Source organism: Streptomyces sp. NPDC029674, assembly GCF_044903205.1.
In the GTDB taxonomy this organism is placed as follows: domain Bacteria; phylum Actinomycetota; class Actinomycetes; order Streptomycetales; family Streptomycetaceae; genus Streptomyces.
The window spans coordinates 56,609-112,478 of the sequence record NZ_JBJDPY010000002.1 but is presented as its reverse complement, the minus strand read 5'-3'; the positions used below and the strand labels follow the sequence as shown (position 1 = coordinate 112,478).

The 55,870-nt window shown below is 71.6% G+C and carries 54 protein-coding genes and 1 pseudogene (2 of these 55 cut by a window edge); 34 read left to right on the top strand and 21 right to left on the bottom strand.

From position 1 onward, the window contains the following. Positions 1-1,194, top strand: the 3' portion of a protein-coding gene (locus tag ACI2L3_RS04425; protein ID WP_404751320.1) for a tetratricopeptide repeat protein. 1,047 nt of this gene lie to the left of the window's left edge; only the last 1,194 of its 2,241 coding nucleotides appear in the window; its start codon lies beyond the left edge, outside the window; it ends in the stop codon at positions 1,192-1,194. A gap of 37 nt (positions 1,195-1,231) precedes the next feature. Here the strand turns inward: ACI2L3_RS04425 and ACI2L3_RS04420 are convergent, their stop codons facing one another. Then, the gene (locus tag ACI2L3_RS04420; protein ID WP_404750804.1) at positions 1,232-2,953 is read right to left on the bottom strand and encodes a bifunctional 3'-5' exonuclease/DNA polymerase; all 1,722 of its coding nucleotides are present in this window, start codon (positions 2,951-2,953) and stop codon (positions 1,232-1,234) included. Positions 2,954-3,039: 86 nt separating this feature from the next. On the opposite strand from ACI2L3_RS04420, the gene ACI2L3_RS04415 reads away from it, so the two are divergent. Continuing rightward, positions 3,040-3,882, top strand: coding sequence for a nitrilase-related carbon-nitrogen hydrolase (locus ACI2L3_RS04415; protein ID WP_404750803.1), 843 nt, complete (start codon positions 3,040-3,042; stop codon positions 3,880-3,882). On the opposite strand, the gene ACI2L3_RS04410 is transcribed toward ACI2L3_RS04415, so the two are convergent. Both ACI2L3_RS04410 and ACI2L3_RS04405 read right to left on the bottom strand, forming a co-directional pair. Next, positions 3,857-6,106: an FtsX-like permease family protein gene (locus ACI2L3_RS04410; RefSeq protein ID WP_404751319.1), complete on the bottom strand. Its 2,250-nt coding sequence runs from the start codon at positions 6,104-6,106 to the stop codon at positions 3,857-3,859. The genes ACI2L3_RS04415 and ACI2L3_RS04410 overlap by 26 nt on opposite strands. Continuing rightward, complete coding sequence (locus tag ACI2L3_RS04405; protein ID WP_404750802.1) at positions 6,106-6,864, bottom strand: ABC transporter ATP-binding protein; 759 nt, start codon at positions 6,862-6,864, stop codon at positions 6,106-6,108. The genes ACI2L3_RS04410 and ACI2L3_RS04405 overlap by 1 nt, the downstream gene beginning before the upstream one ends. Before the next feature lie 621 nt (positions 6,865-7,485). Between ACI2L3_RS04405 and ACI2L3_RS04400 the strand changes: the two genes are divergently transcribed. Both ACI2L3_RS04400 and ACI2L3_RS04395 read left to right on the top strand, forming a co-directional pair. After that, the gene (locus tag ACI2L3_RS04400; RefSeq protein WP_404750801.1) at positions 7,486-8,718 is read left to right on the top strand and encodes a DUF2786 domain-containing protein; all 1,233 of its coding nucleotides are present in this window, start codon (positions 7,486-7,488) and stop codon (positions 8,716-8,718) included. Between the two features lie 52 nt (positions 8,719-8,770). Beyond that, positions 8,771-11,542 carry an FUSC family protein gene (locus tag ACI2L3_RS04395; protein ID WP_404750800.1) on the top strand — a complete coding sequence of 924 codons (2,772 nt, stop codon included), beginning with the start codon at positions 8,771-8,773 and terminating at the stop codon, positions 11,540-11,542. A 75-nt stretch (positions 11,543-11,617) separates the two neighbouring features. On the opposite strand, the gene ACI2L3_RS04390 is transcribed toward ACI2L3_RS04395, so the two are convergent. From ACI2L3_RS04390 to rpmB, 3 genes are all read right to left on the bottom strand, one after another. Beyond that, positions 11,618-12,139, bottom strand: coding sequence for a hypothetical protein (locus ACI2L3_RS04390; RefSeq protein WP_404750799.1), 522 nt, complete (start codon positions 12,137-12,139; stop codon positions 11,618-11,620). 104 nt (positions 12,140-12,243) lie between these two features. Beyond that, complete coding sequence (gene rpsN, locus ACI2L3_RS04385) at positions 12,244-12,549, bottom strand: 30S ribosomal protein S14 (protein ID WP_404750798.1); 306 nt, start codon at positions 12,547-12,549, stop codon at positions 12,244-12,246. After that, complete coding sequence (rpmB, locus tag ACI2L3_RS04380) at positions 12,549-12,785, bottom strand: 50S ribosomal protein L28 (RefSeq protein WP_055568530.1); 237 nt, start codon at positions 12,783-12,785, stop codon at positions 12,549-12,551. Before rpmB ends, rpsN begins: the two co-directional genes overlap by 1 nt. An 82-nt stretch (positions 12,786-12,867) precedes the next feature. Here rpmB and rpmG point away from each other — a divergent pair, with 82 nt between their 5' ends. The 5 genes from rpmG to ACI2L3_RS04355 all read left to right on the top strand — a co-directional run bounded on the left by rpmG (position 12,868) and on the right by ACI2L3_RS04355 (position 15,458). Further along, positions 12,868-13,032 carry a 50S ribosomal protein L33 gene (gene rpmG / locus ACI2L3_RS04375; RefSeq protein ID WP_362997281.1) on the top strand — a complete coding sequence of 55 codons (165 nt, stop codon included), beginning with the start codon at positions 12,868-12,870 and terminating at the stop codon, positions 13,030-13,032. A 5-nt stretch (positions 13,033-13,037) separates the two neighbouring features. Beyond that, entirely contained in the window at positions 13,038-13,298 is a 261-nt protein-coding gene (locus tag ACI2L3_RS04370) for a type B 50S ribosomal protein L31 (RefSeq protein WP_404750797.1), read from the top strand. A gap of 218 nt (positions 13,299-13,516) precedes the next feature. Further along, positions 13,517-14,647, top strand: coding sequence for a CobW family GTP-binding protein (locus ACI2L3_RS04365; protein WP_404750796.1), 1,131 nt, complete (start codon positions 13,517-13,519; stop codon positions 14,645-14,647). A 3-nt stretch (positions 14,648-14,650) separates the two neighbouring features. Next, positions 14,651-14,887 carry a 30S ribosomal protein S18 gene (rpsR, locus tag ACI2L3_RS04360; protein ID WP_404750795.1) on the top strand — a complete coding sequence of 79 codons (237 nt, stop codon included), beginning with the start codon at positions 14,651-14,653 and terminating at the stop codon, positions 14,885-14,887. Positions 14,888-15,218: 331 nt separating this feature from the next. Beyond that, complete coding sequence (locus tag ACI2L3_RS04355; protein WP_223775964.1) at positions 15,219-15,458, top strand: DUF397 domain-containing protein; 240 nt, start codon at positions 15,219-15,221, stop codon at positions 15,456-15,458. Positions 15,459-15,520: 62 nt separating this feature from the next. Here the strand turns inward: ACI2L3_RS04355 and ACI2L3_RS04350 are convergent, their stop codons facing one another. Then, positions 15,521-16,072, bottom strand: a complete 552-nt coding sequence (locus tag ACI2L3_RS04350; protein WP_404750794.1) for an ATP-binding protein — start codon at positions 16,070-16,072, stop codon at positions 15,521-15,523. A 312-nt stretch (positions 16,073-16,384) separates the two neighbouring features. On the opposite strand from ACI2L3_RS04350, the gene ACI2L3_RS04345 reads away from it, so the two are divergent. From ACI2L3_RS04345 to ACI2L3_RS04310, 8 genes and pseudogenes are all read left to right on the top strand, one after another. Continuing rightward, a complete protein-coding gene (locus tag ACI2L3_RS04345; RefSeq protein ID WP_404750793.1) occupies positions 16,385-17,248 on the top strand; it encodes a helix-turn-helix domain-containing protein in 864 nt (287 codons plus the stop codon). A gap of 107 nt (positions 17,249-17,355) precedes the next feature. Continuing rightward, on the top strand, positions 17,356-18,813 hold the full coding sequence (locus ACI2L3_RS04340) for an aldehyde dehydrogenase family protein (protein WP_404750792.1): 1,458 nt from the start codon (positions 17,356-17,358) through the stop codon (positions 18,811-18,813). 173 nt (positions 18,814-18,986) lie between these two features. Then, the gene (locus ACI2L3_RS04335) at positions 18,987-19,538 is read left to right on the top strand and encodes a DinB family protein (protein ID WP_404750791.1); all 552 of its coding nucleotides are present in this window, start codon (positions 18,987-18,989) and stop codon (positions 19,536-19,538) included. Between the two features lie 33 nt (positions 19,539-19,571). Further along, positions 19,572-20,213 carry a PadR family transcriptional regulator gene (locus ACI2L3_RS04330; RefSeq protein ID WP_404750790.1) on the top strand — a complete coding sequence of 214 codons (642 nt, stop codon included), beginning with the start codon at positions 19,572-19,574 and terminating at the stop codon, positions 20,211-20,213. An 89-nt stretch (positions 20,214-20,302) separates the two neighbouring features. Next, entirely contained in the window at positions 20,303-21,238 is a 936-nt protein-coding gene (locus tag ACI2L3_RS04325; protein ID WP_404750789.1) for an ATP-binding cassette domain-containing protein, read from the top strand. Positions 21,239-21,246: 8 nt separating this feature from the next. Beyond that, positions 21,247-22,062: an ABC transporter permease gene (locus ACI2L3_RS04320; RefSeq protein WP_404750788.1), complete on the top strand. Its 816-nt coding sequence runs from the start codon at positions 21,247-21,249 to the stop codon at positions 22,060-22,062. A gap of 97 nt (positions 22,063-22,159) precedes the next feature. Then, a pseudogene (locus ACI2L3_RS04315) lies at positions 22,160-22,921 on the top strand (MerR family transcriptional regulator). 209 nt (positions 22,922-23,130) lie between these two features. Then, complete coding sequence (locus ACI2L3_RS04310) at positions 23,131-23,805, top strand: DedA family protein (protein ID WP_404750787.1); 675 nt, start codon at positions 23,131-23,133, stop codon at positions 23,803-23,805. A 73-nt stretch (positions 23,806-23,878) separates the two neighbouring features. Here ACI2L3_RS04310 and ACI2L3_RS04305 read toward each other — a convergent pair whose 3' ends face one another. Both ACI2L3_RS04305 and ACI2L3_RS04300 read right to left on the bottom strand, forming a co-directional pair. Next, positions 23,879-25,552 (bottom strand): threonine/serine exporter ThrE family protein, encoded by a 1,674-nt coding sequence (locus ACI2L3_RS04305; protein ID WP_404750786.1) that lies wholly within the window; start codon positions 25,550-25,552, stop codon positions 23,879-23,881. 118 nt (positions 25,553-25,670) lie between these two features. Beyond that, positions 25,671-26,162, bottom strand: a complete 492-nt coding sequence (locus ACI2L3_RS04300) for an inorganic diphosphatase (protein WP_055568469.1) — start codon at positions 26,160-26,162, stop codon at positions 25,671-25,673. 133 nt (positions 26,163-26,295) lie between these two features. Here ACI2L3_RS04300 and dacB point away from each other — a divergent pair, with 133 nt between their 5' ends. The 7 genes from dacB to ACI2L3_RS04265 all read left to right on the top strand — a co-directional run bounded on the left by dacB (position 26,296) and on the right by ACI2L3_RS04265 (position 35,105). Continuing rightward, a complete protein-coding gene (dacB, locus tag ACI2L3_RS04295; RefSeq protein ID WP_404751318.1) occupies positions 26,296-27,786 on the top strand; it encodes a D-alanyl-D-alanine carboxypeptidase/D-alanyl-D-alanine-endopeptidase in 1,491 nt (496 codons plus the stop codon). Between the two features lie 345 nt (positions 27,787-28,131). Then, positions 28,132-29,262 carry a zinc-dependent metalloprotease gene (locus ACI2L3_RS04290; RefSeq protein ID WP_404750785.1) on the top strand — a complete coding sequence of 377 codons (1,131 nt, stop codon included), beginning with the start codon at positions 28,132-28,134 and terminating at the stop codon, positions 29,260-29,262. A gap of 172 nt (positions 29,263-29,434) precedes the next feature. Then, positions 29,435-30,472 carry a tRNA lysidine(34) synthetase TilS gene (tilS, locus tag ACI2L3_RS04285; protein WP_404750784.1) on the top strand — a complete coding sequence of 346 codons (1,038 nt, stop codon included), beginning with the start codon at positions 29,435-29,437 and terminating at the stop codon, positions 30,470-30,472. 54 nt (positions 30,473-30,526) lie between these two features. After that, on the top strand, positions 30,527-31,087 hold the full coding sequence (hpt, locus tag ACI2L3_RS04280; protein WP_030785774.1) for a hypoxanthine phosphoribosyltransferase: 561 nt from the start codon (positions 30,527-30,529) through the stop codon (positions 31,085-31,087). A 158-nt stretch (positions 31,088-31,245) separates the two neighbouring features. Continuing rightward, entirely contained in the window at positions 31,246-33,267 is a 2,022-nt protein-coding gene (gene ftsH, locus ACI2L3_RS04275; RefSeq protein ID WP_404750783.1) for an ATP-dependent zinc metalloprotease FtsH, read from the top strand. 111 nt (positions 33,268-33,378) lie between these two features. Then, entirely contained in the window at positions 33,379-33,984 is a 606-nt protein-coding gene (folE, locus tag ACI2L3_RS04270; protein ID WP_362997247.1) for a GTP cyclohydrolase I FolE, read from the top strand. A 116-nt stretch (positions 33,985-34,100) separates the two neighbouring features. After that, positions 34,101-35,105: an aldo/keto reductase gene (locus tag ACI2L3_RS04265; RefSeq protein ID WP_404750782.1), complete on the top strand. Its 1,005-nt coding sequence runs from the start codon at positions 34,101-34,103 to the stop codon at positions 35,103-35,105. Positions 35,106-35,157: 52 nt separating this feature from the next. On the opposite strand, the gene ACI2L3_RS04260 is transcribed toward ACI2L3_RS04265, so the two are convergent. The 6 genes from ACI2L3_RS04260 to ACI2L3_RS04235 all read right to left on the bottom strand — a co-directional run bounded on the left by ACI2L3_RS04260 (position 35,158) and on the right by ACI2L3_RS04235 (position 40,075). After that, positions 35,158-35,643, bottom strand: a complete 486-nt coding sequence (locus tag ACI2L3_RS04260; RefSeq protein ID WP_404750781.1) for a DUF3180 domain-containing protein — start codon at positions 35,641-35,643, stop codon at positions 35,158-35,160. Between the two features lie 67 nt (positions 35,644-35,710). Continuing rightward, complete coding sequence (gene folK, locus ACI2L3_RS04255) at positions 35,711-36,322, bottom strand: 2-amino-4-hydroxy-6-hydroxymethyldihydropteridine diphosphokinase (protein WP_404750780.1); 612 nt, start codon at positions 36,320-36,322, stop codon at positions 35,711-35,713. After that, entirely contained in the window at positions 36,319-36,678 is a 360-nt protein-coding gene (folB, locus tag ACI2L3_RS04250) for a dihydroneopterin aldolase (protein ID WP_055565731.1), read from the bottom strand. The genes folK and folB overlap by 4 nt, the downstream gene beginning before the upstream one ends. Before the next feature lie 155 nt (positions 36,679-36,833). Then, positions 36,834-37,355, bottom strand: coding sequence for a nuclear transport factor 2 family protein (locus ACI2L3_RS04245; RefSeq protein WP_404750779.1), 522 nt, complete (start codon positions 37,353-37,355; stop codon positions 36,834-36,836). Then, complete coding sequence (gene folP / locus ACI2L3_RS04240; RefSeq protein WP_404750778.1) at positions 37,352-38,224, bottom strand: dihydropteroate synthase; 873 nt, start codon at positions 38,222-38,224, stop codon at positions 37,352-37,354. The genes ACI2L3_RS04245 and folP overlap by 4 nt, the downstream gene beginning before the upstream one ends. 30 nt (positions 38,225-38,254) lie before the next feature. Beyond that, entirely contained in the window at positions 38,255-40,075 is a 1,821-nt protein-coding gene (locus ACI2L3_RS04235) for a phosphatidylglycerol lysyltransferase domain-containing protein (RefSeq protein ID WP_404750777.1), read from the bottom strand. Positions 40,076-40,325: 250 nt separating this feature from the next. Here ACI2L3_RS04235 and ACI2L3_RS04230 point away from each other — a divergent pair, with 250 nt between their 5' ends. Continuing rightward, on the top strand, positions 40,326-41,444 hold the full coding sequence (locus ACI2L3_RS04230) for an alpha/beta hydrolase (protein WP_404750776.1): 1,119 nt from the start codon (positions 40,326-40,328) through the stop codon (positions 41,442-41,444). Here the strand turns inward: ACI2L3_RS04230 and ACI2L3_RS04225 are convergent. Continuing rightward, on the bottom strand, positions 41,441-42,610 hold the full coding sequence (locus ACI2L3_RS04225) for an ABC transporter ATP-binding protein (protein WP_404750775.1): 1,170 nt from the start codon (positions 42,608-42,610) through the stop codon (positions 41,441-41,443). The two genes, ACI2L3_RS04230 and ACI2L3_RS04225, sit on opposite strands and share 4 nt — an antisense overlap. Positions 42,611-42,789: 179 nt before the next feature. Between ACI2L3_RS04225 and ACI2L3_RS04220 the strand changes: the two genes are divergently transcribed. From ACI2L3_RS04220 to ACI2L3_RS04205, 4 genes are all read left to right on the top strand, one after another. After that, the gene (locus ACI2L3_RS04220; protein ID WP_404750774.1) at positions 42,790-43,524 is read left to right on the top strand and encodes an ABC transporter permease; all 735 of its coding nucleotides are present in this window, start codon (positions 42,790-42,792) and stop codon (positions 43,522-43,524) included. After that, positions 43,521-44,183, top strand: a complete 663-nt coding sequence (locus ACI2L3_RS04215) for an ABC transporter permease (RefSeq protein WP_404750773.1) — start codon at positions 43,521-43,523, stop codon at positions 44,181-44,183. The genes ACI2L3_RS04220 and ACI2L3_RS04215 overlap by 4 nt, the downstream gene beginning before the upstream one ends. Before the next feature lie 61 nt (positions 44,184-44,244). Next, entirely contained in the window at positions 44,245-45,216 is a 972-nt protein-coding gene (locus tag ACI2L3_RS04210; RefSeq protein ID WP_404750772.1) for an ABC transporter substrate-binding protein, read from the top strand. A gap of 107 nt (positions 45,217-45,323) precedes the next feature. Beyond that, positions 45,324-46,445 carry a hypothetical protein gene (locus tag ACI2L3_RS04205; protein ID WP_404750771.1) on the top strand — a complete coding sequence of 374 codons (1,122 nt, stop codon included), beginning with the start codon at positions 45,324-45,326 and terminating at the stop codon, positions 46,443-46,445. A gap of 162 nt (positions 46,446-46,607) precedes the next feature. Here ACI2L3_RS04205 and ACI2L3_RS04200 read toward each other — a convergent pair whose 3' ends face one another. Continuing rightward, positions 46,608-47,945 (bottom strand): PH domain-containing protein, encoded by a 1,338-nt coding sequence (locus ACI2L3_RS04200; RefSeq protein ID WP_404750770.1) that lies wholly within the window; start codon positions 47,943-47,945, stop codon positions 46,608-46,610. Then, positions 47,942-48,451, bottom strand: a complete 510-nt coding sequence (locus tag ACI2L3_RS04195) for a PH domain-containing protein (RefSeq protein WP_404750769.1) — start codon at positions 48,449-48,451, stop codon at positions 47,942-47,944. Before ACI2L3_RS04195 ends, ACI2L3_RS04200 begins: the two co-directional genes overlap by 4 nt. An 86-nt stretch (positions 48,452-48,537) precedes the next feature. Between ACI2L3_RS04195 and ACI2L3_RS04190 the strand changes: the two genes are divergently transcribed. Beyond that, positions 48,538-49,701: an NADH-quinone oxidoreductase subunit D gene (locus ACI2L3_RS04190; protein ID WP_404750768.1), complete on the top strand. Its 1,164-nt coding sequence runs from the start codon at positions 48,538-48,540 to the stop codon at positions 49,699-49,701. Here ACI2L3_RS04190 and ACI2L3_RS04185 read toward each other — a convergent pair. Then, positions 49,666-50,718, bottom strand: a complete 1,053-nt coding sequence (locus ACI2L3_RS04185) for an SAM-dependent methyltransferase (RefSeq protein ID WP_404750767.1) — start codon at positions 50,716-50,718, stop codon at positions 49,666-49,668. The two genes, ACI2L3_RS04190 and ACI2L3_RS04185, sit on opposite strands and share 36 nt — an antisense overlap. A 106-nt stretch (positions 50,719-50,824) precedes the next feature. On the opposite strand from ACI2L3_RS04185, the gene ACI2L3_RS04180 reads away from it, so the two are divergent. Further along, complete coding sequence (locus ACI2L3_RS04180) at positions 50,825-52,027, top strand: sensor histidine kinase (protein WP_404750766.1); 1,203 nt, start codon at positions 50,825-50,827, stop codon at positions 52,025-52,027. Positions 52,028-52,063: 36 nt separating this feature from the next. Continuing rightward, positions 52,064-52,735, top strand: coding sequence for a response regulator (locus ACI2L3_RS04175; protein ID WP_404750765.1), 672 nt, complete (start codon positions 52,064-52,066; stop codon positions 52,733-52,735). Between the two features lie 27 nt (positions 52,736-52,762). On the opposite strand, the gene ACI2L3_RS04170 is transcribed toward ACI2L3_RS04175, so the two are convergent. Further along, on the bottom strand, positions 52,763-53,869 hold the full coding sequence (locus ACI2L3_RS04170; RefSeq protein ID WP_404750764.1) for a DUF5937 family protein: 1,107 nt from the start codon (positions 53,867-53,869) through the stop codon (positions 52,763-52,765). A 229-nt stretch (positions 53,870-54,098) separates the two neighbouring features. Here ACI2L3_RS04170 and ACI2L3_RS04165 point away from each other — a divergent pair, with 229 nt between their 5' ends. Beyond that, the gene (locus ACI2L3_RS04165; RefSeq protein WP_404750763.1) at positions 54,099-54,344 is read left to right on the top strand and encodes a hypothetical protein; all 246 of its coding nucleotides are present in this window, start codon (positions 54,099-54,101) and stop codon (positions 54,342-54,344) included. On the opposite strand, the gene ACI2L3_RS04160 is transcribed toward ACI2L3_RS04165, so the two are convergent. Continuing rightward, positions 54,301-55,476, bottom strand: coding sequence for a threonine aldolase family protein (locus tag ACI2L3_RS04160; RefSeq protein ID WP_404750762.1), 1,176 nt, complete (start codon positions 55,474-55,476; stop codon positions 54,301-54,303). The two genes, ACI2L3_RS04165 and ACI2L3_RS04160, sit on opposite strands and share 44 nt — an antisense overlap. Positions 55,477-55,622: 146 nt before the next feature. Between ACI2L3_RS04160 and ACI2L3_RS04155 the strand changes: the two genes are divergently transcribed. Next, positions 55,623-55,870, top strand: partial view of a Rossmann-like and DUF2520 domain-containing protein gene (locus ACI2L3_RS04155; RefSeq protein WP_404750761.1) — the 5' end (the start) only. The gene runs 691 nt beyond the window's last position; 248 of the gene's 939 nt are visible here — the first part of the coding sequence; its start codon is at positions 55,623-55,625; its stop codon lies off the right edge, out of view.

Here is a 55,870-nt window from a genome sequence, read left to right as displayed (position 1 = left end):
GACCTCGTACGCGACTTCGCCCGGGAGACGGCCACGGAGACCGGCGCCGACGCCGGCGCAGGGCAGGGGGAACTGGCGGGCGCCGACGTCGTCGAGGAGGCCTTCCGCTGGTACGCGGAGTCCGCCCGCCGCACCCTGCTGGCCATCCTGCCGGAGGGCCTCGACCGGACCGACCGCCTGCGCGGCGTCGAGTCCCGCCTCGTCCGCCCCGGCCGCAGCATCCCGGCCGGCCCGCCCCTGACCGCGGAGTCCGCCTTCACCTGGGGTGACACCGAACTCGCCAACGTCCTCGCCCTGGCCGAGCGGCACGACGACCCCGCCGGTCTGCTGCCCGTGCTGGTCCGCTGTCTCTTCCCGTATCTCCAACGCCGCGGCCGCCTCACCGAGTTGGCCGTACTCGGCACCCTCGCTCTGGAGCGCGCCCGCATGCAGGGCGACACCGCCGCCGAGGCCCAGGCCCTCACCGATCTCGCGGGGCTGCGCTTCATGTCCGGCCGCGGCAGCGAGGCGCTCGCCCTGAATGACGAGGCCCTCGTCCTCTGGCGCGCACTCGGCATCGTGTCCTGCGTACGCCGCGGGCTCAACAACCGCGGGCTCCTCCTCGAAGGCCTGGGTCGCCACACCGAATCCGCCGAGGCGCTCCACCGGAGCCTCGACCTCGCCCAGGAGCTCTGCGACCCGCTCAGCGAGGCGATCACCCTCAGCCACCTCGGCAACCTCTACGAGCACACGGACGCCCGCGCCGCCATCGCCCACCACGAACGCAGCCTCGCGATCGGCGAGACCATCGGGCACGCCGTCGTCCGCCAGTCCGCCCACTGCAACATCGGCTACGCCCACCTCACCCTCGGCGAACCGGCCGCCGCCCTCGGCCACTTCAAGGAGAGCCTGCGCCTGCACGGCGAGTACGAGGACTGGCACGGCGCGTCCCAGGCCCGCCTCGGACTGGTCCGCGCCCTGCGCGGACTCTCCCGCTCCGTGGACGCGAACCGCGAGTGCGCCGCCCTCCTCGACCGTGCCGAACAGCGCGGCGACACCCACATGACGGGTCTCGCGCGCCACCAGCGCGGGCTCCTGCTCCGTGCGGCGGGCCGTGACGAGGAGGCGTACGAGCAGTGGCGCGCCGCGCTGCGCGCACTGGACGGCACGGACAGCAAGGTGGCCGACGAACTACGGGCGCTGCTGGCGGCGTAGCGCTGCTTCGCGTCCCGTCCTGCTTCACCGCCTCGCCCTACTTCGCGTCCGCGTAGCACTCCACCACAGCCGTGGTGAAGGGGAACCGGACCGGTGTCTCCCCGAACGCGATCCGGCCCGCGAGGTCCCCCGCCTCGCGCACGGCGAGCGCCACCGTCTCCGCCTCCTCGGCGGGGCAGTGCACGATGACCTCGTCGTGCTGGAAGAACACGAGCTGCGCCCGCAGCCCGCCCTCCGCGATCGACCGGCGCAGCGCGGCCAGCATCAGCAGCGCCCAGTCCGCCGCGCTGCCCTGCACCACGAAGTTGCGGGTGAACCGGCCGCGGGCGCGGGCGTTCGTCGAGGCGTATCCGGGGGTGAACTCGCCATCGGGCGAGGCGGGTCCGGTGCCGCCGTCCGGGGCGGCCGGCGGGGCCTCCTGGGGGATGCCCGCCTCGTCGTCCTCCCCGGCGCCCGCCGCCGGCGGACTCGTCCGGCCCAGCCAGGTCCGGACGAGCCGGCCCTCCTCGCCCGCCTTCGCCGCGTCGTCGACGTACGCCACGGCCAGCGGGAAGCGGCGGCGCAGCGCCGCCAGGTTCTTCAGGCCGTCGCCCGACGTCTGCCCGTACACCGCGCCGAGCAGCGCGATCTTCGCGTGCTCGCGGTCGCCGGAGAACGCGCGGTCGGAGAGGCGCGTGTACAGGTCCTCCTCGCTGCCCGCCACCTCCATCAGGCCCCGGTCGCGGGAGATCGCGGCGAGGACCCTCGGCTCCATCTGGTCGGCGTCGGCGACGACGAGCCGCCAGCCGGGGTCGGCGACGACGGCCCTGCGGATCACCTTCGGGATCTGCAGCGCGCCGCCGCCGTTGGTCGTCCAGCGGCCGCTGACCGAGCCGCCCGGCGTGTACTCGGGTCGGAACCGGCCGTCGTGCACCCAGTCCTGGAGCCAGCTCCAGCCGTGGGCCGTCCAGATGCGGTACAGCTTCTTGTACTCGAGGAGGGGCCGCACCGCGGGGTGGTCGATTCCCTCGAGCTCCCAGCGCCGCGTCGACTTCACCCTGATGCCGGCCTGGGCGAAGGCCTTGACGACGTCCGCGGCAAGATCCGGCCGGACGCGGCGGCCGAACGCGCCGGACACCTCGTCGGCCAGCTCGGCGAGGCGGCGGGGCTCGCCACGGCCCGCGTACCGCTCGCCGAGCAGTTCGTCGAGGAGCGCGCGGTGGACGTCGGCGCGCCAGGGCAGACCCGCGGCGTTCATCTCGGCGGCCACGAGCATGCCGGCCGACTCGGACGCGGTGAGCAGGCGCATGCGGCCCGGGTGGGCGGTCGCGTCGTGTCTTCGCTGCTGATCGGCGTATACGGCCGCGAGGTCCGGCAGGGATACGTCGATGCCGCCGGGGCGGGGCTCGAAGAGGGAGTCCTGGGTGCCGGGCTCGGCGGCGCGGGGCGGGGGATCGGGCGGCACGGGAGTGTTGCGGAGGCGGGCCAGGGCGGCCGCGGCGGAACGGGGCTCGCCGAGGCGGCCCTCGTGGCCGAGGAGGAGGAGCTCGGCGGCTTCGATGTCGTAGCAGCGGGGGACGCGGACGCCCGCGGCGAGCAGGCGGGGGTAGACGGCGGCGGTGGACCGCCAGACCCAGCGGTCCGCCTCCGGGCGCTTCCGGACGGCTTCGGCCAGGTCGGGCTCGCGGACGACGTCCCCCGCGGGCAGGCCGTCGTCGCCGAGGCGGACGAGCTCCGCGGCTCCTCCCTCGACAGCGGCCACTACCCACCGTTCACCCATACCCCGAGCATCGCACCCGGCACTGACATCGCCCTGTCGGTCGCCTCCCGGGTGCGGCGTGCGGGCCGTGCTGGAAGGCTCGCCGCATGCGAGTGGCGCTGGCACAGACGGACTGCGCGCTGGGTGAGGTCGAGCAGAACCTGGAGACCGCGCGGAAACAGGCGGCCCAGGCCGCCACCCAGGGCGCCGACCTCGTCGTCTTCCCCGAGCTGAGCCTGCACGGCTATCACCTGGGCGGCCTGAAGAGGGACGCGTCGATCACGACGGACGACCCCCGGCTGCTCGGCCTGACGGAGCCCGGCGGCCCGGACGTCCTGGTCGGCCTCCACGAGCACACGAGCCTGCGCGCGTACAACACGGCGGCGTACTTCTCGGCGGGCCGGCTCCTGCACGTCCACCGGAAGCTGTACCTCCCGAACTACCTGGCCTGGGAGGAACGCAAGCACGTCAGCCCGGGCCAGCACCTGCGCGCGTACGACCTGCCCCGCGAGCACGGCCGCGCCGCCACCCTCATCTGCAACGACGCGTGGCAGCCCGCGCTCCCGTGGCTCGCCGTGCAGGACGGCGCCGAGGTCATCCTCGTACCGACGAACAGCGCGGCCAGCCTGGACCCGGAGGCCATGGACACCGGCCTGTACTGGGACACGCTGCTGTCGTACACCGCCCGCATGCTCCAGTGCTGGGTCGTCTTCGTGAACCGGGTCGGCAACGAGAACGGCGCCTCGTTCTGGGGCGGTTCCCGCGTCGTCGACCCGCGCGGCACGGTCGTCGCGCAGGCGCCGAAGTGGGAGCCGGGGCTGGTGACGGTCGACATCGACGTACACGAGGCACGCCGCCAGCGCCGCGCGGTACCGCTGGTCGCCGAGGCGCGCCTCGGCCTGGTCGACCGCGAGGTACGACGCCTCATCGACGAGGGCGGCGACAGCTGAGGGAAGGGGCGGTCGGGGTGCCCTTCCGCACCCCCGCCACCGCAGCCGACACCGCCACCCCCGCACACACACCCACACTCACCCCGACCTCCCCCCACGGCACCGCCACCCCCGCCGGGACCGACAGGAGCGCGAGGCCGGTGGAGAGGCCGGTCAGGTTGATCGCCGTGACGGCGAGGCCGAGGAGGGAGCCTGCCGCGACGGCCACCAGCGCCTCGCCGGCGACGACCAGCCGCACCTGTCCGTGCGTGGCGCCCGCGAGGCGCAGCGAGCGCAGTTCCGTGCGGCGTACGGACGTGGCCATGAGCAGCGTGCTCGCGAGCGAGATGCCCGTGTAGAGGAGGGAGATGCCGAGCAGCATGAGGAGGCCGAGGCGCGTCTGGGCCTTGGTGTGCGGGTGGGTCGCGGCCAGCCACTCGGCGGCCGTGCGCACCTCGCCACCGCTGCGGGCCGCCAGCGCGGCGGCCGCCGCGCCCCGGTCCGCGCCCGTCGTCCCTGTCCTTCCCGTCTTCAGGCGTACATCGATCCGGTCGACCGGGGCGGATCGCGCGTTGGCCCTGGTGACATACGCGCCGTTGTCCCCCGTCCCGCGCGCGAGGACCGCCACGATCCGCAACCGCGCGGGCCGCCCGTCGCCGAGCCGGACGGCGACCCGCTCGCCGACCCGGTGCCGCTCCCACTCCTCGTTGACGACGATCGACCGGTCGTCCAGGTCGCGTACGTCACCGGCGATCACCGGCAGCCGCGACGTCGCCGCCAGCGCCGCCGGATCGACCACCGCCCGCGCGTCGGTCCGGACGAGGGCGCTGCCTTCCTCGCGTACGAACACGGCGGTGGAGGCGGAGGGGGAGAGGGCGGCGGCCCCCGGCACCTCCGAGACCTGGACCGGCTTCAACCGGTCCCCCGACGCGACCAGTTGGGAACGGGACACCCGCTCCGCCTCCGCCGCCTTCGCCGCGCTCACCGTCTGCGCCGAGCCGAGCAGGCTGCCCGCGAGGGCGACGCTGACCAGGACGGGTGCCGCGACGGCGGCGGTGCGGCGTACGGAGGCGGTGGCGTTCTCGCGGACGAGGAGCCCGACGGCGCCGGGCAGCCGGATGGCGCGGACGACGGGACGTACGAGAAGGGGTGCGAGCGCGGCGGCCGCGGTGATCAGGATCATCGGCTGGACCGTGTACGTCTTGCGCTTCAGGAGCGCGGACGGGTCCGTGCCCAGGGTGCGGACCAGCAGCCCGAGACCACAGGCGAGCAGCACCCCGCCCACGATCCGCCGGCTCCACGGCATGACGCCGCTGTCCACGGACGCGTCGCGCAGCGCCTCGACGGGGGAGACGCGGCCGGCCCGCCGCGACGCGGCCCAGGCTCCGGAGAACGAGACGAGCAGACCGGTCCAGAAGGCGAGCTGAAAGGGCCACGAGAACCACCCGGCCCACGTTCCGGTGAGTCCCCCCGCCGCCGTGAGTCCCCCCGCTCCCCTCTCCGCGCCCTCGCCCACCGCGAACCAGTCCGGTGCGATCCCCGCCCGCACCAGCGCCTCGGCCTGCAACGGCCCGCCCCACGCCCCCAGCACGCACCCGGCGACGGACGCCACGACGCCCACCGCGAGCGCCTCGCCCAAGAGCTGCCTGCGCACCTGCCCAGGCGTCGCCCCGGCCATCCGCAGCAGCCCGAACTCCCGCCGCCGCAGCGCCACCACGAAGGCGAACGTCGACGCGGTGACGAAAACCGACACAAACGCGGCCACACCGCCCGCCGTGCCGAGGAAGGAGTTGACGGCCACCAGTGATTCGGCGTCCCGGGCGGTGCCGGGGTCCACCTGGCGGCGGTCGTCGCCGGTGAGGACGCGGGCCCGTTCGCCGACGACTTCGCGTACGGCCCGGGCGGGGGCGTCGACGCCGACGGCGTCCCGTTCGTCCCCGTCGAGCCGTACGGGTCCGAGCCGCCGTAGCTCGCGTAGCAGTTCGATATCCACAGGCTGTGGATGAGCGAGCGGCTTCGATACGTACGTGACGTCCGGGCCGCGCCGGACCGGAACCGTCAGTGTGTCCTGGCCCGCGACCACGACGGGCCACCCGGCGAACCGCACGGGCGCCCGTTCCGGTGCGGAGAGGCTCGCGTCGAGGCCAAGCGCCATGGAGGCGGTGAGCCCGACGCCGAGGGTGACGGCCACGAAGGCCCCCAGGAGACTGGTCCAGCGGGCTCGGAGGGAGGCGAGGAAGATCATCACGCGGCCGCCTCCGTCGCCTCTGCCGCCTCTGCCGCTTCCGCCGCTTCGAGGCCCGCCATCGCCGACGCCACCTCGCCGGCGTCCGGCGCCCGCAGTTCGCTCGCCACCCGTCCGTCGACCAGGAACACGACCCGGTCCGCGTAAGAGGCGGCCACGGGGTCATGGGTGACCATCACGACGGTCTGCCGCTCGTCGTCCACCAAACCCCTTAATAGCGACAGCACTTGACGGCTCGTCATCGTGTCCAGTGCTCCCGTCGGCTCGTCGCCGAAGAGGACGGCGGGCCGGCTGACCAGCGCCCGCGCGAGCGCGACCCGCTGCTGCTGCCCGCCCGACAACTCGCCGGGCCGGTGCCGGGCGCGGTCCGCGAGGCCGACCCTCGCGAGGGCGTCGCGGATCTCCGTGCGCGAGACCCTGCGGCCCGCCAGGCGCAGGGGGAGGGCGACGTTCTGGGCGGCGGTCAGTGAGGGCAGCAGGTTGAAGGCCTGGAAGACGAATCCGATCCGCTGCCGTCGCAGCATCGTCAGTCGGCGCTCGCTCAGCCCCGTCAGTACGGTGCCGCCCACCTCGACGGTTCCGGACGTCGGTCGGTCGAGGCCTGCGGCGCACTGCAGCAGTGTGGACTTGCCGGAGCCGGAGGGGCCCATGACGGCGGTGAAGGTGCCGGTGCGGATGTCGAGGTTCACGTCGTCGAGGGCGGTGACCTCGCCGTAGAGACGGCGGACTCCGGAGAGGCGTACGGCGGATTCGTTCATGCCTCTACCCAATCGGCGGGCGCCCCGGGGGACACGCCCTCTGGTGGGCGTCATGGGGGTAGGGCTGGCCATACCTTCTGTCGCCCGGGTGGGTGCGCTGCGACGTCCCGTCGGGGCAGGACAACTGTCCCGCCGCTCCGCGGCGGATACCTCCCACCCGCCCGCCCGTTTGCCCTGCGCCGTCCTGCGGGGGTAGGAGCACCAAGCCCGCCGCTTCGCGGCGGATGTATCCCACCCACCCGCCCGTTCACCCCGCGACGTCCTGCGGGGGTAGGGGCGACTAGCCCGCCGCTTCGCGGCGGATGTATCCCACCCACCCGCCCGTGCACCCCGCGACGCAGCTGCCAGGTAGGGGCAAGGGCGGGAGCCCCCACCGGGTCGCAGGCGCTCGCGCGCCCAAGGGGGTGTGGGGGTATGTGCGAACGGAGCACCGAGCGAACTCTGGCGTCTTTGGACTTGAGGCGTGACGCAGGGATAGCGAGTACGCACATGCCCCCGCGCCCCCGCCCCCGAGCCGGGCAATAGGCGCGACCCGCACCCGCCCAAGCACCCCAGCCCCACAGCCGGACGCGAAGCGCCCCGCCCCAGTTACAGCCCCACCTGCCCCCATACCCTTGCCCCATGGACTCGGTGATCGACAGTGCGTTCGCGGCGGCGTTGTACGGCGACGGGGACGAAGGCCTGGACACCGGCGCGTCGCTCCTGGCGGCCGCACCCGAGGCGGACGCCGACCTGCGCCGCCGCGGCGAGGAGTACCTGAGCCGCGCGTGGCGGCACGGCTGGCAGCCCGCGGACGTCGTCCGCGTCGTCCGCCGCGACCTGGACGACCCGCACGTACGCCTGACCGCATCCCTCATCCGCACCGAGACCAGCCGCTACGCCCACCTCCCGCCCCGCTGGCCGGCCCAGCTGGCGGACCTCGGCCCCGCCGAGGACGAGGGCGGGGCCGCCACCCGGGGCCAGGACCGTTTCACCAGGGCCACCACCCACCTCCAGCTGTACCGCCTCCTGCTCCGCCTCCCCCCGCTCGAACCGGCGGGCCCGCCCCCCGGCGACACCGTCCCCGGCCCGGTCAAGGGCGAGCCCCGCACGCTGACCCGTATCCGCGCCCTCCTCGCGAAGGCGGAGGCGACCGGCTACCCGGAGGAGGCCGAGGCGCTCACCGCCAAGGCGCAGGAGCTGATGGCCAGGCACTCGCTCGACGAGGCGCTGCTCGCGGCCCGTACGCATGCGAAGGACGTACCGGCGGCCTGCCGTGTCGGCGTGGACGCCCCGTACGAGACGGCGAAGGCGATCCTGCTCGACGCCGTCGCCGCCGCGAACCACTGCCGGGCGGTGTGGAACGAGGCGTACGGCTTCTCGACCGTCGTCGGCTTCGAGCCCGACCTGGAGTCGGTCGAGCTCCTCTACACCTCGCTGCTCGTACAGGGCACCGCGGCGATGACCAAGGCGGAGGCAGGCCAGCGCGCGGCGGGCCGTAAGCGTACGAAGACGTTCCGGCAGGCCTTCTTGATGGCGTACGCGCACCGCATCGGTGGACGCCTGGCCGCGGCGGGCGAACACGCGGTGACGGAAGCGGCCCGGGAGGCCGCCCGGGACACGGGCACGGGCACGGACGCGGACACCGGCATGGGCGCCGCCTCCCTGCTCCCCGTACTGGCCGCGCGCGACGTCGCCGTCACCGACCATGTCGAGCAGATGTTCCCCGAGACGACCACGACACGGGTGCGCGGCGTGACGGACGCCGAGGGCTGGAACCACGGCACAGCGGCAGCGGACCGGGCCCACGTGGGGCTCCGCGGCCGCGGCGGCGGCCACGGCCATGACCATGGCGGGGGCCGGGCGCTGCCGTGAGCCGGCCGAGGCAAACCTGAGGTGATTCGCATATGCCCCGTATCATCACAGAGTGACCTGGCTCCGCGCGCTGAAAGAGACAGCTCGCTCGGGTCTGACCGTCGAGCGCAAACGCCTCGAACCGCTGGTCGCCCTGCGCGGCGCCGCCGGCCTGGCGATCGTCATCGGCGTCAGCCTCACGCTGTTCGGTCCGGCGGTGGCGGCGAGCTCGGCTTTCGGGGCGTTCCAGGCGGCGATCGCCACGTTCCAGCGCAGTTGGCGCCCCCGCCCGGAACTCGCCCTCGCCTCCGGCACCAGCCTCGCCGTCTCGACCTTCCTCGGCTACCTCACCGGCTCCCACACGCTCCTCTTCCTCGCCCTGCTCTGCCTCTGGACCTTCCTGGCCGGGCTGAGCTGGGCGGCGGGCCCCACGGTCGGCATCATCGCGTCGTCCAACGTCGCGATCATGCTGGTGACGGTCACGATCCCCACCTCGGTCGCCGCCGCGGCGGTCCACGCGGCGATGATGATCGTCGGCGGCTGCGTCCAGGCGGCCCTGGTGATCCTCTTTCCGGTACGCAGATGGGGCGCCCACCGGGACGCGCTCGCCGACGCCCTGGCCGCCGAGGCGGACTACGCACGCAGACTCCGCCACGACCCGGTGGCCCCCTTCGACCCGGAGCCCTTGATGGCGGCCCGCGACGCGGCGACGATCACCCCGCGCCAGGCCCGCACCCGACCGGCCGAACTCCACGGCGCGCGCGGAGTCGCCGAACGCATCCGTCCGGTCCTGGCCTCCCTCGCGGATCCGGCGGTCGGCGTGCCGCCGGAGGGCAGGGAGCGGGACAGGGTCCGCGAACTCCTCGGCGCGGCGGGCGCGATCCTGGACGCGGCGGCCCGCGCGATCCGCCACGGCGCCCCGGTCCAGCTCCCCCCGGCGGCCCTGGCCACCCTGAGAACCCCCGACACAGGCGCGATCCTCACCGGCCCGGCCCACCGAGCGGCAACCCGCCTGGCGGCCCTCCTGAAAGACGTCCTGGAAACAGCGGGCAACGCCGACAACGCCGGCAACGCCGACAACGCCGGCAACGCCGACAACGCCGGCACCCTCCACCCCCCTCCCGACCCCGACCCCACCACCACCGGCCCCGCCCCCAGGCCTGACACCCAGCCCGTGCCCCGGTCCGACGCCCGGCCCGATCTCCCGTCCCAGGACCGGTCCGATCTCCCGCCCGAGGCCCGCCCCGACCCCGGAGCCGAATCCTGGCCCACCACCCAGTCCGGCTTTCGGTCCGACAGCCAGTCCGGCCTTCGGTCCGACCCCGGGTCCGAGCCCCGGCCCACCACCCAGCCCGGCCTCCGGTCCGACAGCCAGTCCGGCCTCCGGTCCGACCCCGAGTCCGAGCCCCGGCCCGCCCCCCAGTCCGACCTCCGGTCCGACAGCCAGTCCGGCCTCCGGTCCGACCCCGAGTCCGAGACCCGGTCCGCCCCCCAGTCCGACCTCCGGCCTGACGCCCGGCCCGCCCCCCAGCCCGACGGCCAGCCCACCTCCCAGTCCGCACCCCGGCCCGACCCCCACCCCACCTCCGCCCCCCAATCCGGCCCCCACCCCACCTCCCACTCCACCCCCCAATCCGGCCCCCAACCCACCCCCAAATCCGCCACCCACCCCCACCCCAACCCTCACCCCCACCCCAACCCTCACCCCCACCCCAACCCCCTGCTCCGCCCCAGCCTCTTCGCGCTCGTGCCTGCCGCTCTTCGTGCCGTGCGGGCCGACTTCAGGCACGATTCGCCGGTGACGCGGCATGCGATCCGGGTCACGGCGGTGGCTGCCGCGGGGTATCTGCTGGGGCACTGGCTGCCCTTCGGGCACGGGTACTGGGCGCCCATGGCCTCGGTCATGGTGATGCGCCCGGACTTCTCCCAGACGTACTCCCGCGCCGTCGCCCGCTTCGGCGGCACCCTCGTCGGCGTCGCCCTCGCCACGGGCCTCGTCCAGCTGGCCCACCCCGGCACGGGGCTGTCCGCCGCGCTCGCCGTGGTCTGCGCCGGGCTGATGTACCTGCTGATGCGCACCGGCCAGGTGGCGGCGCAGGCCTGCGTGGCCGCGTACGTCGTGTTCCTGCTCGGCATGGGCGGCCAGCAGTGGACGCAGACCGTCCCGGAGCGCGTGCTCCTGACACTGCTGGGCGGCATCCTCGCGATGATCGCGTACGCGGTGTACCCCGCCTGGGAGACCCCCCGCCTCCGCACCCGCCTCGCCGACTGGCTGATCGCGGACGGTCGTTACGCCGCCGCGGTCGTCGACCACTACGCCAACCCGGCGGGCAAGGCCTGCCCCGACGTCCGCGAGGCCCTGCTCGCCGCCCGCGACGCCCGCGTCGCCTGGCAGGAAGCGGTGCACCGGGCCGAGAACGAGCCCGTGCGCCACCGCGGCCTCTCCCGCGCAGCGGCCGCCGACGCGGAGGAGGCGCTCGCCCAGCTCGGCCGCGTCGCCATGCTGATGGAGGCGCATCTGCCGGAGCGCGGCGACGCCCCCGTGCCCGCGGCCGCCCGCCTCGCCGAGGCGCTGCGCAAGTCGACGGAGCAGGGCGCGAAGGCGGTGCGCGAACGCCGCGTACCCAGGTGGGACGCGGTCCGTACGGCTCTGGAGGAGTGGGACGGCGAGGGCGTCCCCGACCGAGTGGTCCGCAGGGGAGCGGGCCTCCTCCTGGACACCCTGGACGAACTGTCCGACGCCCTGGACACGGAGCCCCCGCCGATGCTGGTGGACGGCTCGGCCACGAAGCGGCCAGGGCCGGGGCCGGACGCCGACGGGCCGCGGGATCCCGGTCCTGGATAGACCGGAGCCCGCGGCCCTTGGCGGACGGCTCGCGCTCGCCCAGCAGCTATGCCGCAGCAGATATGAGGGGGAGGGTCAGGGCTGCGGCACTCCCGCCGTAGGCAGACCGTCCGGCAGCTTGCCGCCCCGCGTCTTCAGGAACTCGTCCTTGAACTCGTTCTTGCCTGCGCCCTCCCAGGCGACCTTCATCGACTTGCCGTCCACGGACTCGACGCGCCCCGTCGTGCGGTCGGAGTTCCCCTTCGGGCACGTGAGCTCGATCGTCCGGGATGCCGTCCCGCCGCCCGTGGTGCCGTTGCACAGCACGTCCTCGCCGAGCAGGGTCGCCGTCTTGCCGGTGACGGCGAGGGCGAGCGGCTTCCCGTCGGCCGTGGCGATCCACGTACCTTCCAGGCTGCCGCTCTTGCCCTCCGAGCCACCGGACCCGGCAGCCCCACCGGAAGAGCTCGATCCGGAAGAGCTCGATCCGGAAGAGCTCGAATCAGCCGCCCCGCGATCCTTCTTTCCGCCGCCGCCGCCCCCGTCCCCGTCACTCCCGCACCCCGACAACACGAGCACAGCGACCAGACAGCCCACCGCGGCACCCACGGCACCCACGGCACCCCCACGGACACTACGGACGTACGTACGCACTCGAACTCCCCCTGAAGGACCTCGCGTTGCCGGAGCCGGGTCATGATCCGGCCAAATCGCGCGCCAAGCTACCAGGAGGATTTGCGCACACCGGGGAGATAGCCGGCGTGCGCTTGCTCACGCAGCTTCACCCTCGACAGCCCGAACGCCCCCACGTATCCGCGCGGGCGCCCGTCGACGCTGTCCCGGTTGCGTACGCGCGTCGCGCTGGCGTCACGCGGCTGGCGGGCCAACTCCCGTTGCGCGGCGGCTCGTTCCTCGTCCCCCGTGCCGGGGTGGCGGATGATCTCCTTCAGCTCGGCCCGTCGCGCGGCGTACCGCGCGACGATCTCGCGCCGCCGCTCGTTCTTCGCGATCTTGCTCTTCTTGGCCATCAGATCCTCACTCCACGCGCACGGATCCTGGCGACGGCCGCCTCGATCCCGATGCTGTCGACGGTCTTGATCCCCTTCGTGCTGAGCCGCAGCCGCACGTACCGGCCCTCGCTCGGCAGCCAGTACCGCTTGCGCTGGACGTTGGGGTCGAAGCGGCGGGATGTCCGCCGGTGGGAGTGGGAGATGTTGTTGCCGAAGCGGGGTTCCGCGCCGGTCAGCTGGCAGTGGGCGGACAAGGTGACGCACCTCTCGGTAGACGGAAAGCGGATGGACATGAGCCCCAGTTGAAAACGGGAGTCATTTTCATATACTAGCCACATGGCCCGCACCGAACACCGCCCCGTCATCAAACTCCGCTCCACGGCGGGAACCGGCTACACCTACGTGACCCGCAAGAACCGCCGTAACGACCCCGACCGCCTCACGCTGCGCAAGTACGACCCGATGGCAGGACGCCACGTCGACTTCCGAGAGGAGCGCTGACCGCCATGCGCAAGGACATCCACCCGCCCTACGGCCCCGTCGTCTTCCGCGACAAGGCCGCCGGCTTCGCCTTCCTCACCCGTTCGACCCTCGCCGGTTCGACCTCGGCCAGCGGGAAGACGGTCGAGTGGGAGGACGGCCGTACGTACCCCGTCATCGACGTCGAGATCTCGTCCGCGAGCCACCCCTTCTACACGGGCACGGCCCGCGTACTGGACACGGCAGGCCGCGTCGAGCGCTTCGAACGCCGCTTCGGCAAGCGCTGATGCGGGGTCCGGACCGCCCCTCGCGAGCGGACGGGGCGCCCCGCCGGAATGACGCTGGGGCGCCCCGCCGGAACGACGAGGGAGCGCCCCGCCAGGACGACGAGGCGCCCCAGCGAACTGAGGGATCACACCCGCAGGCCGAGCCCGCACCCCCAAGATCCGAGGACACGCCCCCGCAGCCCCAGGGTGACCCCTCGAGGAGCGAGGAGACCCCCCGTATGGACGTCGTGATCATCGCCGGCATCCACGCCGCCGCCCGCAAGGCCGCCGTCGACGATCTGCTCGCCACCGTCCCCGGCAGCGTGGCCCTGCACCACGACCTGTCGACCGCCGTGGCGGGCACCGTCGTCCGCACGGTCCGCGATGCCACCGGCGTGCTCTCCACCGGTGACGCCCCGCTGGTCAACGACTGTGCGTGCTGCGCGCTCCGCGAGGATCTCGTGCCGGAGCTGGACCGGCTCGCGGACGCGGGGCTCACCCGGCTCGCGGTCGTCGAGCTGTGGGACTCGGTCGAGCCGAAGGCGATGGCCGAGGTCGTCGCCGCGCACGGCGGCGACGGGCTCGTGCTCAGCGGCGTGGTCACGGCGGTCGACCCCGCCCTGCTCCTGCCCTGCCTCGGCAACGGGGACGACCTCATGGAGGCCGGCCTCGCCGCGGCCCCCACCGACCAGCGCACCGTCGCCGACACCTGGGCGCGCCAGCTGGAGTACGCGCCCGTCCTCGCCGTCACCGACTCCCCGGAGGCCGACGACGAGGACCGCGCCCTGCTCGCCCAGCTCCACCCGACCGCCCGCCAGGTGCTCATCGGACAGGGTGACCTGGCCCGCGCCGCGCTCGGTGGATTCGACGTCGAGGCCGCCGCGGCGGCGCAGCACCCGGCCTGCGCGCTGTTGCCGACCGAGGCGGACGCGTGCGGGGTCTCCACCCTCGTATGGCACCGGGAGCGGCCGTTCCACCCGGAGCGGCTCTACGACGCGTTGGAGGATCTGACCTGCGCGGCCGCCCGCAGCCGCGGCCGGTTCTGGCTGGCCGACCATCCGGACACGCTGCTCGGCTGGGACGCGGCGGGCGGCGCGCTCTGCGTCGAGAGCGCCGGGCCGTGGCTGGCCTCGCTGCCGGACGCCGCGTGGGAGATGGTCCCGCCGGTGCGCCGCGCTGCCGCCGCCCTCGACTGGCACCCGGTCCACGGCGACTGCTGCAACCACCTGGTGTTCACCTCGCCGGGCCTGGACCGCGACGGGCTCGAAGAGGTCCTGGAGTCCTGCCTGCTGACGGACGAGGAGTACGCCGCCGGGCGCGACGCCTGGAAAAACCTGCCCCCCGCCTTCGACACCCTCCTGGAGGTCTGACCCTTGTCCCCGCGCAAGCCCCCGCGCCCGCAGAAGCCGAAGCCCAACCCCCTGGACCAGGCCGGGATCACGTACGTCGACTACAAGGACACGGAACTGCTCCGGAAGTTCATCTCGGACCGGGGCAAGATCCGCAGCCGCAGGGTCACGCGTGTGACGGCCCAGCAGCAGCGGCAGATCGCCGCGGCGATCAAGAACGCCCGCGAGATGGCGCTCCTGCCGTACGGGACGCCTCGCTGACGGTCACTGCCCCTCTCTCCCCGCACCGCCCCTCTCTCCCCGCACCGGCCTCCTGCCGGCACCCCAGGGTGCCGCAGGAGGCCGGTCTCGTGTCCGAGGGAATCCGAGGGAACAGGAAGGGCGCGGCATGCGTCTCTTCCTGTGCGAGGTGCCGACCGGCTTACGAGGTGCCGACCGGCTGACGACGTACCGACAGGGCTGTAATCAGAGGAACACCCCGCGTGCACGTGCATCTGCCCATGCATCCGCATGTGAACACAGCTATGATCCGGGACAGTTGACCACTGCATCTAGAGCCACTCACGGCACCGCACCACCCGGGGAGCGACCTGTGCACCACGCGTTTAACGGCATGGCGGCCACGGAGCTTCACGGGGTCGTCTGGCAGAAGAGCAGGCACAGCAACTCGCAGGGCTCGTGCGTGGAGTTCGCGAAGCTGCCGGGCGGCGACGTCGCCGTACGCAACTCGCGCTTCCCGGACGGCCCGGCGCTCGTCTATACGCGCGCCGAGATCGAGGCGATGCTGCTGGGGATGAAGGACGGGGAGTTCGACCACCTGATAGGCGGCTGACGCACGCACTCCCCGCAACGCAGGGCATAGCTCAGGCCCTGACTCGGGCCTCGGCTCAGGCCCTAACTCAGGCGGAACAGCGCCCAGACCACCTTGCCGCGCAGCGCGCCGGCGAGCGGGTGCCAGCCCCAGCTGTCGCTGAAGGAGTCCACCAGGAACAGGCCACGGCCGGACTCCGCCGAGAAGTCGTCGTCGGTGTCGCGCGTGACCGGACTGTCGTCGCTGGGGTCGCGCACCGCGCACACCAGCCGCGTCGCCCAGCGCATCAGATGCAGCCGCACGGGCGGCTCCTCCGGGCTGCGGGGGCCGCGAGGGTCATGAGGACCGCGAGGGTCGCAGGGGTCGATGAGGTCCCGCGTCTCGCGCGGCGTGTCCGCCGGCAGCGCGTGCCGCAGCGCGTTGGTGACGAGTTCGGAGACGACGAGCGCGATGTCGTCGAACCTCTCGTCGAGGTCCCACTGGCCGAGCGTGTTCCGGGTGAACTTCCGTGCGCTGCCCACCGCTTCGTAGCGGGCGGGGAGGGCGACGGACGCCGCGTCGGAGACCGCGGAGGGGTCGATCGGAGGTAGCCCCTGCCTTAACGGCTCGAGCATGGTCGATCCATTCGTCCCCATGCGAGGCACTCCCCGGTTTCGCGGTCATAGCGATGGAGCGGTGGCGCGGTCGGTCGCCGATGGTGCGGTGGTACGCGGTCGGTACAGCAGTGGCGCGCGGACCATGGTTCCGAATGCGCACAGCAGATGCAAGGGCAGATGCACGTGCACGCGCCGGACTTGGTCGTTCCCGTGCCACTTCTCGCCCATTTCTTCCCACGGTTTCTTCTGGAGACCTTTCGGACCCTTTCCGTTTCTGTAACCGGACGTGTACGGCCTGGAGCGTTTAATGGCAGACTGCTGGCTTCCAGTCGATCGGGAGGATTGAGCGAAGTGACCGCAGGGGAGTCGAGCGGCTCGGTGGTACGGCGCATCCTGCTGGGCTCACAGCTGAGGCGGCTCAGAGAGTCCCGCGGCATCACCCGTGAAGCGGCCGGATACTCGATCCGCGCCTCCGAATCGAAGATCAGCCGCATGGAGTTGGGACGGGTGAGCTTCAAGTCCAGGGACGTCGAGGACCTCCTGACGCTCTACGGCGTCACCGACGAGGCCGAGCGCGGCGCGCTCCTCTCGCTCGCCAAGGAGGCCAACCTCACGGGCTGGTGGCACAGTTACTCGGACGTCCTGCCCGGCTGGTTCCAGACGTACATCGGTCTGGAGGGCGCGGCCTCGCTCATCCGCGTCTATGAAGTCCAGTTCGTCAACGGCCTGTTGCAGACCGAGGCGTACGCGCACGCGGTCGTCGCGCGCGGCATGAAGGGCGCGAGCAAGGCCGAGATCGAGCGACGCGTCGCGCTGCGCCTGGAGCGCCAGAAGCTCCTCACCTCCGAGCACGCGCCCCGCTTCCACTGCGTACTGGACGAGGCCGCGCTCCGACGCCCCTACGGTGACCGGGAAGTGATGAGAGGTCAGATCCAGCACCTCATCGAGATCTCCGAGCGTCCGAACGTCACCCTTCAGGTCATGCCGTTCAGCTTCGGCGGGCACGCGGGCGAGAGCGGCGCCTTCACGATGCTGAGCTTCCCGGAGTCCGACCTCTCCGACGTCGTGTACGTGGAGCAGCTCACCGGCGCCCTCTATCTCGACAAGGCCGAGGAAGTCGCGCAGTACGAACGCGTCGTCGCGCAGCTGCACAAGGACAGCCCCGATCCGGTCGGCAGCCGCGATCTCCTCCGCGGGCTGCTCCAGCTCACCTGAAACGCCCGCCCCACCACCAACTCACCCCAAACGTAAGTACTATGACGTGAGATCAGGTGTCTGCTTCCGTTTGCGGCCGTCTGCTGCCGCGGCAAGGGGTCCGTCTCATGTCCTTCTTCACCGACCTGGCTCACCAATACATCGACGGGGAGTGGAAGGCCGGGTCAGGTTCCTGGGACATCATCGACTTCAATCCGTACGACGGGGAGAAGCTGGCGTCCATCACGGTCGCCACGGCCGACGAGGTCGACCAGGCCTACCGCGCGGCCGAGCGCGCCCAGAAGGAATGGGCCGAGACCAATCCCTACGCCCGGCGTGCCGTGTTCGAGCGCGCCCTGCGGATCGTCGAGGACCGCGAGGAAGAGATCACCGAGGCGATCATCGCCGAGCTGGGCGGCACCCGGCTCAAGGCGGCCTTCGAGATCCACCTCACCAAGGAGTTCCTGCGCGAGTCCGTCCATCTCGCGCTGCGCGCCGAGGGCCGCGTCCTGCCCTCGCCCGACGACGGCAAGGAGAACCGCCTCTACCGCGTCCCCGTCGGCGTGGTCGGCGTCATCAGCCCCTTCAACTTCCCGTTCCTGCTGTCGATCAAGTCCGTCGCCCCGGCCCTCGCCCTCGGCAACGCGGTCGTCCTCAAGCCGCACCAGAACGCGCCGGTGCTCGGCGGCGCCCTCGTCGCCAAGGTCTTCGAGGACGCCGGACTGCCGGCCGGCCTGCTCAACGTCGTCATCACGGACATAGCCGAGATAGGCGACGCCCTCATCGAGCACCCGGTGCCGAGCATCATCTCCTTCACCGGATCGGACCGCGTGGGCCGCCACGTCGCCACGGTCTGCGCCTCGAACTTCAAGCGCTCGATCCTGGAACTGGGCGGCAACAGCGCACTGATCGTCCTGGACGACGCCGACATCGACTACGCCGTGGACGCGGCCGTCTTCAGCCGCTTCGTGCACCAGGGCCAGGTCTGCATGGCCGCCAACCGCATCCTCGTGGACCGGTCCGTGGAGGCGGAGTTCACCGAGAAGTTCGTCGCGAAGGTCGCGGGCCTGAAGGTCGGCGACCCGGCCGACCCCGCCACCCACATCGGCCCGCTCATCAACTCCTCGCAGGCGGACGCCGTCACGGCCGTCGTCGAGCAGGCCGTCACCGCCGGCGCGAAGGCCCTGCTGCACGGGCGGACCGAGGGCAACCTCGTCGCCCCCTCGGTCCTCACGGAGCTGCCGGCCGGCTCCCCGGTCCTGAGCCAGGAGATCTTCGGCCCGGTCGCCCTGCTGCTGCCCTTCGACGGCGAGGACGAGGCGGTCCGCATCGCCAACGACACCCCGTACGGGCTGAGCGGCGCGGTGCACACCGGCGACATCGAGCGCGGCGTGCGCGTCGCCAAGCGCGTCAGGACCGGCATGATCCACGTGAACGACGGCACCGTGCACGACGAGCCGATCGTGCCGTTCGGCGGCGAGAAGAACTCGGGCGTCGGCCGACTGAACGGCGAGTCGACAGTGGACGCCTTCACCACGCAGAAGTGGATCTCGGTACAGCACGGCAGGTCGCGCTTCCCGTTCTGACCGGGTTGACCTTCCCTGCGGAACCTCGCGGAACGTCGCGAAACCTCGCGAAACCTCACGGAGCCTTGCGGACAGAACCTGACCGCAAGGCTCCGTAGCGTCTGTGGTGTCGGAAAGCCCGGCGGAACCTACGGAACCTCCTGCGGAAGCAGGCCGGAGAAGAGGCGGACACCATGGTCACTCACGTCAGCGCGGAAGCCAGGGGCGACGAGCGCGGCGCCCTCATCGCCTTCGTGGAGGCCCAGCGCGGCGGCATCCGCCGCTCCGTGCTCGGCCTGACCGACGAGCAGGCGAGGACCCGCCCGAGCGCCAGCGAACTGACCCTCGGCGGCCTCGTGAAGCACGTCGCCGAGACGGAGCTGAACTGGCTGCGCATGGCTCAGGGGAAGCCCAACGAGAAGGCGCGCACGGAGGCGACCTGGGGTGACAGCTTCCGCCTCGTGGAGGGCGAGACGCTCGCCGGCGTGCTGGACTTCTGGGACGGCGTCGCCCGCGAGACCGAGGAATTCATCCGCGCCGTGCCGAGCCTCGACGACACCTTCCCGCTGCCCGAGGCGCCCTGGTTCCCGCAGGACGGCGCGGTGTCGATGCGCTGGCTGATGCTGCACCTGGTCGAGGAGATCGGCCGGCACGCGGGCCACGCCGACATCGTCCGCGAGTCCCTCGACGGAAAGACGGCCTTCGAGCTGGTGGCACTGGACCGGGGATACCCTAGTCAAAATTGATGACCCGGGGGGCTGAGTGGAAGGGCGCGGTACATGTCAGCGATCCGGCTGCTGGTTCTGGGGGCCGTGCGCCAGCACGGCCGCGCCCACGGCTATCAGGTCCGCAACGACCTGGAGTTCTGGGGCGCCCACGAGTGGTCCAACGCCAAACCCGGCTCGATCTACCACGCCCTGAAGCAGCTGGCGAAACAGGGCTTCCTGATCGCGCACGAGGTCGCGCCCTCCACGGCCGGCGGTCCGCCGCGCACCGAGTACGAGGTCACGGAGAAGGGCACGGAGGAGTACTTCTCGCTGCTCCGTGAGTCCCTGACCATGTACGACCAGCGGCCGGACGTCCTCACGACGGGGATCGGCTTCATCGTGGACCTGCCGCGTGAGGAGGCCGTGGCCCTGCTCAAGGAGCGGGTGCGCCGCATCGAGGAGTGGCGCGCCTCCGTCACGGAGTACTACACGCCGCAGGACGGCCCCGAACAGCTCGGCCACATCGGCGAGATCATGAACTACTGGGTGCACTCGGCCGACACGGGCGCGGAGTGGACCAGGGGCCTGATCGCCCGCATCGAGGGCGGTGCCTACACCTTCTCAGGGGAGGGCGAGCCCTTCGTGGGAGTGCTCGCCGAGGACCAGGAGAATCCGTACGCGGCGGGGAGCGGGCACGCGGAGGACGACCGCTAATCAAGTTTGACGAATGGGCCTTCCTCGGTTACCTTCGCCCACCTAGTCAAGTTTGACTATTGGATCAAGGGGTCAACGAGGGGAGCCGGATGACGGACGCGATCGTCGTCGAGGGCGCACACAAGGCGTACGGGCGGAAGAAGGCGCTGAACGGCCTCGACCTGCGGGTGGAGCGCGGCACCGTGCACGGCGTGCTGGGGCCGAACGGCGCGGGCAAGACCACGGCGGTGCGGATGCTCGCCACCCTCCTGCGGCCCGACAAGGGGCGCGTGGAGGTGGCCGGGCACGACGTGCGGCGCAGGCCCGACGAGGTGCGCAGGCGCATCGGCCTGCTGGGCCAGCACGCAGCCGTGGACGAGGAGCTGAGCGGGCGGCAGAACCTGGACATGTTCGGGCGGCTCCACCACCTGGGTGCCCGCCACGCGCGCGTGCGGGCCGACGAGCTCCTGGAGCGGTTCGGTCTCGCGGACACCGGCCGCAAGGCGGTCAAGCAGTACAGCGGCGGCATGCGGCGCCGCCTCGACCTCGCGGCGTCCCTCGTCACGGACCCCGAGGTGCTGTTCCTGGACGAGCCCACCACGGGTCTCGACCCGCGCGGCCGCGCCGAGGTGTGGAACTCGGTGCGCTCCCTGGTCGGCGCGGGCACCACCGTGCTGCTGACCACGCAGTACCTGGAGGAGGCGGACCAGCTGGCCGACCGCATGTCGGTGATCGACGAGGGCCGCGTCGTCGCGGAGGGCACGGCGGACGACCTCAAGGCGAAGCTCGGCGGCGACCGGATCGACGTGGTGGTGCGGGACGCGGCACAGCTGGCGCGTACGGCCGGGCTGCTGCCCGCGGGCGCCACGGTGGACGCCGACCGCCGGCTGGCGTCCGCGCCCGTCACGGACCGCATGGAGGCCCTCACGGGCGTCGTGCGGGCGCTGCGGGACGCCGGCATCGACGCGGAGGACGTGGCGCTGCGCAGGCCCACGCTGGACGAGGTCTTCCTGAGCCTGACCGAGCGTACGAAGGGGACCGTGTGACTACGTCGATGAGTGTGACCACGCCGATGGGCGTGCGTACGTCGGTGAGCCGGGCCGCGACCGACTCCTGGACCATGACGCGGCGCGAACTCGCCCACTGGGCGCGGCAGCCGGTGCAGGTCCTGGTGGGCCTGGTCTTCCCGGTGATGATGCTGCTGATGTTCACCTATCTGATCGGCGGCGGGAAGGGCATCAAGGGGGAGTACGCCGAGTTCCTCGTGCCCGGCATGTTCGCGCTGACGATGGTCTTCGGCCTCGACGCGACGATGGTCGCCGTCACCCAGGACCTCAACAAGGGCGTGATCGACCGGTTCCGCTCCATGCCGATGGCCAACGGCGCGGTGCTGGTGGGACGCTCGGTCGCCGACATGCTCCAGTCCTTCGTGTCGCTCCTGGTCATGATGGGTGTGGGGCTCGCGATCGGCTGGCGCTGGCACGGCTCGTCCGGGGCGGTCCTTGCCGCCGTCGGGCTGCTGATGATGCTGCGGTTCGCGATGCTGTGGCTCGGCATCCACCTGGCGATGATCGCGGGCAGGCCGGAGATGGTGGTGGCCGTGCAGATCCTGGTCTGGCCGGTCGGCTTCCTCTCCAACGCCTTCACGGTCCCGCAGAACATGCCGGGCTGGCTGGGCGCCCTGGTCGAGTGGAACCCGATGTCGGCGACGGGCACGGCCGTCCGCGACCTCTTCGGCAACGATCCGGGGGTGACCGGCACCTCCTGGGCGGCCGGCCACGCGGGGCTCCTGGCGGTGCTGTGGCCCCTGGTGATCGTGGGAGTGTTCCTGCCGCTGGCGGTCCGGAGGTTCACGGCACTCAGCAAGTAACCGGGCCCGGCGGCCGGGGCTTCGCAGCCGGGCTTGCACCTCACGTGGCGTGAGGACGCAGGCTGATCCGCGTACCGAGAGAAGGAGGGCGGAAGCCATGAGCTACTCCGTGGGACAGGTCTCCCGTGTCGCCGGAGTGACGGTGCGCACGCTGCACCACTACGACGAGATCGGCCTGCTCGTGGCCGGCGAGCGCAGCCACGCGGGCCACCGGCGCTACGCCGACGCGGACCTCGACCGGCTGCAGCAGATCCTGTTCTACTGAGAGCTCGGCTTCTCCCTCGACGCGGTGGCGGCCCTCCTGGACGACCCGGATACGGACCCGCGGGACCACCTGCGCCGCCAGCACGAGCTGCTGACCGCGCGGATCCGCAAGCTCCAGGAGATGGCCGCCGCCATCGAGACCGCCATGGAGGCGAGGAAGATGGGCATCAACCTCACGCCCGAGGAGAAGTTCGAGGTCTTCGGGGACCACGACCCCGACCAGTACGCGGAGGAGGTCGAGCAGCGCTGGGGCGACACCGCGGCCTACGAGGAGTCGCAGCGCAGGTCCGCCTCGTACACGAAGGACGACTGGAAGCGGATCAACGACGAGCTGAACGCGGTCCACGCGCGCGTGGGCGACCTGCTCGCCCGGGGCGTGCCCGCCGACTCCCCGGAGGCCATGGACGCCGCGGAGGAGCACCGCCGCTTCATCACGGCGAACCACTACGAGTGCCCGCACGAGATGCACACCTGTCTCGGCGAGATGTACGTGGCCCACGAGCGGTTCACGGCCTTCTACGAGGCGATCCGCCCCGGAATGGCCCGCTACCTGCGGGACGCGATCCTGGCGAACGCGGCACGCGACGACAGGTGACGAGCGCGCGGTAAGGGGCACCCGGCCATGGCGGGTGCCCCTTACCGATCCGCCGCGAGACCGGCGTCCCCGTCGAGGCAGTGGTTGCAGTTTCCGCACAGTGCGGGCCCAGAAGGGGAGTGGAACCGGGCCGGGGCGCCTGGCGTTGATAACTTTGGGCGGCTGCACCCGCCGCCGCACCGCCCCCTCACCCCCAGGAGCCCGGAACCGTGACGACGCTTGCGCTCGGACCAAGCTGGTTGGATCCGGATTACCTGCTGAACCAGTTCGGCCTCTGGGGCCTGCTGGTGATCGTCTTCGCCGAGTCCGGCCTGCTCATCGGCTTCTTCCTGCCCGGCGACTCGCTGCTGTTCACCACGGGCCTGCTGATCACCACGCACAAGCTGGACACCCCGCTGTGGCTGGCCTGCCTGCTGATCTGCCTCGCCGCGATCCTCGGCGACCAGGCGGGCTACCTCTTCGGCAAGAAGGTCGGCCCCGCGCTCTTCAACCGCCCGGACTCCAAGCTCTTCAAGCAGGAGAACGTGGTCAAGGCGCACGACTTCTTCGAGAAGTACGGCCCGAAGTCCCTGGTCCTGGCCCGCTTCGTGCCGATCGTGCGGACGTTCACGCCGATCATCGCCGGCGTCTCCGGCATGCGGTACCGCTCCTTCATCACGTTCAACATCATCGGCGGCGTGCTGTGGGGAGCGGGCGTCACCCTGCTCGGCGCCTGGCTCGGCAACATCGAGTTCGTGCACAAGAACATCGAGGCGATCCTCATCCTGATCGTCCTCATCTCGGTGGTGCCGATCGCCATCGAGTTCCTGCGGGCCCGCAGCAAGTCCAAGAAGGCCGCGCCGGCCGAGGGCGCGTCCCAGCGCGGCCGCCACGCGAAGCGGTAATCCAGTCCGTCCGGCGTTTGAGGACTGGGGGCCCGGGGGCGAAGCCCCCGAAACCCCGGCCCCGGACCACAGGTCAGAAGCCCCTGGTCCGCTTGGCCGCACGGCGATTCGCCGCCGACGCGGCCCCCGGCACCTTCAGGATCAGCCGGGAGACCTCGCTCCCCAGGTTCACGCCGATCGCGATGGCCAGGGCCGTCGCGACGGCCCTGGTGAGCGAGTTCATGCCCGTGTTGAGGTCGTTCTGCGCCAGGGCGAGCAGCCCGAAGTACGTCGCGCTGCCGGGCAGCAGCGGGCCGATCGCGGCCGTCACGTACGGCAGTGACGACGCGAACCGGTAGCGCGAGAAGAGCTGCCCGAAGAGGCCCACCAGACCGGCGGCGATGGCCGTCGCCGCGACGGGCGAGAGCTCCAGCGGGGTCTGCGCGAGGGCGCCGAACATGACCCAGGCGATGCCGCCGTTGAGGGTCACCATCAGCACGGTGTTACGTTCCTGCTGGAGCAGTATCGCGAAGGCGAGACTCAGCGCCATCGAAGCCAGGATCTGGATGACAGGACGCGACGACGTCACGCCGAACTTCGTCTCCGGTGTCAGATTCGTCGCGTCGAGCATCACGCCGAGCGACAGCACGAGCAGTACGCCGCAGACGATGCCCACGATGAGGTACATGACCTCCAGGAGACGCGCGGCAGCGGTGATGTAGTAGCCGGTCAGGCCGTCCTGCACGCCCGCCACCAGGGCCCGTCCCGGTATCAGGGCGAAGAGCCCACCCGTGATCACCGCCGAGGCCATGGACGCCTCGGTGTGCACGAAGCTGAGCGCCACACCCATTCCGGCGGGCGGCATCGCGGCGCCCACGAACTGGTAGAACTCGGGCAGCCCGCGCCCCGCGCACAGCCAGGCGAGCCGGTCGCCGAGCATCGCGCCGACAGCGGCCACCAGGAAGACGAGCGCGCCACCGCCGACCAGCACGGACGCGGAGCCCGCGAGCAGCCCGCTGGCCGCCGTGAGCGCCCATCCCGGGTAGGGGTGACGGTTACGCCGAATGCCCGCGAGCCGACGGTAGGCCTCCTCCAGGGAGACCTCGATCTCCGGGTCGCTGATGTCGTCCACCAGGTGGAAGACGGCCGCCAGACGCGTGTAGTCCGTACCCCGTCGGCGTACCGTCCTGGAGGCCGTCACGGGGTCCTCCACCAGGGATGGCTGGTGCGAGATCGACAGGAGCGTGAACGTCACGTTCGGCTCGCAGCGGTCCAGGCCGTACGAGCGGCAGACGGCGAACATCGCCGCCTCCACGTCCTCCGCGCCCTCACCGCCCGCGAGCAGCAGCTCGCCGATACGGAGCGTCAGGTCGAGTACGCGCGGGACAGCGGGCCCGGCCTCGTCCTCCTGCTTCTGCGCGGCCTCCGTGGCGGGCCGCTCGGTGACCGGCATGCGCAGCATCGTGCGCATCTGGTCCTGCCAGGGCACGTCCTTGGTGAGCTTCACCAGGGGTATGCCCTGCGCCGGGGTGAAGGCCGGCGGGGCGTTGCGGGAGCTGTAGGTGTGCGGCGTGGTGAACGCCGACTTGTCGGTCTCCTGGGTCGTCGAGGACGGCGTCGCGAGACCCGTGGGGATGGCGAACTCGGACGTCGTCTGGGACTCGTCCTCAGGAGCCTGTGGCTGCGCCATCACCCCGCTGGGCTGCGCGAACGCGCTGCGGGCTTCGTCCGACTGAGGCTTTCGGTCCTCGGCCTCCTGCTCGGCCACTGATGCCCTCACTTCTCATACGACTCGTACGCACCCTCCGTATGGCCAGTATGGGCACAGATACACGAACGGGCCGCGTGACCCCCTTGGGTCCCGCGGCCCGCCCGGAACGACTGGCTCAGTGGCCGCCCTCGTCCTTGAAGCGCTTGTAGGAACGCTCGATCTCGGCCTCGGCGTCCGTGCGGCCGACCCAGTCGGCGCCCTCGACGGACTTGCCGGGCTCCAGGTCCTTGTAGACCTCGAAGAAGTGCTGGATCTCCAGGCGGTCGAACTCGGAGACGTGGTGGATGTCCCGCAGGTGCTCCACGCGCGGGTCCGAGGCCGGGACGCAGAGCAGCTTGTCGTCGCCGCCCGCCTCGTCGGTCATCCGGAACATGCCGATCGCGCGGCACTTGATGAGGCAGCCGGGGAAGGTCGGCTCGTCCAGGATGACCAGGGCGTCCAGCGGGTCACCGTCCTCGCCGAGGGTGTTCTCGACGAAGCCGTAGTCCGCGGGGTAGCTGGTCGACGTGAAGAGGCGACGGTCCAGACGGATCCGGCCGGTCTCGTGGTCCACCTCGTACTTGTTCCGCGAACCCTTCGGAATCTCGATGGTGACGTCGAACTCCACGGGTGGCTCCTCCATGATCAGCACATACTTCGGGTGATTAAGTGTCCCTCACGCAGATGTGTGATCGCGAAAGGGGCTGGTCGTCGTGCCGGAGCTCAAGCCTTGGCAACGGCCTCGACAGCTTTTGAGACAGCTGTCCAAGCCTTCCGCCGGCAAGCTCACCGGGTTCTCCGGCAAGCTCACGACCTTGCAGCTCACGGCTGGTGCCGCCACCTTCGGCCTGGTCATCGCGGCCGGGGCGGTGGCCGCGGCCGGCCCTTGGGACTCCTCCGGTCAGCGTACGGCGGAGCGGGATCGGGCTGCTTCCCAGGAGGCCCCGGGTGGCGCAGATCACGCCGCCGGTACGCCGGGACGCGCGCCGGAAGCCGCTCCGAGCGCTCCCTCCGTGCTCGCCGGCCTCGGCGCGCCCGCGGGCACAGCACCCGTGCCGACGGACCGCGCCCTCGCGGACGTGCTCGACCCGCTTCTGCGGGACCCGGCGCTCGGCCCGAAGCGGTCCGCCGTCGTGCTCGACGCGGCCTCCGGCAAGCGGGTGTACGGCAAGGACGCGGGCGACGGCCTGACGCCCGCGTCGACGATCAAGATCGCCACTGCGGTGGCGGCGCTGTCGGCGGTGGGCCCCGACCACCGGATCGCCACGCGAACGGTGCTGGAGCCCGACTCCTCCGACGTGGTCCTCGTCGGCGGCGGCGACCCCACGCTCACGGCCCGCAAGGACGGCCGCTACACCGACACCGCGGCGAGCCTGCGCACCCTCGCCGAGGACACGGCACGCTCCCTCAAGAGCCGCGACATAGACAAGATCAAACTCTCGTACGACACGTCGCTGTACTCCGGCCCTCCGCAGCACGTCATCGGCCCCAACGAGAACATCACGCAGGTCAGCGCGCTGATGGCCGACGAGGGCCGCCTGGACGACTCCTCCAGCGGCCCCGCCCCGCGCGCGGGCGACCCGGCGGCGGAGGCGACGAAGAAGTTCGCGGACCTCCTGAAGGACGAGGGCATCAAGACCGAGCCCGCCCCGGATGCCGCTCCCACCCCCACGAAGGCATCGGACCGCGCCGAGTCCCTCGCGAAGGTCGAGTCACCGCCCCTGTCCTCGCTGGTCGAGCGGATGCTGACGCACAGCGACAACGACATCGCCGAGGCGCTGGCCCGCCAGACGGCCATCGCGGCGAAGGAGCCGGCGAGCTTCGACGGCGCGGGCAGGGCGGTCCGCGCCCACCTGCGGAAGCTGGACCTCCCCCTCTCCGGGGCGAAATTCGCCGACGGCAGCGGCCTGGACCGCGCCGACCGCGTCTCCGCGGAACTCCTCGCGGCCCTCCTGGACCACGCCGCGGACCCGGGCCGCCCCGAACTCCGCTCCGTGGTGACGGGCCTCCCGGTGGCCGGTTTCACCGGCACGCTGGTCGACCGCTACCCGAAGGACTCCCCCGGCACAGGCGTGGTCCGCGCCAAAACCGGCACCCTGACCGGCGTGAACAGCCTCGCGGGCACGGTGGTCGACGCCGACGGCCGCCTCCTCCTCTTCGCCTTCATGACCACAGGCACCACCGACCCCCAAGCAGCCCAACGGGCCCTGGACCACATGGCGTCCACCGTGGCGAACTGCGGCTGCCGCTGAGCACGCGGAAGCCGCGGGGACGTGACGGGCGGGGCGCAGGTGCAGGGGTACGCATCGCACGGCGGGGGACGAGGCACGGTTCAGGGGCGCGGGGCTGTGTTCATGTGCGGCTCCGCCGCGTGGGCGCGCTCGGACGGGTGCCGGGCACGCATCGGACGGCGGGGGACAAGGCACAGCTCAAGGGCGCGGGGAACTGCGCGACAAGCCACGACCGGCCCGCACCCGGGACACAACCGCACAACCCGCCCCACCGTGCCCCACCCAGCCCCCCTAGGGGCCACCCCCGGGCAATACGGGGGGTGCAAGCCCCTCCACCAGAGGGAGCCAGCACGTACCGTTGAGCGCATGACGAGCATCCGTGGTGCGGAGATGGTCGACTGGAACCTCGCGGTGGCGACCGCGACCCGGCTCGTGCGGCCGGGTCCAGAAGTGAGCAGGGACGAGGCGCGCGCCGTCGTCGCCGAGCTCCGCCGGCACGCCAAGTCCTCGGAGGAGCACGTCCGTTCCTTCACGAGGATGGGCACGGAGGGCACCCACGACACCCCGGTCCTCGTGGTGGACAGAGCCGGCTGGGTCCGGGCCAACGTGGCGGGTTTCCGGGAGATCCTCAAGCCCCTCCTCGACAAGATGCAGGACAAGCGCGGCAGCAGCCCGGGCGGCGCCGTCCTCGGCGCGGTCGGCGGCAAGGTGACGGGCGTGGAGCTGGGCATGCTCCTGTCCTTCCTCGCCTCCCGCGTCCTCGGGCAGTACGAGACCTTCGCCCCGCCCACCCGCGACCTCCCCGCAGCGGCGAGCGGCGGCGGCCGCCTCCTCCTGGTCGCGCCGAACATCGTGCACGTCGAGCGCGAGCTGGAGGTGGACCCGCACGACTTCCGCCTCTGGGTCTGCCTGCACGAGGAGACGCACCGCACCCAGTTCACCGCCGTGCCCTGGCTGCGCGACCACCTCGAAGGCGAGATCCAGTCGTTCCTCGGCGAGACCGAGGTCGACCCGATGACGGTCCTGGAGCGCGTCAGGGAAGCTGCCCAGTCCCTCGCGGGCGGCGGCCGCACCGAGGGGGAGGGCGAAGAGGCCGAGGAGGGCCGCTCCCTCGTCGAGCTGGTGCAGACCCCCGCCCAGCGGGAGATCCTCGCCCGCCTGACGGCCGTCATGTCCCTCCTGGAGGGGCACGCGGACTTCGTGATGGACGGCGTGGGCCCGGACGTCGTGCCGTCCGTGGCCGAGATCCGCGAGAAGTTCCAGCAGCGGCGGGCGCGCGGCGCGAGCCGCCTCGACCAGGCCCTGCGCAAGCTCCTCGGACTCGACGCGAAACTGCGCCAGTACCGGGACGGCGAGCGCTTCGTCCGCGCCGTCGTGGACGAGGTCGGCATGGACGGCTTCAACCGCGTGTGGACCTCGCCGAACACGCTGCCCACCAAGGCGGAGATCGCCAAACCGGCGGACTGGGTCGCGAGGGTGCACCGTAAGGGAGACTGAGGGGCCGGCTGCGGCCGACGGCAGGAGAACGCCCCCGCAATCACCCGTCCGAGGGACCGTGAGTGATGGGTAGGCGTGCAATGCTCGGGTAACGGCTCGGCTCTGTCACCATCGACACACTCTGAGTGACTGGTCCGAGCTCACCCCCCGAACTTCATGAAGGGAACCGGACATGGGTCCCCATCCTGCGGTCGCGGCGATACGCCTGGCGGTCCGCCGCGTACTCCACGACGTACTGACCGACGTACAGCGCAGCACCGAAACCGACCCCCCACGCCCCCCGCACGAGCAGGCCCCGGCACCGATGGTGCTCGTCGCGTGCTCCGGCGGCGCCGACTCCATGGCGCTCGCCTCCGCCCTCGCCTTCGAAGCCCCCAAACTCGGCATCCGCGCGGGCGGCGTCACCGTCGACCACGGTCTGCAGCCAGGCTCCGACCTGCGCGCCGCCGAGGTCGTCGTGCGCCTCACCGCTCTCGGCCTGACCCCCGTCGAGTCCGTCGCCGTGGACGTCGGGCGCGACGGCGGCCCCGAAGCCGCCGCCCGCGACGCCCGGTACGCGGCCCTGGACGCCGCGGCCGAACAGCACTCGGCGGCCGCCGTCCTGCTCGGGCACACCCGCGACGACCAGGCGGAGACCGTGCTGCTCGGCCTCGCCCGCGGCTCCGGGATCCGCTCACTGTCCGGAATGGCCGCGACCTCGGGGGTCGCGGGCCGTTACCGGCGCCCCTTCCTGCACATCGACCGGCAGACCGCGCGCAAGGCCTGCATGGTGCAGTCGCTGCCCGTCTGGGACGACCCGCACAACGCCGACCCGGCGTACACCCGCTCCCGGCTGCGCCACGAGGGCCTGCCCGCCCTGGAGAAAGCCCTCGGCAAGGGCGTCGTCGAGGCGCTCGCCCGGACGGCCCAGCTGTCCCGTGACGACGCCGACGCGCTCGACACCTGGGCCGCCCAGGCCGAGACCACCGTGCGTGACGCCGCCGGCCTCCTGGAGTGCGCCAAGCTCTACGCCCTGCCGCCCGCCGTGCGCCGCCGCATCGTGCGCCGGGCAGCCATCGAGGCGGGCGCACCCGCCGGTTCCCTGTTCGCCCGGCACATCGAAGAGGTCGACCGGCTGATCACCGGCTGGCGGGGCCAGGGAGTCATCAATCTCCCGGGCAAAGTCGTGGCTCAGCGCCAGGGTGGCAGACTGGTGATCCGGCAAGGCTGACGAGAGCCCCGTGTTCGTTGGGGACCCTGTCGGCCGGTGGGACGACCGAAAGTGATGCGGGTGGACGCGAAAGACATGGGCACCGACCTCAAGTCGGTGCTCATCACCAAGGAAGAGATCGACGCGAAGCTGGCCGAGCTGGCCGCGAAGATCGACGCGGAGTACGCGGGCAAGGACCTGCTGATCGTCGGAGTCCTCAAGGGCGCGGTGATGGTCATGGCGGACCTGGCGCGCGCGCTGTCCACCCCCGTCACGATGGACTGGATGGCCGTTTCGTCGTACGGCGCGGGGACCCAGTCGTCCGGCGTCGTGCGGATCCTCAAGGACCTGGACACCGACATCAAGGGCAAGCACGTCCTGATCGTCGAGGACATCATCGACTCCGGCCTGACGCTGTCCTGGCTGCTCTCCAACCTCGGCTCGCGCGAGCCCGCCTCCCTGGAGGTGTGCACGCTGCTGCGCAAGCCCGAGGCGGCGAAGGTCGCGATCGACGTGAAGTGGATCGGCTTCGACATCCCGAACGAGTTCGTCGTGGGCTACGGCCTCGACTTCGCGGAGAAGTACCGCAACCTCCCGTTCGTCGGAACGCTCGCCCCGCACGTCTACGGCGGCTGACGGGAACCCTCACCCGTTTCCCGCCGTTGAAGCATGCGAAGGCGGGATTGCCAGCCGTCCCCGGCGGCTTCGGGTCACAATGCTGGGGTACCGTCCGAAGAACAGTCTTTATCAAACTCACTATGGCAGGAGGGACGGGGCGTCATCGCTCCGTATGGATGGACGTGAAGCGATACTTCCGTGGGCCAGTCATGTGGATCGTGCTGGCCGTCCTTGCCGTGGTCGTGTTGATGCAGGTCGTCGGCTCGTCCGGTGGCTACAAGACGGTGGACACCGGCCAGGTCGTCCAGGCGATCGAGAAGAACCGGGTCGAATCCGCCAAGCTCACCACCGGTGACGAGCAGATCATCAAGGTCGAGCTCAAGGACGGCCAGAAGGTCAAGGACAGCAGCAAGATCCAGGCGAGCTACATCGGCGACCAGGGCGTCGACCTCGCCAAGACCCTGCAGGCCAAGTACCAGAGCAAGGACATCCCGGACGGTTACACCGTCTCTCCGTCGAAGCAGAATCCCTTCGTCGGCATCCTGCTCTCCCTGCTCCCCTTCGTCCTCATCGTCGTCGTCTTCCTGTTCCTGATGAACCAGATGCAGGGCGGCGGCTCCCGGGTCATGAACTTCGGGAAGTCCAAGGCGAAGCTCATCACCAAGGACACCCCGAAGACGACCTTCTCCGACGTGGCGGGGTCCGACGAGGCGGTCGAGGAGCTCCACGAGATCAAGGAGTTCCTCCAGGAGCCGGCGAAGTTCCAGGCCGTCGGCGCCAAGATCCCCAAGGGCGTGCTCCTCTACGGCCCGCCCGGTACGGGTAAGACGCTCCTCGCGCGTGCCGTCGCCGGTGAGGCCGGGGTTCCGTTCTACTCGATCTCCGGTTCCGACTTCGTCGAGATGTTCGTCGGTGTCGGTGCCTCCCGTGTGCGTGACCTCTTCGAGCAGGCCAAGGCGAACGCCCCGGCGATCGTCTTCGTCGACGAGATCGACGCGGTGGGACGTCACCGCGGCGCCGGTCTCGGCGGTGGCCACGACGAGCGCGAGCAGACGCTGAACCAGCTGCTCGTCGAGATGGACGGCTTCGACGTGAAGGGCGGCGTCATCCTGATCGCCGCCACGAACCGGCCCGACATCCTCGACCCGGCGCTGCTGCGCCCCGGCCGTTTCGACCGGCAGATCGCCGTCGACCGCCCGGACATGCAGGGCCGTCTGGAGATCCTCAAGGTTCACCAGAAGGGCAAGCCGGTCGCTCCGGACGTCGACCTGTCGGCGGTCGCGCGCCGCACGCCGGGCTTCACCGGCGCGGACCTGAGCAACGTCCTCAACGAGGCCGCCCTGCTCACCGCCCGCAGCGACAAGAAGCTGATCGACAACCACTCGCTGGACGAGGCGATCGACCGCGTCGTGGCGGGTCCGCAGAAGCGGACCCGGATCATGTCCGACAAGGAGAAGAAGATCACCGCGTACCACGAGGGCGGACACGCCCTGGTCGCGGCGGCTTCCCCGAACTCGGACCCGGTCCACAAGATCACGATCCTGTCCCGCGGCCGGGCCCTGGGTTACACCATGGTCCTGCCCGAAGAGGACAAGTACTCGACCACGCGCAACGAAATGCTCGACCAGCTCGCGTACATGCTGGGCGGGCGCGCGGCCGAGGAGCTCGTCTTCCACGACCCGACGACGGGCGCGGCGAACGACATCGAGAAGGCCACGGCCACCGCACGCGCGATGGTCACGCAGTACGGCATGACCGAGCGGCTCGGCGCGATCAAGTTCGGCGGGGACAACACCGAGCCGTTCCTCGGGCGCGAGATGGCGCACCAGCGGGACTACTCGGAAGAGGTCGCCGCGCTGGTCGACGAAGAGGTCAAGAAGCTCATCGAGACCGCGCACAACGAGGCCTGGGAGATCCTGGTCGAGAACCGCGACATCCTCGACAACCTGGTCCTCCAGCTCCTCGAGAAGGAGACGCTCAACAAGGAGCAGATCGCTGAGGTCTTCGCAGGCATCGTGAAGCGCCCGGCCCGTCCGGCGTGGACCGGTTCCTCGCGGCGCACGCCCTCGACCCGCCCGCCGGTGCTCTCCCCCCGGGAGCTGTCACTGACGAACGGTGCGAACGGCGCGACCCCGACGGTGACGTCGGGCACGGAGAAGTCCCTCGAGGTGGCCCCGGAGGACCGCCCCGAGAGCTGATCCCGCGCGCCTCAGTCGGCCCGGAATGAATGCCGCGCCCCCCAGGTTCTAGCCTGGGGGGCGCGGCTGATTTCGTACGCCCGCGTGAGACGCACAGGAACGAGGCACAACATGACCGACCCGGTGACGCTTGACGGCGAGGGCTCGATCGGCGAGTTCGACGAGAAGCGGGCCGAGAACGCGGTGCGTGAGCTGCTGATCGCCGTGGGAGAGGACCCCGACCGGGAAGGGCTCCGGGAGACTCCGGGCCGCGTGGCCCGGGCGTACCGGGAGATATTCGCCGGCCTGTGGCAGAAGCCGGAGGACGTCCTGACGACGACGTTCGACCTGGGGCACGACGAGATGGTCCTGGTGAAGGACATCGAGGTCATGAGTTCCTGTGAACACCATCTGGTGCCGTTCGTGGGGGTGGCGCACGTCGGGTACATCCCGTCCACCGACGGCAAGATCACCGGCCTGTCGAAGCTGGCCCGCCTCGTGGACGTGTACGCGCGCCGCCCGCAGGTCCAGGAGCGGCTGACCACGCAGATCGCGGACTCCCTGATGCAGATACTGGAGCCGCGCGGTGTGATCGTGGTCGTGGAGTGCGAGCACATGTGCATGACGATGCGCGGGGTACGCAAGCCGGGCGCGAAGACGATCACGTCGGCGGTCCGCGGCCAGCTGCGGGATCCGGCCACGCGCAATGAGGCGATGAGCCTGATCATGGCCCGCTGAGCCGGGCCGGTACCGAGCGGTCCGGATTCTTTTGTTCCGCTCAACTCGCGTGCTGACGGCGGCTGTTGTGGCCGGAAGTGGTGGACTGCGGGGGCGGTGGCCGAAAGACTGCGTGTATGACGAATACGAGTACGCAGTCCCTGCCCACCCGCAAGCTCGGCGGCCTCGAGGTCTCCGCCCTCGGCTACGGCGCGATGGTGCTCTCCCCGGGCGTGTACGGCGAGGTCGACGACGAGCGCGCCGAGCGGGCGCTGCTCGCGGCGGTCGACGCGGGCGCCACGATCATCGACACCTCCGACGGGTACGGCGCCGACGGGCACAACGAACGGCTCATCGGCAGGGCTCTGAGAGGGCGACGCGATCAGGTCGCGATAGCCACCAAGTTCGGTTTCCGGCTGCCGGAGGGCGTGGAGCCGCACCCCTTCCCCATCGGGTACGCCTTCGGGGAGCTGGCGGTCAACGCCGATCCCAAGCATGTACGCGGCTATGCCGAGGCGAGCCTGCGGGGCCTTGGGACGGACTACATCGACCTTTACTACCCGCACTTTCCGGACCCGCAGATTCCGCTGGAGGAGACCGTCGGAGCGGTCGCCGAGCTGGTCCGCGACGGGCTCGTGCGGCACCTGGGTCTCTCGAACGTGACGGCCGCCCAGCTGCGTGCGGCACACGCCGTGCACCCCGTGGCGGCGGTGCAGATCGAGTGGTCGATGTGGAAGCCCGCCGAGCCGGGCCTGCTCGCGGCGGCGCGCGAGCTGGGCGTCGGGCTCGTGCCGTGGTCGCCGCTGGGCGCCGGGTTCCTGACCGGCACGGTCGGCCGGGTCGCGGAGGGTGACTTCCGGCAGAACGCACCGCGCTTCGACGCGGCGAACCTGAAGGCGAACAACGACCGTTTCGCGCCCGTGCGCGGCGTCGCGGAGGAGCTGGGGATCACTCCGGCGCAGCTGGCGCTGGCCTGGTTGCTGCACCAGGACCCGAACGTCGTCCCGATCCCCGGCAGCCGTACGCCGAAGCACATCGAGGAGAACCTCGCGGCGGCGCACGTACGGCTGGACGCGGACGTCCTCGCGCGGCTGGAGCGGATCCTGGATGAGACGGAGATCGAGGGCGGGACGCTGCTGTAGCAGCCTCTGAGGGCCGGGCGAGGACTGCGAGGCGGTCCCGGGGCGTGTCCGCCTACGCCGCCGGAGCCGTCCCGCCGTTCTCGTCGTCGTCCTCGGGGAGCTTGCAGACGCGCTCCATGAAGAAGGCGGCCGCTATCACCGCGACGGCCATGAGGACCGAAAGGCCGGCGTAGACCGCCTGGTCGCGGCGGGGCGGGATGTCGAGGGACTCCAGCAGGAATACGCCCGTGCCGCCGTACATCCCGGCGACGAGGGCCGCGACCAGGGCGCTGGCCTGGCCGAAGACCACGGCGCGGGCCGCCATCAGCGGCTCCACGCCCTTCGCGCCGGGGCGGCGCTCGCGCTGGGCACGCAGGCGTGCGCGCAGCGAGAGCGCCGTCGCCAGCAGGACGACGGCGATGACCGCGAGCACGATGGGCGCGGCCAGCGGGACGCGCGGCAGCGTGCCCACGGAGTCCCACAGGCGGGCGCCGGACCAGGACAGCACTCCGGCCGCGAGAAAGAGGCCGGCCAGCGTCCTGATGCGCAGTTGCTTCACGGATGACCCTTCATCGGCTGATTGCCTCGGCCGTCGGCTTGATTGCGTCGACCGCCTTCTCCAACGACTACTCGGGCAGTCGGAGTTCCAGGTCGGCGCGGGGCGTGACGCCGTCGCGGGTGACCGCGTCCAGCAGCTGCGCCACCGGGCCGCGGCCCGTCAGCCGGGCCTCGGGCTCCACGTCGTGCCAGGGGGCGAGGACGAAGGCACGCTCGTGCGCGCGCGGGTGGGGCAGCGTGAGCGCCGGGTCGTCGGAGACCACGTCGGCGTACGCCACGATGTCCACGTCGATGGTGCGCGGGCCCCAGCGCTCGTCGCGTACGCGGTGGAAGGCCTCCTCGACCGCCTGCGCGCGCTCCAGGAGCGAAGCGGGCGGCAGGGTGGTCTTCACCACGACGACCGCGTTGAAGTACGAGGGCTGGCTGCCCGGGTCGACGCCCCAGGGCTCTGTCTCGTACACCGGGGAGACCGCCTTGACCCGCAGGCCGGGGGTGTCCTCCAGGGCGTCGATGGCGCCCTGCAGCGTCTCCAGGCGGTTGCCGAGATTGCTGCCGAGGGAGATCACGGCGCGCTTGGGGTTGGACAGGGTGGTGTCCGCCGCATCGACCTGTTCGACCACGGAGGTGGGCACCGGCTGGACGGTGGGGTCGCTCTGACCCGCTTTGAAGGGCGCAGTCATACTCGGCTCCGGGTGATGGTGACGGTCACGTCGTCGAACGGGACGGTGATCGGGGCGTCCGGCTTGTGCACGCACACCTCGACCTCCAGGACTCCGTCGTGCTTCAGACACGCCTGGGCGATGCGCTCGGCGAGCGTCTCGATGAGGTCGACGGGCTCGCCCTCGACGACGGCCACGACCTCCTCGGCCACGATCCCGTAGTGCACGGTCTTCGCCAGGTCGTCGTCGGCCGCGGCCGCTCGCGTGTCCAGGCCGAGCACCAGGTCCACGATGAAGGTCTGGCCCTCCTCGCGCTCCCGCGGATAGACACCGTGGTGCCCGCGGGCCTTGAGGCCGCGCAGCGCGACACGATCCACGCGAATCACTCCTGCAATCGTCGGTATCGGCAGGCCTGCACCGAGTGCGGTCGGCACACCAGCCTCGTTCGAATCTACCTGCGAGCACTGACAGTCTTCGCCCGAGGGGCCCGTCGGCCGCCGCGTCACACGCCGGTCGAACCGCGCCTACCCACTCAGGACGGAGTCTCGTCGTCCTCTTCGTCGTCGTTTTCGGCCAGTACGGGGGACGCGTGGTGGGACCAGAGTTTCCAGCCGTCGGGTGTGCGGCGGAACACGTTCGTGGCGACCACGAGCTGGCCGACGAGCGGGCCGAGTTCGCCGCCGCCCTCCGGGGGCGGTCCGCCGCTGAGGATGTTCTCGGTGCACGTCACCAGGGCCGTGTCGCCGGCCACGCCGACCTTCACGTCGGTGAGGAAGAACTGGATGTACTCCGTGTTCGCCATGATCAGCGCGTACGACCTGAGGACCTCGCCGCGGCCCGTGAGGACCGGCCAGCCGGGGTGGACGCAGGACACGGCGTCACCGGCCGCGTCCTCTCCGTCCTCCGGGCCGTCCGCGTCGTCCGGGTCCCGGGTCGGGTCCTTGGCGTCCAGCCAGAGGTCGGACACCTCGTCGAAGTCGCCGCGTTCCAGCGCTTCGTAGAAGGCGGTGTTGGCGCGCTCGACCTGCTCGATGTCGGTCCTGGCCGCGGTCACCGGTGGCCGCCCGCGGCGCCCGTGACGGCGCGCGCGACCCGGACCGCGTCGGCCGTCGCCCGGACCTCGTGCACGCGGACCGCCCAGGCGCCCTGGTGGGCGGCGATGGCGGAGACGGCGGCGGTGGCGGCGTCGCGCTCGCGGGCGGGCGGCGGTGCGCCCTCCGGGCCCGCGAGGACACGGCCGAGGAAACGTTTGCGGGAGGCGGCGACCAGGATCGGGTGGCCGAGCTCGCGCAGCCGGTCCAGGCGGGCGAGGAGCGCCAGGTCGTGCTCGGCCTCTTTGGAAAAGCCGAGGCCCGGGTCGATGACGATGTGCTCGGGGGCGATGCCGCCCTCGATGGCGGCGGCCACGCGCGCGTGGAGCTCGTCGACCACTTCGGAGACGACGTCCTCGTAGACCGGCTTGGCGTGGATGTCGGTGAGGAAGCCGCGCCAGTGCATGACCACGAAGGGGGCTCCGGCGGCGGCGACCGCCGGGACCATGCGCTCGTCGGCGAGGCCGCCGCTGACGTCGTTGACGAGGACGGCGCCCGCGGCGAGCGCCTGCTCGGCGACGGTGGCCCGCATGGTGTCCACGGAGACGGTGACGCCCTCGGCGGCCAGGCCCCGCACGACCGGGACGACGCGCTTGAGCTCCTCGTCCTCGTCGACGCGGGTGGCGCCGGGCCGGGTGGACTCGCCGCCGACGTCGACGAGGTCGGCGCCCTGCTCGACCAGGTCGATGCCGTGCTTGACGGCGGCCGTCGTGTCGAACCAGCGGCCGCCGTCGGAGAAGGAGTCCGGCGTCACGTTCACGACGCCCATGACCGCACAGCGGTCCCACTCCGGCAGCCCCTGGACCGATCCCCGCCCGCGCAACGTACTCATACCTCCAGCCTAGGCCCGTACGGGTACGTGTTACGCCGCCTGCATCTCACGTTCCGCGCTGCGGTGCGGGCAGGGGCGGCGCTGCGGGGTGCCTCTGCGCAGGAAGCGGGGAAGCGCCAGCGTGACGAAGCCCTCGGCCTGCATGGCGGCGAAGCCGATGCGGGGAAGGTCCTTGCTGGAGCGGTAGACGACGAAGCGGGGCTCCCAGCGGGGGCGGAACTTCGCGTTGAACTTGTACAGGGACTCGATCTGGAACCAGCGGGACAGGAAGACGAGCAGGCCGCGCCAGGCCCGCAGGACCGGGCCCGCGCCGAGCTTCTCGCCGCGGGCGAGGGCCGCGCGGAACATCGCGAAGTTGAGGGACACGCGCGCGATGCCGAGCTTCGGGGCGGCCTGCAGGGCGGCGACGATGAGCAGCTCGTTCATCCCGGGGTCGGCGGCGCGGTCGCGGCGCATGAGGTCCAGGGAGACGCCGTCCTTGCCCCACGGGACGAAGTGGAGGACAGCCTTCAGGTCGCCGTAGGGGCCCGGCTCCTCGTCCGCCTTGTGGGCGGTGGCGATCAGACAGTCGCCGTCGTCCGGGTCGCCGATGCGGCCGAGCGCCATGGAGAAGCCGCGCTCGGTGTCGGTGCCGCGCCAGTCGTCGGAGGCGCGCTGGATCTTGGCGAGCTCCTGTTCGCCCAGGTCACGGATGCGCCGTACGCGCGTCTCGTAGCCATTGCGCTCGATTCGCTTGACCATCTGGCGCACGTTTCGCATCGCACGCCCGGACAGGGAGAAATCCGCGACGTCCACCACCGCCTCGTCGCCCAGTTCGAGGGCGTCCAGGCCGGTCTCGCGGGTCCAGACCTCGCCGCCGGTCTCGGAGCAGCCCATGACGGCGGGTGTCCAGGAGTGGGCCTTCGCCTCGTCCATGAAGCGTTCGATCGCGCCCGGCCAGGCCTCGACGTCGCCGATCGGGTCGCCGCTGGCGAGCATCACTCCGGAGACGACGCGGTAGGTGACGGCGGCCTTGCCGCTGGGGGAGAAGACGACGGCCTTGTCGCGGCGGAGCGCGAAGTGGCCGAGGGAGTCGCGGCCGCCGTGCTTGTCGAGGAGCGCGCGCAGCTTCGACTCGTCGTCCTCGGTGAGCCGGGCGGCCGGGTGCTCGGGGCGGAAGGCCAGGTAGATGGTGGTGAGGGCGGTGAGCATGCCGAGGGCGCCGAGGGAGAAACCGACGGTCCAGGACGTGCGTCCGTAGTAGTCGACGGGTCCTTCGAAGCCGAAGAGTCCGTAGAGGACGTGTTCCAGGCGCTCCGTGATGCTCGGGTCCCCGATGACCCTCCCGGGATGAACGCTGACGATCACCAGACCCAGCAGAATCGATCCGGCACCGAGGAGGACGAAGTTGGCCAGCGCCCGCCAGCGGCTTCGCGGATCGGGGAGGGCGGTGAACTCACTCCGATGGCGCAACAGGAGCGCGAGCAGCGCCAGCGAGATCACGACGCCGACGACCGAGTGCCGGTACCCGAACTGCGCCACGGCGCCCGCGGGCAGCAGCACGACGGCGGCCCGCCAGGCGCGGCGCTTGTGGCGCCGCAGGCCGTGTGCGAGCAGGAGCAGCAGGATGCCGGAGCTCAGCGCCAGGGCGGCGGCGAAGGGGCCGAGAGCGCCGGGCAGGACCTCGGCGACGGCGTGCATGCGGCTGTGCCGGAACCGGGGGAAGACGCCCGCCGCGACGTTCAGCAGACCGACGAGGGCGCAGGCTCTCGCGACGAGGGCCGGCACGGCCTCGGGGCGCGGCCCCCGCAGTATCCGGCGGAGCCGGCTGTCACGGTGGCGCACCTCACTGCCCGGAACCCCACCCGACAATTCCCCATCTATCCTGACAGACATCGCATCCCGTAGTTCTGGCGAGAGAGCTTGAATTCCGGTGCCAAAGAGGCATCCGGCAACATTGCCCCCTCTAGGACGGTCCTTCGGGGAGGCGGGTTCATTCCCGACCGGAAACCGCTGGAAAACTCCGGCAAGGCCCCCGGCAAGCGCCGGCAGGCCCGGTCCCGGGTCCGGTCAAGCCGAGGCATGAGCCCGGCAAAGGTAGAAAGCGCAGGCAGAACACCCCATGGGTCTCACCAGCAACAAGGTACTCGCCCTTGCGGTCGTGCTGGCCGTACTGCTCTTCGTCGGCACGATCTGGCTCTGGCCGCGGCTGGCCCGCCGCAGCTGGAAGGCGATCACCGGCCGCGTCGGGCTCCTCCTCGCCACCCAGATCGCGATCTTCGCATCGGTGGGTCTCGCGGCCAACCAGGCCTTCGGCTTCTACGCCACGTGGGCCGACCTCTTCGGCCAGGAGACGGCGCCCGGACTGGTGGTCGACCACGATCCGGCCAAAGGAGCAGGGCCCGTCAGGGTCGTCGACACCCAGACCGTGAACGTGCCGGGCGGCAGCCGGCCCACGACCGGCGGCCAGATCCAGAAGATCGAGGTCAGCGGCCAGACGTCGAGAATAGCCAGCCCCGCCTACGTCTACCTGCCCCCGGAGTACTTCCAGCCGCAGTACAAGGACCGCAAGTTCCCCGCGGCCGTGGCGCTCACCGGCTACCCGGGCACCGCCGAGGCGCTCATCAAAGGGCTCCACTACCCCCAGACCGCCCACAGGCTGTCCGCCGAGGGCAAGATGCAGCCGATGATCGTGATCATGATGCGGCCGACCGTGGCGCCGCCGCGCGACACGGAGTGCGTGGACATCCCCGACGGGCCGCAGACGGAGACGTTCTTCGCCAAGGACCTGCCCGCGGCGATATCGGACCACTACAGGGTGGGTGTCAAGGCGCAGAACTGGGGCGTCATCGGTGACTCGACGGGCGGCTACTGCGCCCTGAAGCTCGCCGTGCACCACCCCGGCGCGTACGGCGCGGGGGCGGGCCTGTCCGCGTACTACAAGGCACCCATCGACGTCACCACCGGCGACCTCTTCCACGGCGACAAGGAGCTGGAGCGGCGCGCCGACCTGATGTGGTACCTCGACCACATGCCGGCGCCCAAGACGTCCCTGCTGGTGACCAGCAGCAAGAAGGGCGAGGACAACTACCGCGACACCCTGAAGTTCATCGACAAGGTGAAGGCGCCCACGCGCGTCTCGTCGATCACCCTTGAAAGCGGCGGGCACAACTTCAACACGTGGCGCAGGGAGATCCCCGCGACGCTCCAGTGGATGAGCGGGCGGCTGAGCGGCGACTAGGACAGGCCCTGGTCCGTGCCGATGGCCGCCACCGTCTCCAACTCGACCTCCGCGCGCGCGATGTCGCGTGCGTCCGCCGCCGTCGAGCGGCGCAGCGCCTCGTGCAGCCGGGCCGGAGTCAGCACCCCCAGGAAGCGGCCCTCGCTGTCCTTGTCGATGACAGCGATCCAGCCCGCGTCGTGCTGCAGCATCGTCGCGAACGCCTGCTTGAGGCTCGCGCCGACCGGGAGCCACGCCTCCATGCGGCGCGCGTGCTCGCGGACCGTGCCGCTGCCCACGCGCGCGTGCTCCGCCGAGAGCCAGCCGTGCAGGTTGTTCTCGCCGTCCAGGACGACGGCCCAGCGGGCGCCGAGCTCCGCGGGCAGCGGGTCGTCCAGGTGCACCACGGGGGGCTGCTCCAGGTCGCCCTCCTCGATCGGCGTCACGGAGAGCCGCTTCAGACCGCGGTCCGCGCCGACGAAGTCCGCCACGTAGCTGTTCGCGGGGGCGCCGAGGACCGTCGAGGGAGTGTCGAACTGCTCGATGCGGCCCTCTCCGTAGACGGCGATGCGGTCGCCGAGGCGGACCGCCTCCTCGATGTCGTGCGTGACGAAGAGCACGGTCTTGCGCACGGCCTGCTGGAGGCGGAGGAATTCGTTCTGCAGGTGCTCGCGGACGACCGGGTCGACCGCGCCGAACGGCTCGTCCATCAGGAGCACCGGCGGGTCGGCCGCCAGGGCGCGGGCCACTCCGACGCGTTGGCGCTGGCCGCCGGAGAGCTGCTCGGGATAGCGGTCGCCGAAGACGGCGGGGTCGAGGCCGACCAGGTCGAGGAGTTCGGCGGCGCGCTCACGGGCCTTGCCGCGCTTGACGCCGAGGAGATGCGGGACCGTCGCCGTGTTGTCCAGCACGGTCTTGTGCGGGAAGAGGCCCACCTGCTGGATCACATAGCCGATGCGGCGCCGGAGTCGGACGGGATCGATGCCGGATATGTCGTCGCCGTCGACGAATATCCGGCCCTCGGTCGGCTCGATGAGCCGGTTCACCATTTTCATCGTCGTCGTCTTGCCGCAGCCCGACGGGCCGACGAGCGTGACCAGTTCGCCCTCGGCGACCTCGAAGGACAGATCGTCGACGGCCGTGGTGCCGTCCGCGTAGCGCTTGGTGACGTGCTCGAACCGGATCATGGTTCCCCATTGTGGAGGGCGGTGGCGGGCTTTGCGTGACGGCCGTGTTGCGGCAGTACGACGAGTCTCGGCGGCCGTACGACGAGTCTCGGCGATTGTCGGTGCCGCGCGTTAGGGTCGCCAGACACGGGGGGACGTGTGTGCGGCATACGTCCGGGGATTCGGGGGAGGTGGGGCGCGTGGCCGAGCAGAACTGTCTGGTGAGGAACGACTGGATCTGCGGGGAATATCTCCGCACCCGCAGCCAGGAGTTGACCGACGCGACCCTTCAGCACGTGGGGATCACGGTCGCCGCCGTGGCGATAGGCGTCGCCGTGTCCCTGCCGCTCGCGCTGCTCGCGCGGCGCTGGCGCTTCCTCGCGGGACCGATCCTCGGCGTGACGACCGTGCTCTACTCGGTCCCCTCGCTGGCGATGTTCTCGCTGCTCCTGCCCTTCTTCGGGCTCTCTGTCTCACTGGTCGTCACCGGCCTTGTCCTGTACTCCCTCACGGTCCTCGTGCGGAACATCCTGGCCGGGCTCCAGGCCGTCCCCGAAGAGGCGCGGGACGCCGCGAAGGGCATGGGGTACGGCCCGTTGAGGCTGCTGTGGGAGGTGGAGCTGCCGCTCGCGCTGCCCGCCCTGCTGGCCGGCGTCCGCATCACCACGGTCTCGACGGTCGCCCTGACCACCGTCGGCGCGATCGTGGACTACGGAGGGTTGGGCACGCTCATCCTCGACGGCCTCGACACGACCTTCAAGGCCCAGGTGCTCACGGCATCGGTGCTCTGCGTGCTCCTCGCCGTCACCGCCGACCTGCTGCTGCTCGGACTCCAGCGGTGGCTCACCCCGTGGACGAGGGCCCACCGCAGGCGAATACGGACGAGCCGGGCGTCGAGCGAGGCGGCCACGGCCAAGGTGGCTGAGCCGGTATGAACGCGATCACCGGTGCCTACGACTGGCTGACCACCGGCGCCAACTGGCAGGGCGAGAAGGGAGTGTGGAACCGTCTCGCCGAGCACCTGTACTTCAGCGGTGTCTGCCTCGCCGTCGCGTGCCTCATCGCGCTGCCCCTCGCGCTGTACCTCGGCCACATCGGCAAGGGCGGTGCCCTCGCGGTCAACATCTCGAACGTGGGCCGCGCGGTGCCCACCCTGGCCCTGCTGATCCTGCTCACGCTCACCCCGCTCGGTGAGCACGGCGACGCCCCGACGCTGATCGCGCTGGTGCTCTTCGCCGTGCCGCCGCTGCTGACCAACGCCTACCTCGGGATGCGCGAGGTGGACCGGTCCGTGGTGGAGGCCGCGCGCGGAATGGGGATGAGCGGCGGTCAGCTGTTCGCGCGGGTCGAGCTGCCGCTCGCGTATCCGCTGATCATGACCGGCGTGCGCTCCGCCGGCGTGCAGGTCGTCGCGACGGCCACGCTCGCCGCGATGGCGGGCGAGGGCGGCCTCGGCCGGATCATCACGGCCGGGTTCAACCTGCAGAACACGCCGCAAGTGGTCGCGGGCGCCCTCCTCGTGGCGCTGCTCGCGCTCCTCGTGGAGGGGGTCCTGGTGGTCGCCGGGCGCCTCTTCGACCCGATGCGGCGGTAGGGGCGGCGGGGCTGTCGTGGGGCGAGTTCTGATTCCTTCCTTTCGAAATGGTGGTTCACCGATGAACAGCACAACGCGTCGCGCGCGACGGATGGCAGGGACGGCCGCGGCCGTCGTGGCGCTGACCGCGGGGCTCGCCGCGTGCGGCGGGGACAGCCTGGAGGACGACGGCAAGGGGTCGGACAAGGCGGGCGACGGCAAGAAGGGCTCGCTCGTGGTGGGTTCCGCGCGGTTCACCGAGCAGAAGGTGCTCGCCGAGCTCTACGTGGGAGTCCTGGCGGACGCCGGTTACGACGCGCAGGTCAAGACCGTGCAGAACCGCGAGATCTACAAGCCCGAACTGAAGAAGGGCACGATCGACATCGCGCCCGAATACGCGGCGACGCTCGCGGAATTCCTCAACCTGGAGAAGAACGGCCCGAAGGCGAAGGCCGTCGCCTCCAGCGATCTGGACGCCACGGTGAGCGCTCTGGAGAAGCTCGCGGAGCCGCAGGGGCTGAAGGTGCTGCCGGCCGGCGAGGCGGTCGACCAGAACGCGTTCGCGGTCTCCAAGGAATACGCGGAGAAGCACAAGCTCAAGACCCTCTCGGATCTCGGCAGGTCGGGCGAGAAGGTCAAGATCGCGGCGGGTGACGAATGCGAGTCCCGACCGTTCTGCGCGCCGGGGCTGAAGAAGAAGTACGGCATCGACGTCGCCGGAATCGACCCCAAGGGCGTCGGCACCACGCAGTCCAAGCAGGCCGTCAAGAACGGCACGGACCAGCTGGTGCTGACCACGACGACCGACGCGACGCTGAAGAACTACGACCTCGTCATCCTCGAGGACGACAAGAAGCTGCAGAACGCGGACAACATCCTTCCCGTGGTGAACGCCAAGGAGGCCGGCGGCAAGGAGATAGCCGACGCGCTCGGGAAGCTCACCAAGACGCTCACTACGGAAGACCTCATCGAACTCAACCGGAAGGTCGACGAGGAGCGTCAGAAGGAAGCGGATGTCGCGAAGGAGTACCTCAAGTCGAAGGGCCTGATCTGAAGTTGATCAAGAAGAGGGGTGGGGAGTTGTGGTGAATTACGGAAGTGGTGCCTGCTTTTTGCCCCGCGGGGCACCACGCTTCGCCTACGCGCGGTAAGTTTCTGGCCATGCCACGTGGACGCCACCGCCATTCCCCACCCCTGCACAGGCTGCTTCCTCCCTCGACGGTCGCAGGCGTATCGATTCTCAGCGCCGGCGGCGCCTGGATGTTCGCGGAACCGATCGTGCTCCGCGGGCTCGTCGCGGCCGCGGCCGCCGCTGCCGTCGTCGGCTCGGTCGTCATGCGCCGCTGGGACCAGGCGGCCGGCAAGCGCGTCGCCGAGCTCGGCCGGGCCCGCGCGAGCGACGAGTGGCGCTACGAGGAACGGATAGCCGAGGCCGAGGCCGACCTCGAGGAGTCCCGCGAACTGCGCGGGAAGCTGGAGACGAAGCTGCGCGCCAAGCGCGCCGAGCTGGCGGCCCTGCGCAACGAACACGCGGCGCTCCTGCGGCGGTACGCCACCGCGGAGACGGAGCGGGCCAGCGCCCTGGAGGGGCGGCGGCTGCTCGCCATAGAGGCGACGTCGCCGACGCCCGCGCTGCCGGCCGCCGACGAGAACTCCGGCTCCGGTTACAGCGCCGAAGACCTCGTGCCCGCGGTGCGGGCGGGCGCGCCGTCGCCTGCGGCGCGTACGGAGACCGCCGCCCCGCGTACGGAGACCGCCGTCCCGCGTGAGGCCGACGCCGCGGCGCGTACGGAGAACCCCGCGGCGCCGCGGGCTTCCGTCCGGCCGGACGCGACCCCCACCGCACCCACCCCCTCCCTGTTCCGGATGGCCAACGCGGCGCTCGACCGCATGGCCGAAGCGGCGCCGGAGTCCCCGACGGAAGCGGCGGAGGACGAGTCGCGGGGGAAGCCGGGGGCGGCCGATGGATACGCCGGGCACGAGCGCGCGGTCGCCGTCGCGCCGCCCGTGCAGGCCCGGCGGTCGGTGCCCCAGGGCGGTTTCGACTTCTTCGGCACGAAGAACGTGGCGCCGGCGGCGCTGGAGTCCGTGCAGAACGAGGACCTCGCCGACGTGGTGGGCGAGGAGGCCCTCGCGGTCCACAAGGCCGAGTCCGAAGGCGAGTTCAAGGACGCGCCCGACGGGGACGCGGCGCGGGGCGTCGGCCAGGTCATCGACCTGACGGCCCACGACGAGACGGAACAGATCGACGTGGCGGAGCTGCGGACGGCCCTGCGGGCGTGACGCTCCGCTGTGGTTGAGCGGTGTCCTGGACGCCGGGCCACGGGCCCGGCGATCCCCGCCCGTGCCGGGTGCCCGTCGGAGGCGCCGCTGCGGGACGTGTGGAGCTGGTCGCGCAGTTCCCCGCGCCCCTGAAGGGGCGTTCCCTCCCGGCCTCGTGCGGGCTTACGACATCCAACGGTCCGGTATGGCCTCTCTGCGGCCCGTCCGGGAGCGGTCCGCCTGGGACTGGAGGAGGGCTGACGCCTCCGTGGCGGGGCGCAGGCGGGCCGTCACCGTCTTGTTGGCGCCGGTGTCCACCCGTACGTCGGCCACGCCCTTGTAGCGCTCCCAGGGGCCCTGGGAGAGCCGCACGCTCTGCACCTTGGCGTGCGGCACGAGCGAGACGCGGCGTCTGAACAGGCCGTGGCGGGCCGCGAAGACATCGTCGGTGACCGACAGGCCGTACCCCTTCCACCAGAACGGCACGCACCACGCCGCGCGCGCGGGCGGCCGTGTGAGGTCCGCCGCGTCCGGTACGCGTACGCCCGGCAGGACCCGCCCGATCACCGCCTCGGCGTGTTCCCGCGGCGCGACCGGCACCAGGACGCTGTTCGACGAGCCCGCCACGTCCAGCTCGACCCGCACCCAGCCCATGCGCCGCCACAGCAGCGGCTGCACGACATGGACGGTCTGCACCCGTCCCGGCGGCACGGTCTCGTGCGCCTTGTCGAGCAGCCCGTGGTCGATGCGGATGCCGTCCGGGGACTCGCCGACCGTCCAGTCGTACTCCTTGATGAAGCGGCCGCCGCTGCTCGCGAACGCGCCGCCCAGCATGGGGAGGGCGGTCGCGAGGACCGTCCACACGTTGTGCGTGGCGAGCCAGAGGATCGCGGGCACCACGGTCGCGGCGAGGAGCATCGCCCAGGGGCCGCCGGTCAGCAGCAGGGAGAGGGCGAGCATGCGCGGCTGGACGTGCAGCAGCCCCCGTACGGGAGCCTCGCCGACCTCGCGCGCCTCTTCGGGGGCGAAACCGGCCGCACGCGCGAGCAGTTCGGCCCGCAGCTCGGTGGCGTCCCGCTCGCCGAGATAGGCCAGTTCGTCCTTCTTCTCCGCCCCGACGACGTCCAGCTTGAGCTTGGCGACTCCCGCGATGCGGGCGAGCAGCGGCCGGGTCACGTCGACGGCCTGGAGCCGGTCGAGCCGGATGTGGGCGGCGCGCCGGAAGAACAGGCCGGTCCGTATCCGCAACTCCGTGTCGGTGACGGAGAAGTGCGTGAACCACCAGCTCAGGAAGCCGTAGAGGGCGCCGCCGATGACGACCGCGACGCTTCCGAGGAGCAGCGTGGTGGCGGTCAGTTCGGAGAGGCGCTGCTGTGTGCCGTTCGGGTCGTGGACCGCCCAGCCCACCAGGATCGCGAAGGGCGCCCACGCGCGGCGCAGCGGTGTGACGGGGTGCAGCCGCCGTTCGGCCACCGGACCGTCCGCCACCGGACTGTCCGAGACCTCCTGCGGGGCGTTCACAGCCCCGCCGATCGGGCCTCGCCGAGCTCGGTCAGGCGGTCGCGCAGCCGCTCGGCCTCCTCGGGGAGCAGCCCGGGGATCCGTGCGTCGGTGGCCGCCGCGGCGGTGTGCAGCTGGACGCTCGCGAGCCCGAAGCGCCGCTCCACGGGGCCCGACGTCACCTCGACGAGCTGCATCCTGCCGTACGGCACGACGGTCTCCTCGCGCCACAGCACGCCCCGGCTGATGAGCAGGTCGTCGGCGCGCTCCGCGTACCGCCACGAGCGCCAGTTGCGGCCCAGCATCGGCCAGCCCCAGGCCACGACGGCGAGCGGCAGCAGCGCGAAGGCGGCCCAGGCCGGGCCCGCGAACAGGCCGAGCAGCACACCGACGGCCGCCGCGAGCGGCACCAGCCAGACGACCAGCAGGAGCCGCCGCAGCTTCAGCAATCCGCGCGGCAGCCCGGTCCACACCGGCTCCGTCCGCTGTCCCGCCGGTCCTGCGGGCCCCGCCGTCCCCGTATCCATGCCCCAAGCGTACGTACGTCCGGTGACGGCGGCGTGGGTCGGGAACAGGCGGCCGCGGACGGCGGCGGGTGCGAGAGACTGTGGCCATGAGTCCCACGACGGAGACCACCACGGAGACCACGCTCGGCATCGGCGGCGCGGCGGAGAGCACCGACATGGTGCTCAACATCGGCCCCCAGCACCCGTCCACGCACGGCGTGCTCCGCCTCCGCCTCGTCCTGGACGGCGAGCGCATCCAGCAGGCGGAGCCGGTCATCGGCTACATGCACCGCGGTGCGGAGAAGCTCTTCGAGGCGCGGGACTACCGGCAGATCGTGATGCTGGCCAACCGGCACGACTGGCTGTCGGCGTTCTCGAACGAGCTGGGCGTCGTGCTGGGCGTCGAGCGGATGCTCGGCATGGAGGTCCCGGAGCGCGCCGTGTGGATGCGCACGCTGCTCGCCGAGCTGAACCGCGTCCTGAACCACCTGATGTTCCTCGGGTCGTACCCCCTCGAACTGGGCGGCATCACCCCGGTGTTCCACGCGTTCCGGGAGCGCGAGGAGCTCCAGAACGTGATGGAGGAGATCTCCGGCGGCCGCATGCACTACATGTTCAACCGCGTCGGCGGCCTCAAGGAGGACCTGCCCGCAGGATGGCCCACGCGCGCGCGTGCGGCGGTCGCCTCGGTGCGTTCGCGCATGGACGTGTACGACCGGCTTGTGCTCGGCAACGAGATCTTCCGGGGCCGTACGCGCGGCGTCGGCGTCCTCACTCCGGAGGCGGTGCACGCCTACGGAGTGAGCGGTCCCATCGCCCGCGCCTCCGGAGTTGACTTCGACCTGCGCCGTGACGAGCCGTACCTCGCGTACGCCGAACTGCAGGACACCCTGAAGGTCGTCACGCGCCAAGAGGGCGACTGCCTGGCCCGTTTCGAGTGTCTCCTGGAGCAGACGCACAACGCCCTCGACCTCGCGGACGCCTGCCTGGACCGGCTCGCCGAACTCCCGCAGGGGCCGATCAACCAGCGCCTGCCGAAGGTCCTCAAGGCCCCCGAGGGCCACACGTACGCGTGGACCGAGAACCCCCTCGGCATCAACGGCTACTACCTCGTCAGCAAGGGCGAGAAGACCCCGTACCGTCTCAAGCTGCGCTCGGCCTCGTACAACAACATCCAGGCGCTGACCGAGCTGCTTCCGGGCCAGCTGGTCGCGGACATGGTGGCGATCCTGGGGTCACTGTTCTTCGTGGTCGGCGACATCGACAAGTAGGGCGTCCGGATCGTCCAGCAGGGTGTCCAGACAGACGCCGACGGGCTGGAGCAGCCACCCGAAGTCGCCGAGGCCGCCGGGCGCGGTCAGCTCCGCGGCCTCCCCCGCGCGCGTGAGGGCGCGTACGTACGCCGCCGGGTCGCTGGAGGCGAGAGCGAGCGGCGGGCGGGCGCCGCTCACCCCGAGCCCGCCGAGCGCCGCCCGCTGGCTCAGCAGGGCCGCTCCCGCCGACGCGCAGGCGTCCAGCGCCACGTGGGCCGTGATGTCGCAGCCGCCGTCGGGCACCGGCGCCGTCTCACGGCCCTCTCTGAAGCCCGTCAGCGTCCCGAAGGGCGGTCGGGCGTCCCGGGTGTGGGCGTAGTCGACGGCGACCGCCAGGCCGCGCCTCAGGGACGCCACGGCCGCCGCCCACGCCTCGTCCCGTGGCCGTCCGATCTCCGCGCGCAGACCCGGCTCGGAGTCCAGCGGCCACCAGCGCGCGAGCCAGTCGGCGTCGGGCCCCTCGACGGGGCCGCCCAGGGTCTCGGTGCCGTCGTCGCGTACGAGCACCCGGCGCGCGGTTCCGTCGGCGGCGACCTCGGCGACGTCCAGGGGGACGTTGTCCAGCCACTCGTTGGCGAAGAGCAGGCCCGTGACGCCGTCCGGGGGCGCGTCCCGCCACTCGACGCGCTCGTCGAGGCCCGCGGGACGCTCCGCGCGCTCCACCGCGTACGCGCGCACGCGTGCCGCCACCTCGGCGGGCAGCGCGGCCAGGACGCCCGAGGCCAGCTCGCCGTGGCCGGCGCCCATGTCGACGAAGGCCACCTCGTCCGGGTGACCGAGTTCGGTGTCGAGCCGGGTCAGGAGACGTGCCACGGCGCCCGCGTAGAGGGGCGAGGCGTGCACGGAGGTGCGGAAGTGCGCGGCGGGTCCTTCGGAGCGGCGGTAGAAGCCGACGGGCCCGTACAGGGCGGCCTCCGTGGCCTCGCGCCAGGCGCGCGGTGCCGGGGCGCGCGCCTCTTCGTTGTCGTTCGTCACAGCCCGCAGGCTAAGGGGGCCTCCACCTTGGGGAGTACACGTAGTCGATACGGATCGGACCTCCGGTTGACCCGGGGGCGCCGCCGGGCTGCCTACGCTGGGTTACGTGCAGCGCCTCTATGACTTTCTCCGCAGACACCCGACATGGGTCGACGGCTTCTGGGCCCTCGTCCTGCTCGGGATGTCCGGAATCGGTCTGATGACCATGTCGGAGGCTGAGGGCCGCGATCCGGGGGTGGCGGCGATTCCGATCGCGCTCGGCCTCTTCGTGGTGGTCCTGCTGCGCCGACGGGCCACCGAGAAGATGCTGGTGCTCGCCGCGGTCATCGGCTTCCTCCAGCTCGTCTTCGACGTGGAGACGATGCCCGTGAACTTCGCGATGCTGGTGATCGTCTACACCGCCGCGGCCGACGGGGAGCGGTGGGCCTCACGGTTCGCGCTGGTCGGCGGGTTGTGCGCGGCTCCGCTTTCGATGATGCGCTGGCCCGTGGAGAACACCGGCGCCCTCGGTCTCATCTTCTACACCGTGTTCCAGATGGTGCCCTTCGCGCTCGCCTGGGTCCTCGGCGACTCGATCCGCACCCGCCGTGCCTACCTCGCCCAGCTGGAGGAGCGCGCCGACCGCCTGGAGAGGGAGCGCGAGGCGCAGTCGAAGGTCGCGGTGGCGGCCGAGCGGGCCCGCATCGCACGCGAGCTGCACGACGTCGTCGCGCACAACGTCTCCGTGATGGTGGTCCAGGCCGACGGCGCCGCGTACGTCCTGGACGCCGCGCCCGACCAGGCAAGGAAGGCCCTGGAGACCATCTCGGGCACCGGCAGGCAGGCGCTGGCCGAGATGCGCAGGCTGCTCGGTGTGCTGCGCACCGGCGAGCCCGAGGAGAGCGGCGAGTACGTCCCGCAGCCCGACGTCGAGCAGCTCGACGAGCTCATCGAGCAGGTGCGCACGGCCGGCCTGCCCGTCGACTACAAGGTGGAGGGCACCCCCCGCCCCCTGCCCAGCGGCGTGGAGCTCACCGCGTACCGCATCGTCCAGGAGGCGCTCACCAACACCCGCAAGCACGGCGGGGAGAACGCCGGGGCGAGCGTGCGGCTCGTCTACTTCGACGACGGCCTCGGGCTGCTGGTCGAGGACGACGGCAAGGGCGCCCCGCACGAGCTGTACGAGGACGGCGGCGCCGACGGCTGCGGCCACGGCCTGATCGGCATGCGGGAGCGCGTCGGCATGGTCGGCGGCACGCTGGACGCGGGACCGCGCCCCGGCGGCGGGTTCCGGATCAGCGCGCTGCTGCCCCTCAAGCCCGCACACTGAGAACGACCGACGAACCTTCCGAAGGGACCCCCCTTGATGTCCATCCGCGTGATGCTCGTCGACGACCAGGTGCTGCTGCGCACCGGGTTCCGGATGGTGCTCGCCGCCCAGCCGGACATGGAGGTCGTCGCGGAGGCGGGCGACGGCGTCGAGGCCCTGGAGGTGCTGCGCGCCACCGAGGTCGACGTGGTGCTGATGGACGTCCGCATGCCGAAGCTGGACGGCGTGGAGACGACCCGCCGCGTCTGCCAGGGGGCGAATCCTCCGAAGGTGCTGATCCTGACCACCTTCGACCTCGACGAGTACGCCTTCTCGGGGCTGAAGGCGGGCGCGTCCGGCTTCATGCTCAAGGACGTGCCCCCGGGGGAGCTGCTCGCCGCCATCCGCTCCGTGCACAGCGGCGACGCGGTGGTCGCGCCGTCCACTACGCGGCGCCTCCTCGACCGCTTCGCGCCGATGCTGCCGACCACCGGCGGCCGGCCGGAGCTCAAGCAGCTGGAGCGGCTCACGGACCGTGAGCGCGAGGTGATGATCCTGGTCGCGCAGGGCCTGTCGAACGGCGAGATCGCGGCGCGGCTCGTCCTCTCGGAGGCGACCGTGAAGACACACGTCGGCCGCATCCTGACGAAGCTGGGCCTGCGGGACCGGGTGCAGGTGGTGGTCCTCGCGTACGAGACGGGGCTGGTGCGGGCCGGCGGCACTCCGTAGCCAGGGAGCAGGCAGGGGGAGGGCCTGCTAGCGCAGCACGCCCTCGATGAAGTCGCTGCCCAGGCGGGAGACGACGCCGATGTCCAGCTGGTGCTGGACATAGCGGCCGCGGCGGCGCGTGGTGATCATGTCCGCCTTCTTCAGGACGCTCAGGTGCCTTGATATCTCCGGCGCCGTCATGCCGTGCGCGTCGGCCAGCTCGCTCGTCGTGTACGCCCCGCGCGCGAGGTGGCGGCACAGGCGCATCCGCACCGGGTGGGCGAGCGCGGACATGCGGCGGGTCAGCTGCTCCACGGTGGGCGGAGTGGTGAGGCCGGGGGAGCTGATCGGGTATGTGATGGCGGCCTGCCAGCCCTTGCGGTGCAGCACCCAGAGGTGCGGCCAGCCGAGACTGGTCGGAATGATCACCAGGCCCCCGGAGCCCGTGGTGGTGCGGCCCACGGTGATCTTGTCGACCGTGATGAGCTGCGCTTCCTCGTCCAGGGAGACCACTCCGGAGATGGCCTTCAGGGCCTCCGACAGTCCCTTGCGGCGCAGCAGCTCGGTCTTGTGCCGGGCGTCCGCGGCCAGTTGATGGCTCACCCGTGCCCAGGTGTCGGCGAAGAACGCCTCGTCGCAGTCCTCGAGGAGCGTGCGGAACCACGCCCGGACGACTGGCGGGTCATCGAGCAGCCGCTTGGTGAAGCGGACCTGGTGCGGGCCGCGGGCGGCGGCGAGGTCCAGGGCGCGCCGCTGCACGGCGGGGTCGGAGAGGAGCTTGCGGTCCGGCTCCGCGTACGTCGACTGGCAGGTGAACTCCAGGGCCGCGTCCACGAACTGTTCGTCGGTCAGCTTGTCCAGCTGGTCGAGCTCCTCGGCGAGCGTGGCCCCCGGGAGGGCCCGCTTCCCGGGGAGGCCGGCGAACGGCGTGAAGACGTCGGAGAACGTCGTGCGCCACAGGAAGTCGGCCTCGCACATGCGGTCCGCCAGGCATGGGTCCAGACGCGCGGAGACGGCCGTCGCCCAGCCCTGGAGACCCGGGTGGTGGCCCGGCTCGGACAGTGCGTGCAGCGCCATGCCGAGCTCGGTCAGGGGCGAGGGCGCGACGTGGATCCGCTCCTGGGACAGCCCGCTGATGTCGATGCTCACGCTCATGGCCCCATGGTGCACCCCGCCACTGACAGCGCGGCCGCCGATTGACGAGCGCCGTCAATCGGCGCGACGCGAGCGGGGTGGCGGGAGCAGGCTGGAGTCATCGCCGGAGCCGCCGAAGCCTCCGGCCCCTTCTCCCGCACCCTCCTCCCGCACTCACGGCACCGTGCCCGGGGTTCCTGTAGCCGCGCGCTGTCCGTTAAGTACTATTTATCCCGAAAGGTGAACCGTCATGAGCGTCACCCAGCAGTACCTCCTCGACAGCTACCGCGCCGCCCAGCACGGCCGGCCCGCGCCTCCCGCGCCCGGCGCGCACGACTGGCAGGCCGTCCGCGAGGTCCGCGACTACGGCCGCTTCCGCGCCGTCCTGGCGGAACGCCCCGCACGCGGCAGGTTCCGCGCCGCCCTGGCCCGGCTCGCCCGCGGCGGTCGGCTCAGCGGGGGATCCGTCGCACGAACTCCGCGACCGCTTCCGTGACGTCCTCGGCCGTCCACGCCAGGCCCGCCCCGGTCACGGTGACCTCCGTGACCGAGAGGCCCGGCGGCCCGTCCGGGAACCAGCGCCCGAAGAGCAGGGTGCCGGTCTCCTCTGCCTGCCCGACAGCGGCCTCGTTCAGCACGTCCGGGCCGTACGGCAGCCACACCTGGAACTGATGGGTGTACGGGCGCTCGGGGTGCACGCGCGACCAGGGCACCCCGGCGGCCGCGAACCCCTCCCGCAGCGCATCGGCGACCACGCGCGCGTGGGCGACGTACTCCGGCAGCCGGGGCAGCGTGTTCTTCAGCCCGAGCAGAGCCGACACCGCGGTCGGGAACTGCTGGAACAGCTGTCCTCCGTAGCGGTGGCGCCACACCCTCGCCTCCTCGACGAGCGTGCGCGGACCGGCGAGCGCGGCGCCGCTCAGCCCTTCGAGCGACTTGTAGAACGACACGTACACGGAGTCGGCGAGTGCGGCGATCTCCGCGAGGCCGCGGCCGAAGTGCGGCGTGCACTCCCACAGGCGGGCGCCGTCGAAGTGCACGACCGCGTCCCTTTCACGCGCCGCCGCCACAACCTCCTGGAGCTCCGCCCACTCCGGCAGGACGAAACCGGCGTCCCGGAGCGGCAGTTCGAGCATCAGCGTCCCGAAGGGCTCCTCGAAGTCCCGTACTTCGTCCGCCGTCGGCAGCCGCGGCTCGCCCGTCGGGTGCACCGTGCGCAGCCCGCTGACCGCGCCGAAGGCGCCCCCTTCATGGAGCTCGGGATGCGCCTTCGGGTGCAGCGCCACCGTCGCGTTCCCCGTGCGGCCCGCCCAGCAGCGCAGCGCGACCTGCTGCGCCATGGTCCCGGTCGGGAAGAACGCGGCGTCCTCCTTGCCGAGCAGACGCGCGACCTCGCTCTCCAGGGTGGCGACGACGCCGTCGCCGTAGACGTCCGTGGGGTCGGACGGACCGACGACCTCGGGAGCCGCGGCCGCCAGGGCCGACAGGCGCTCGGCGAGCGGGACGTGCAGGACGGAACGGTGCAGGACGCGAGTCGCGCCCAGAGCGGCGGCGCGACGGCGGGCCGACTGCTGCTCTTCGGTCGCTCCGGCCGACTGCTGTTCTTCGGCTGTGGTGTGGGAGGGCATTGTCCGAGCATGGCCCGTCCGCTGCCACCGGTCATATGAATAACCACAGCCTGTGGACAGCCGAAGACGCGGCCCCGACCGATCGCGTTAGCATGACGAGAAATCGTCCGGTACCCCGAGCGGACTGGAACGGAAGGCGCCGCCGCGTGAACGCATCGCATCAGCCAGACCCGCGGGACCGCCCCGCGAGGCTCACCGTGGGAGTCGTGGGAGCGGGCCGCGTCGGCCCCGCGCTCGCCGCGGCGCTGCAGCTCGCCGGGCACCGCCCGGTGGCCGCGTCCGGCGTCTCCGACACCTCGGTGCGGCGGGCCGCCGCCATGCTGCCCGACGTGCCCCTCGTCCCGCCCGCCGAGGTCCTCGACCGGGCCGACCTGGTGCTCCTGACCGTCCCCGA

Bases quoted from the DNA above. Each gene is read 5' to 3' on its own strand.
- ACI2L3_RS04420 (WP_404750804.1), bottom strand. From the start codon at position 2,953: ATGGGTGAACGGTGGGTAGTGGCCGCTGTCGAGGGAGGAGCCGCGGAG.
- ACI2L3_RS04415 (WP_404750803.1), top strand. From the start codon at position 3,040: ATGCGAGTGGCGCTGGCACAGACGGACTGCGCGCTGGGTGAGGTCGAG.
- ACI2L3_RS04410 (WP_404751319.1), bottom strand. From the start codon at position 6,106: ATGATCTTCCTCGCCTCCCTCCGAGCCCGCTGGACCAGTCTCCTGGGG.
- ACI2L3_RS04405 (WP_404750802.1), bottom strand. From the start codon at position 6,864: ATGAACGAATCCGCCGTACGCCTCTCCGGAGTCCGCCGTCTCTACGGC.
- ACI2L3_RS04400 (WP_404750801.1), top strand. From the start codon at position 7,486: ATGGACTCGGTGATCGACAGTGCGTTCGCGGCGGCGTTGTACGGCGAC.
- rpsN (WP_404750798.1), bottom strand. From the start codon at position 12,549: ATGGCCAAGAAGAGCAAGATCGCGAAGAACGAGCGGCGGCGCGAGATC.
- rpmG (WP_362997281.1), top strand. From the start codon at position 12,868: ATGGCCCGCACCGAACACCGCCCCGTCATCAAACTCCGCTCCACGGCG.
- ACI2L3_RS04370 (WP_404750797.1), top strand. From the start codon at position 13,038: ATGCGCAAGGACATCCACCCGCCCTACGGCCCCGTCGTCTTCCGCGAC.
- ACI2L3_RS04365 (WP_404750796.1), top strand. From the start codon at position 13,517: ATGGACGTCGTGATCATCGCCGGCATCCACGCCGCCGCCCGCAAGGCC.
- ACI2L3_RS04350 (WP_404750794.1), bottom strand. From the start codon at position 16,072: ATGGGGACGAATGGATCGACCATGCTCGAGCCGTTAAGGCAGGGGCTA.
- ACI2L3_RS04340 (WP_404750792.1), top strand. From the start codon at position 17,356: ATGTCCTTCTTCACCGACCTGGCTCACCAATACATCGACGGGGAGTGG.
- ACI2L3_RS04335 (WP_404750791.1), top strand. From the start codon at position 18,987: ATGGTCACTCACGTCAGCGCGGAAGCCAGGGGCGACGAGCGCGGCGCC.
- ACI2L3_RS04330 (WP_404750790.1), top strand. From the start codon at position 19,572: ATGTCAGCGATCCGGCTGCTGGTTCTGGGGGCCGTGCGCCAGCACGGC.
- ACI2L3_RS04325 (WP_404750789.1), top strand. From the start codon at position 20,303: ATGACGGACGCGATCGTCGTCGAGGGCGCACACAAGGCGTACGGGCGG.
- ACI2L3_RS04320 (WP_404750788.1), top strand. From the start codon at position 21,247: ATGAGTGTGACCACGCCGATGGGCGTGCGTACGTCGGTGAGCCGGGCC.
- ACI2L3_RS04290 (WP_404750785.1), top strand. From the start codon at position 28,132: ATGACGAGCATCCGTGGTGCGGAGATGGTCGACTGGAACCTCGCGGTG.
- tilS (WP_404750784.1), top strand. From the start codon at position 29,435: ATGGGTCCCCATCCTGCGGTCGCGGCGATACGCCTGGCGGTCCGCCGC.
- hpt (WP_030785774.1), top strand. From the start codon at position 30,527: ATGCGGGTGGACGCGAAAGACATGGGCACCGACCTCAAGTCGGTGCTC.
- ftsH (WP_404750783.1), top strand. From the start codon at position 31,246: ATGGACGTGAAGCGATACTTCCGTGGGCCAGTCATGTGGATCGTGCTG.
- folE (WP_362997247.1), top strand. From the start codon at position 33,379: ATGACCGACCCGGTGACGCTTGACGGCGAGGGCTCGATCGGCGAGTTC.
- ACI2L3_RS04265 (WP_404750782.1), top strand. From the start codon at position 34,101: ATGACGAATACGAGTACGCAGTCCCTGCCCACCCGCAAGCTCGGCGGC.
- folK (WP_404750780.1), bottom strand. From the start codon at position 36,322: ATGACTGCGCCCTTCAAAGCGGGTCAGAGCGACCCCACCGTCCAGCCG.
- folP (WP_404750778.1), bottom strand. From the start codon at position 38,224: ATGAGTACGTTGCGCGGGCGGGGATCGGTCCAGGGGCTGCCGGAGTGG.
- ACI2L3_RS04230 (WP_404750776.1), top strand. From the start codon at position 40,326: ATGGGTCTCACCAGCAACAAGGTACTCGCCCTTGCGGTCGTGCTGGCC.
- ACI2L3_RS04225 (WP_404750775.1), bottom strand. From the start codon at position 42,610: ATGATCCGGTTCGAGCACGTCACCAAGCGCTACGCGGACGGCACCACG.
- ACI2L3_RS04215 (WP_404750773.1), top strand. From the start codon at position 43,521: ATGAACGCGATCACCGGTGCCTACGACTGGCTGACCACCGGCGCCAAC.
- ACI2L3_RS04210 (WP_404750772.1), top strand. From the start codon at position 44,245: ATGAACAGCACAACGCGTCGCGCGCGACGGATGGCAGGGACGGCCGCG.
- ACI2L3_RS04205 (WP_404750771.1), top strand. From the start codon at position 45,324: ATGCCACGTGGACGCCACCGCCATTCCCCACCCCTGCACAGGCTGCTT.
- ACI2L3_RS04195 (WP_404750769.1), bottom strand. From the start codon at position 48,451: ATGGATACGGGGACGGCGGGGCCCGCAGGACCGGCGGGACAGCGGACG.
- ACI2L3_RS04190 (WP_404750768.1), top strand. From the start codon at position 48,538: ATGAGTCCCACGACGGAGACCACCACGGAGACCACGCTCGGCATCGGC.
- ACI2L3_RS04175 (WP_404750765.1), top strand. From the start codon at position 52,064: ATGTCCATCCGCGTGATGCTCGTCGACGACCAGGTGCTGCTGCGCACC.
- ACI2L3_RS04170 (WP_404750764.1), bottom strand. From the start codon at position 53,869: ATGAGCGTGAGCATCGACATCAGCGGGCTGTCCCAGGAGCGGATCCAC.
- ACI2L3_RS04165 (WP_404750763.1), top strand. From the start codon at position 54,099: ATGAGCGTCACCCAGCAGTACCTCCTCGACAGCTACCGCGCCGCCCAG.
- ACI2L3_RS04160 (WP_404750762.1), bottom strand. From the start codon at position 55,476: ATGCCCTCCCACACCACAGCCGAAGAACAGCAGTCGGCCGGAGCGACC.